Here is a 57,671-nt window from a genome sequence, read left to right as displayed (position 1 = left end):
CGGCACCACCATCCTCAATCCCGAGGTCTACGAGCGCGTCGAGATGGCCGTGGCGGATGTCGTACCGGTCGCCCGGGCTCTCACCACGCTCAGGGGCGCGAGCGTCGGCTGACAGCTTCACACGACGTTTGACGGGATGCATCGACCCTCAATATAGTTAGTTGCTGAACTAATTATATTGAGGGTCGTGGCCGTTCGGACCCCGCTTGCTTCCGGCCCCTTGTCAGCCTCCCAGCCCTCGCACGACGCTCGGAGCACGGCTGAAGCCGCTCCCCCAGACCCCTCGGACCGTCGAGTCCGCATCGACAAGGAAATGCAGACATGACCGAAACAGCGCACAGCGCCCTGCGCCCCGCGAGCGGCTCCCCTCCCCCGCCACGGGAGCGGTCGGCGCTCGCAGCGCTCCTGCTACCGGTCGTCATGGCCGTGGCGATCGGATCGGTCTTCATCGGTGTGTATCTGTCCGCCTTCCACGCCCCCGTACCGCGGGATCTGCCAGTCACCGTGGTCGGCACCGCGGCAACGGCCCAGACCGTGCAGGATCGGCTCGATGCCAGGAGCCCAGGTGGCTTCCACATCGAGCGAACGGCCGACACCCCCGCCGCACGCGCCGCGGTGGAACACGGCGACACCTTCGCCGCCTATCTGCCCCATGCTCCCGACACCGGATCCAGCGGGCCCCAACTGCTCCACGCCGGCGCCCACGGCCCCGCGGTGAGTTCGGTACTGCTCGATGCCTTCGGACAGTTGGCCGAGGACGACGGACGGGAACTCAAGTCGACCGATCTCGTACCGGCGTCCGCCGATGACACCCGCGGGCTCTCCGTCTTCTACACGACCTTCGGCCTGGTGCTCGCCGGCTATCTCTTCGGAATCATGACGTTCCAGTTGGCGCCGGGGATATCACCGGCCCGACGGCTGGCCGGTCTCGCCGCGTTCGGCGGTGTCGGCGGTGTCGCGGTGGCTTCCATCGTCGCCGCCTTCGGAGCTCTGCCGGCTCCCTTCCTCGGAGTGGCGGGCCTCGTCGCCCTGGTCGCACTGGCGGTCGGCGCCTCCACCATGTTGCTGGTCCGGGGCTGGGGGGTGGTGGGGTCGAGCCTGGCCGCCGTCATCTTCATGACCATTGGCAATGCCACCAGCGGCGGCAGTCTGCCGGCCGAGTTCCTCCCGGACTGGCTGCAACCGTTCTCCACCGCCCTTCCTGTGGGAGTGGGCGTACGCGCCGTCAACGGCCTCGCCTACTTCCACGGCGACGGAGTGGTCTCCGGTGTGGTGATCCTGGTGCTGTGGACGATGGCGGGCGTCCTGGGCCTCCTGCTGGTGGAGCGCGCCCGACAGCGACGGCGCACCGACTGAGCCCCCGGGTACGCCACTGCCCGCCGCATGGATGCGGCGGGCAGTGGCGTAGGCGCTGGGCCGTGTCAGCAGTCGTTGGCGTGTTCGTCGAAGCCGATGGTCTCCCAGATCTCGGCCATGGCCGTGAGCTGCTCCGGGGTGAGCTTGTCCAGGAACTCCCGCCGCAGATTGGTCAGATGCACCTTGCGCGCCCTGCGGTACGCCTTCTTGCCCGCTTCCGTCAGCACCGCGTCAAATCCACGGGCGTCGGTGGGGCACTTGTGCCGTTCGACGAAGCCCTGTCGTTCGAGGTCGTCGACGATGCGGGTGAGTCCGCTCCGGCTGATGAGCAGCGAGGCGGCGATGTCCTTCATCCGCAGCCGCCCCTCGGGAGCTTCGGCGAGCGTCAGCAGCACCTCGAAGGACGACATGGGAATGCGCTCGGCGGCGACCAGCTCCGCGTCAAGCGTCCGTAGCAGCTTCAGATGGGTGGACAGGAATCCGAGCCAGACCGCCCGCTCCGTACGGTTCAACGCACGCGAGGGCGAAGCACCGCCCGGCTCGGAGCGGCTGCCGTCCTCACGCACAACGTTCTCGGTGTTCAGGCTCATGGTCCCTCCACGATTTGTTTCACAACGAATTATATCCGGATCGCCACCCCCCTCGACGCGGGCGGGCCCGGCAGAACGATGTCTGCCGGGCCCGCCGTGCACTGACCGCGATTGCTCACTCTCCGGTGGGGATGATGAGCTTTTCGAAGCCGGAGACCATGCCGTATTCGAGGCGGAGGGCTTCGAGGATGGAGTAGGCGTGGTACTTGGTCATGACGTCGGCTCCGGCGAGGCGCTGGGCCCAGGTCTGGCCGTTGTCGGTGACCTTTTCCAGGGTCTTCTTGGTGACGTAGTTGGTCATCTCGTTGAAGTAGTTCTCCCACAGGACCCAGGCGTTGGAGAAGCCGATCTTCTCGATGTATTCGAACTCTTGGCCGTGGTCGAGGGCTTCTTTGGCGAAGGTGACGATGTCGTTGGTGTAGTCGCGGGAGGCGCGGGCGTCTTCGGGGGTGCCGTAGCGGTTGACGTGGCCGGAGACGACGCCCTTGAAGTCGTATCCGAGGATCCAGTCGTGTGCTTCGGCCCAGCCGCGGATGTTCTCGGAGGCGTCGCAGTGTTTGAACGCGGACCATCCGGGGCTGATGATGTCGATCGCGGCGAGCGCCTTCTGCTCGGGTGCGTAGATGAAGATGTTGCCCGGGGTGTGGTTAACGCCGTGGTAGTCGAGGTTGAACCGGACGCCGTTGACGTCGAGGGTGTCGCTCTCGGTGATCGTGTCGGTGGGCAGGGGCAGTCCCCGTTCGCCGCCGAGGTCGGGCCAGCGCTGGATCATCTCGCGGGTGTAGTCATGCGCGATGACCTTGGGCTTGTCCGCGGCGAAGATCCCGGCCGCGCCGATGTGGTCGGAATGCCAGTGGCTGTAGATCAGATGCGTCACCGGCTCATCGGTGACCTCCGCGATGGCCTTCTTCAAATTCGTGCCCAACAGCGGCGGAGCGTCCACCACCACCACACCGTTGCCCGTACGCACGAACATCGTGTCGTACGCACCCGACGTCACGTAGTAGGCACCGTTGTGAATCTCCTCCACGTGATAGCCCTTGGCGATCCGATCCGGGAGGAACAACGCACCGTAACCATCAGCGGGGATGGGGCGATAGTCGGCCAACGTGTTCAACGGCATACCCGCCGCACCCAACCCATGCCGATCAACCGGCGTACCAGGCTTCTGCACATCACTCATGATCCACACCTCTTGACTGAAGAAGACAGAGCACCCACAAACCCAGGCACTCCCGACACCAACACACTCGAACCAAACAAACCCAACAGGCTGAACAAGCCGCACGGGCCCGCTCAGAGGACCCAGACCGCTATGCACCCACGCGAAGAACAGGCTTGATCACAGCCCCCGCCCGCGTATCCGCAACAGCCTCATTGATCTGATCGAACGCGTACGGGGTGACCAGTCGATCGAAGGGGAAGCGGCCCGCCTTGTAGAGGTCGATGAGCTGGGGGACGAACAGTTGGGGAATGGAGTCGCCCTGGGCGACCCCCCGGACCTTGCGACCGCCGAGGAGTGCGTTCATATCCACCTCGGCCCGGGCACCGGCGGGCGCACCACCGATGAGTGCGGCAGTGCCGAGGGGTGCGAGCGCATCCACCGCGAGGGTGAGCATCTCCGGCCGGGCAGTGATCTCCAGAACATAGTCCGCACCGCCGTCGGTGATCTCCGCGATGCGCGCGGCAACATCCTCCTCCTTCACATTCACCGTGTGAGTGGCGCCGAGTTCCGCAGCGAGCTCAAGGCGTTCGGCGACGATGTCGACCGCGATGATCGGGGACGCTCCCGCGACCTTGGCCGCCATCACCGCGGCGAGCCCGACCGTGCCCGTGCCCATCACCACGACCGATGCACCCGCGGGGACCTTCAGCGAGTTGAGGATCGCACCGGCTCCGGTCTGTAGACCGCAGCCGAGCGGGGCCAGCAACTCCAACGGCACATCGGGGTCCACCTTGACGACGTTGCGTTCGGTGGCCAGGGAGTGGGTGGCGAAGGAGGACTGTCCGAAGAAGTGGCCGTGGATCTCCTCGCCGCCGGCGCTCTCGCTCCGGTGCAGTGCATTGGTTCCGTCGAGGCGGGAGCCGCCGAAGTTGGCGGGGAAGGAGACCGCGCAGTACGCGGGGTTGCCACTCAGGCACGGTCGGCAGTGACCACACGATTGGTAGGACATGACCACGTGGTCACCGGGTGCCACCGTGGTCACGGCGTCACCGACCCGTTCGACGATCCCCGCGCCCTCATGGCCGAGGACGGCCGGCAGCGGTACGGGCAGCGCCTGGTCGCGCACATGGACGTCGGTCTGGCAGACCCCGGCCGCCACCACCTTGACCAGCACCTCGTCGGGGCGCAGCCGAGTGTCGAGCTCCAGGTCTTCGAAGACGAACGGCGCGCCCTTCTGCTGCACGACCGCGGCCTTCACCACGAGGGAAGTGCGGTCTGAGCCGTCGGACGCCTGTGGGGAGAGGGATTCCCCTGCTACCGCCATGATCAATTCTCCCAACCGGATGTGCTCCCCGGGGACAGGGCGGGTGCCGCTGGCGGGGACGGTGATCCATCTGCCGCCTCTGCGGCCTGGAACGAAACGCGGACGAACAGCTCCTGCGGTACCCACAAGGGGGTAGCACTCGAAGCTATTTAGTTCGTTGCGCAACGAAGCATAGGCACGCTTTCAGTCAAGGGTCAAGGAGCCCTGGAGGCCACCCGACGACGGGCGGGAATAGCCCTCCACGCCCAGGCGCTATGAGTGCTATATTTCGTTGAAAGACAAACTATATTGAGGTGGTACCCCACTCTGAACAGGGGAGTCGCCTTCCGAGGCAGTGCTGAGATCGTTGCGTAGCCCGCAACAGCTCCTCTCCCCGGGATTCGACCCCAGCCACCAGATCAGCGTCTCTCCGAACCTCCGGGCACGCATCCCGGGCGGATCGCCGAGGGCCCGCTTGCCGCGGGGACATTCGCCCGGCCGAGCCCGGTCGAAGCGGAGATCGTCCACCCCGCACCACGCCTGAGCTGACCGGAGCCACCACCCGCCCGCACCGCCGACGACAGCTCCAGGAGGACACCATGGCCACCACCCAGATCGCTCCCGACGCCCAACAGACCATGCGGGCCTTCCTGACGGCCGCGCGCCTACTGTCGGAGCAGTTGGGGCAGGGGCTGCGGCGGGAGAGCGGAATGTCGCAGATCCACTACGAGATCCTGGCCTGGCTCTCCGATTCGCCCGACCAACGGCTGCGGATGACCGAGTTGGCCCGGCGCACCGGGGTGTCGACGAGCAGGCTCTCCCACCTGGCCGACCGGCTCGAACAGCGGGGTTGGATCGAGCGGCTCAGCAGTGCGGCAGATGGTCGGGTCCATCTGGCCCGGCTCACGGAGGCGGGGCACGATGCCATGGAGGAGGCCGCTCCTTGGCATGCCGAGTGTGCGCAGTCGCGCTTGCTGGACCACCTCACCGAAGAACAGTTGCAGCAGTTGCGGCTCATCAGTGAGGTGCTCAGGGAACAGCTGACCGGGCGTGGTGTGCAGTTGCCCGCACAGGGTCCGCGCCAACCGGCCGCCGGTCCCGAGCACTCCTCCGGCCAGGCCACCCGCTTCGTCGAGCACATCGCCCCTCATCTCCGTACCCCGAAGCCGGAAGGACGCCCGTGAGCACCTCCCCCGCCGATGTCCGCCCGGTCGACCGGAAACTGCCCGCTCTACCGATGGGCACCTGGCACATCGACCCCTTGCACTCCACCGTCGGCTTCGTCGCCCGGCACCTCGGATTCGTCCGGGTACGCGGTCGGTTCACGGACGTGGAAGGAGTGCTGCGGATCACGGATCCCGTCGAGGAGTCGACGGCGGAGGTGTGCATGGCGACCTCGACCGTCGACACCGGTGTTCCGGCCCGTGACCGTCATCTGCGTTCCGCCGAGTTCTTCGACTCCCGGCGGCATCCGCGCATGGAGTTCCACGGTCGTGGAGTACGGCCGAACGGCGACGGCTGGGTGATGGACGGTGAGCTGACCATCGCGGGAACGACCCGGCCGGTGACACTGACCGGCGAGTTCCTCGGTGAGGACGTATACCCCTTCACCGGAGGCCGTCGCATCGCATTCAGCGGCCACACCCGGATAGACCGGCGCGACTTCGGAGTGTCGGCCCTACCACCGCTCCCCGGTGCCGCCATCTTCGTGGGTAACGAGGTGGACGTCCATCTGGAGATCAGTGCGGTCGACAACGAGACCCGCCCCTTCAGCGAACAGATCCTCGGACGCCCGCTCGCCCTCTGATGGCGCCCCCGACCCTCGGCGGGTGCCACCGCATCCGTCCGGACACCCCGCAACAGGAACAAGGAACTGATATGACCAAGATCGCTATCGTCGTCGGCAGCACCCGCCCGGGGCGCGTGGGCGACTCCGTCGCCCAATGGGTCCACGGCATCGCCAGCCAGCGGGATGACGCCCAGTTCGACATCGTCGATCTCCGTGACATCCAACTGCCCCTGCTGGACGAGGTCGCCCCGCCGTCGTTCGGGCAGTACGCCAACGACCACACCCGCCAGTGGTCAGCGCTGGTGAACTCGTACGACGGATTCGTCTTCGTCACCCCCGAGTACAACCACTCCACCTCGGGTGCGCTCAAGAACGCCATCGACTTCCTGTACGGCGAGTGGAACAACAAGGCCGCCGGGTTCGTCGGCTACGGCAGCGCGGGCGGTGCACGGGCCATCGAGCACCTTCGCGGCATCATGGCCGAGGTGCAGGTGGCGACCGTACGCAACCAGGTGATGCTGTCGCTCTTCACCGACTTCGAGAACTTCACCACCTTCACACCGCAGGCGGTGCAGGCCGACGCGGTGGGTCCGATGCTGGACCAGGTGATCGCCTGGAGCACGGCGCTCAAGCCGCTGCGCACCGCCGCTCAGGAGACGTCTGCCGTCGCCTGATGCCTCACGATGACAACCGGTCCCCCGCTTCTCGGGTGGACCGGTTGTCGTCTGTCACGAAGAGGACCTTCGAGCATCGCCCCGAAGGGCCGGTCAGCAGCCCGTTCTGGGCGTGGTGGGAGCGCCTCGCGGTTTGCAGGGAGGACGTGCCAGGGGCGGTCGGCGTGACCCTGGCGCTGTACGGGCGCAGTGCAAGAAGAACGAGCTGAACGCGAAGGACTCGACGGATGCCGAGGAAGAACGGGGACTTGGAGCGACGGCGCTCGGTGGTCAGCGGACGCCGGTGTCGTTCAACGCGGCGCCCGCGCCACCCGGCTATGACGGCGAACGACGGTCATGCCATCGCGGCCATCAGGACCGCGTACACCGCCAGGGCGACGATGCCCAGCACGATCCCCGCCTTCGCGATGCCCACACTGGAACGCGGCGCCTCGCGCAGTGCCAGGTATCCGGCCAGTATGGCAAGGGGGCCAAGGATCAGACTGAAGAGGAAGAGGGCGAGGACTCCGCACACCAGGCTGACGATCGCCAGCCCTTGTGCGTAGGAACGGCTGCGAGGAGCGGAGGTACCGCTGAAGCTATGCATGGCTTCTCCCGTGGGACATGGGGTCGGGGTTCGTACCTTTCTGTGCACGCGTGTTCCCGCACTGACCCTCCTCAGTCATCGAAGGCCCGAATTCCCCCGGGCCTTGCCTTGCCCCGGCTTGTCTTGGGGGTCAGCCGCTTCCATCCACTCGACCCACCGTCAATGCCCAACGCCTTAGGCGCAGTTGGGGATCTCGCGGAAATAGCGGTGCACTAGCGTGGCGTTGTGCAGGAGGAAGCGCGACTGAAGCGCACCGACGAAGGAGGCAGTCATGGCCGGCGACCGAGCGATCATCCATCTGGCCGATGGTGAACGGGCCGTGCGCATCGGGACCGAGGAGTCCGGGACCCATGTCGTGGCCGCCTCCTCCGTCGAAGCGGCAGTGGCACACGCGGTCGACCTGGTCGATCGAGGGGTCGACAGCATCGATCTGTGCGGCGCGACCGGCTACATCTGGACTGCCGCAGTCGAGGCTGCGGTCCAGGGCAGGGCCTGCGTGAACACGGTGCTCTTCGGCTTCGAATCGCTGACCAGTGTGGCCCACTACAAGGAAAAGGCGAGTGCCGGTGCCGCGCTGACGGCGCTGTTCATCTTCGTACAGGAGGGGGCCGGACAGGAGAGAGAGCACTTCGTCCACCACGAGGGCGACTCACGCTCGGTCTTCGTCGCAGTCCCGCATCCGGATCGGGGGGCGGCAGTGGCGGCCGATTTCGCCGACGGCGTCCAGTTGATCGAGTTGTACGGAGGATTCGGGGCATCCGATGTGGCGGCAGTGATCACCGCAGTGGACGGGCGAATTCCGGTGGGAGTCGCCGCCCGCTCCTAGAACCGCTCCAGGACTGAAGCCACACGATCAGCGGTGCCGCCGGGCGGTGCGATCGGCCAGCGCCGCGGCCGTCCGATCACACCGGAAGCGATGGGTTTCGATGGGGGCCGATGGGGCGCTCGCCATCGCAAATCGAACAGGCGTACCATTTCGGCCATGGCCCTCTCCCCGTCCCCAGGCGACCTCCACGATGTCCAGCTGCGACTTCACCAGGCTGCGGCCGTCACCCGATCCACGCCCGCTGGTCCCGCGAACACCGGGGCCAGCCGTACCTTCCTCGCCGCCGTCTGACCCGCTTCACCATGAACGATTCCGAACGGGCACGGCTGCGCGGTGAACTGGAGATGCTGCGGTTCCTGCGGCGGGTCCAGATCCAACAGCTGGAGCAGACCGAGCGCTGGATCGGGCGGGCCGAACACCGCCTTGCACGGAGCCGTCCGGACGGTCCCCTCCCGCCCCGGCCCCGGCGTCCGACCTCATCGAATCCCCCGGCACGATGGATCCTGGAGCAGAGCATCGCCGGGCCGGTCACCGTCCACACCGGCGATTGCTGGATACCCGTCGAAAACAGCCAACCGCTCACGCGTGCCCAGGCTCGCAGCGCATTGGCCGACGGCGCCATGGCCTGCCCGGGATGCCGGGCGGACAGGACACTCGAACAGCTCGGATGATCACTCGGGCACTCCCCCGAGGCACGAACCACAGACAACTGGCACCACGGGGATCACAGGGGACAACGGCTCATACCTCAATGCCCAACCCCTCGCACCAGCGGTTTTCAACATGGCTGGTTGCGATCCTGCGACCCGCCGTGGAGTCCTAGGGTGCGTGGGCGTGACGCACTTCTCGGATCGTTCCCCGCTCTGGCGCAACCCACAGTTCGCCCTGCTCGCCTCGGCACGTGGCATCTCGGTCCTGGGGAACGGCTTCGCCCGGGTGGCGCTCGCCTTCGCCGTGCTCGCCCTGCCCGGCGCCACACCGGGCGAACTCTCCTTGGTCCTGGCCTGTCAGGCACTGCCCCAGTTGGTGTTCATCCTGGTCGGCGGGGTCATCGCCGATCGCATGTCCCGGTCGCGCGTGATGGTCCTCGCCGACCTCCTGGGCCTGATGTCCTACGGAGTGCTGGCTCTCCTGGTCCTGACCGACCACGCACCGTTGCTCGCCCTGTGCCTCCTGGCCGTGGCGGCGGGGACCGCGACAGCATTGTTCTCCCCGGCGATGGACGGGGTAGTACCGCTCGTGGTGCCGAACGAACGGCTCCAGCAGGCCAACGGGCTGCTGCGGATGAGTACGAACGTCTCCCTCCTGTTGGGACTGGCCCTCTCCGGTGTGACGGTCGCCGTGGTCGGGGCCGGCTGGGCGTTGGCGTTGAACGCACTCTCCTTCGGGGTCAGCGCGGTCCTCACCGCCCGGCTGCGCATCGCAGGTCGGCCGCCCAAGGTCTCCTCCGGTTGGGCGGACCTCAAGGAAGGTTGGCGCGAGTTCTCCTCCCGGACATGGCTATGGGTGGTGGTCGCCCAGTACTCACTGGTGGTGGCCGCACTCAACGCGTTCCTCGGAGTCCTCGGGCCGCTGGCCGCGGAGTCGGACCTCGGTGGCGCCCGAGCCTGGTCGCTGATCGTGGCGGCACAGGCGCTCGGGACCATCGCGGGTGCCGGACTGGCCAGTCGGGTTCGGGTCGCCCGACCGGTGTTGGTGGCGGTGTTGGCCACCTTCCCGGCAGCGGCCCCGATCGCACTGCTCGCCTGGCAGGCGCCCCTGTGGGTGATCGCTCTGGCCATGTTCGCAGCCGGTGTGGCCTCGGATGTGTTCGCCGTGCTGTGGGTGACCACCATCCAGCGTGAGATTCCCGAGGAAGCCCTCTCCCGGGTCAGTTCGTACGAGTGGTTCGGATCGTTGGCCTTCGCTCCGCTCGGACTCCTGGTCGCCGGGCCCGTCGCAGAGGCCGTGGGGAGCAGCGAAGCCCTGGCCGGGTGTGCGCTGTTGGTGGTCGTGTCGACCTGCGCCGCGCTCCTCTCGCGCCAGGTGCGCACCCTGACGTCCAAGACGCCCGCACCGGCGAGCGAAGAAGGGACCCGGGAAACCCCGGAGGACCGTCCGTCGAGCCAGGAGGCAGCGGGCTGAGGCCGGGCCCTGGTTCCTGATTCCCGGCTCCTGGCTCCTGGCTCCTGGCTCCTGGTAGAGGAACGGTCCTCTCGCGTCGCATCCGCGGTAGCCCGTGGAGGAGGCGGCCCGGTGTGACGGCGCGCCGGCAGCGGCGCTGACGTCGGGGCGACGAAACAACGCCCGCCGGCCCCCGTCGGCCATCTGCGGGACGGGAGATCGGCGGACGGGAGTGGCGGGAAGGTTGGGAAGGTCAGGAAGGACCGCCGGACAGGAGGAAACCCCGGTACCCGTCCTGGGCTACCGCCGTGCATTCCTTGCGGTAGCGGTCCAGCCCTCCGACGTAGGCCAGGAACACCCTCGGCTTGCCGGGCACGTTGGCCCCCATGTACCAGGAGGCGGCAGCCGGGTAGAGCGTCTGGCCTGCGAGTTCGGCGACGTGGGCGCCCCAGCTCTGCTCGGCTTCGGGGGTCGCATCGATCTCGGCGATGTCGTGGTGCCGTAGATGGGTGATGCAGTCGGTGATCCACTCCACGTGTTGCTCGATCGACACCATCATGTTGGTGAGAACCGACGGGCTCAGCGGCCCGGTAATGGTGAACAGATTGGGAAAGCCTGCCGAGACCAGACCCAGATAGCTCTGCGGGCCATCCGCCCACTTCTGCTTGAGGGGCAGGCCCGTCCTTGCCGACGATGTCGATGGCGGTCAGCGAACCGGTGAGGGCGTCGAACCCGGTGGCGAAGACGATCACATCGACGATGTGTTCCTGGTCGGTGGTCCGCACTCCCTTCGGGGTGATCTCCACCATCGGAGTCCTACAGAGGTCGACCAGGGCCACATGGGGCTTGTTGTACGTGGCGTAGTAGTCGGTGTCGAGGCAGGGGCGCTTGGTGCCGAAGGGGAAGGTGCGCGGGGAGAGGGCCTCGGCGGTCTCCGGGTCGACGACGGTCGACCGGATCTTGGCCCGTACGAACTCGGCCACGGTCTCATTGGCGGCTTCGTTGACCAGGATGTCCGTGTAGGAACGCATCATTCCGCTGAGTAGCCCGGTGTTCCAGGCCGCCTCGTAGGTGACCGTGCGTTCCTCCTCGCTCACGCCCAGGGCGGACTGCGTCGGCATGTCACAGACGGAGCCGCCCTTGGAGAGGCGCTGGGCTGCCCGGAACTGCGGATAGCCCGCCTTGTGCTCGGCCAGTTCGTCGAGCGGCAGTGGACGGTTGAGGGCCGGCAGCGCATAGGCCGGGGTGCGCTGGAAGACGGTGAGCTCGGCGGCTCGCTCGGCGATGACGGGGATGATCTGGACGCCGGATGATCCGGTGCCGATCACGGCGACCCGCTTGCCCGTGAAGTCGACCTCTTCCTGCGGCCAGCGGGCCGTGTGGTGGATCTCCCCCGCGAAGCTGTCCACGCCGGCAATGTCGACCTTCTTGGCCACCGAGGAACAACCCGATGCCATCACCACGAACTGTGCGGTGATCCGCTCGCCCGTATCGGTGGAAATAAGCCAACTACAGCTGTTCTCATCATATTCGGCGCCGGATACCCGGGTCCGCACGGTGATGTCCTTGCGCAGGTCGAATCTGTCGGCCACATGGTGGATATAGCGAAGGATCTCGGGTTGGGTCGCGTACTTCTCGCTCCACACCCACTCCTGATCGAGCTCGGGAGAGAAGGAAAACGAGTAGGAGAGGCTTTCGATGTCGCAACGGGCACCTGGGTAGCGATTCCAGTACCACGTACCGCCGATGTCCTCGCCGGCTTCGAGTACACGGACCCGCAGACCTTTTTCCCGTAGCCGATGGAGCTGATAGAGGCCGGAGAGGCCGGCCCCGACCACGACGACATCGACCGCTGGAGAAGGGGACGGAACACTGTTCATGAAATTCTCCTGTGAGGGGTCCTCGCCCAGGCCGTACGGGCCGGCGCGCCGATCTGGTGCGGGCCGCCGGTCTCACCGCCGCATGAGCGTCGCGGTGTTGGCGACAGTGGATCAGCCGCCCGCCTTCCCCTTGTTCGCCCCTTTCGCACAAATATCAAAAGGAAGCGTCATTCCTCCCTCGAAGCCTTGGCGATTTCCGGGGACGATCCACTCGGCGATGATGGTGCGCCCCTTCGCGCTTCGCCGCCACCGATTGCGGTCAGGTGGGCGCAGAATCACAGGGAGTTGGCGTGATCGACATGAGTCCGCTCATGGGTCGGCCATCATCGAATCCATGCTCCCGAGGGGATTTCTGCCAGCGCCTTGCCTATGCGCCCGGAAGTGGCAGTGATTTCCCACCCGGAACACCCTCAGGCCGATGTACGTGCTCAGCAATCAACGGCCTCGCCGGGGAGTGCTATCAGCCGTCGCCCACGGCCGCCCCTATCGGCTGAATGCGGCGAGTCGCTCACCATGGACGGTCAATGGGCGGTCGAACCCACACATCGCCCCCGCTCCTACGACCACTTGACCCGACGGGTCCGAGCGTCGGTCCCCGACCTCATGCCCAGGCATGCGTCGTCCCCCGAAGCCTCAGGCTCCGGGGGACGACAAAAGGGAGTGGCACCACCTATCGGATGGCCCCTTCTCAACCCGAAGGGTGATGCCACCTGCCCGGTGCCTCCGTTCCATCCCTTGGCGGGGGCGCCGGGCGCGCGAGGAGCGTCAGCCCTGGTTGCCGCTCGCGGACGAGTGGCTGGCCATGACAGCTCCGTAGAAGGGCATGGCCAGGCTGCTGAAGATGTCGGCAGTGCCGGGGCCACCGGGGTTCTTCCAGTCGCGCAGCAGTTCGGAGATGACGCCCACGGTGCTGTTGAGCGTGGCACCGGCGTTCTGGAGACGCAGCAGGGAAGTCTCACGAGCGAGCTTGTTGGTGGTGCCCGATGCATCCGTGACGGAGTGGACTTCATAGCCACGGCCGAGCGCGGAGAGGGAGGCGAACATCAAGCAAACGTCGGTGATGACACCCGCGATGACGAGGTTGGGGCGGTTCATGGCGCGGACGGCGTCATCGAAGTTCGGGTCGTCGAAGGCATCGACCTCGCCCGAGCGGTGGATGATCGGTGCCCCTTCGGGCAGTTCGGCGACCAACTCGGGCAGGAGCGGCCCATTGGGCCCCTGCGGCGCCGACGTGGTGGCCACGATCGGAAGACCGAAGACCTTGGCGGTACGGGCCAGGGCCTGGGCGTTGCGCCGGACTTCGTTCTGGTCGTGGTCCTGCACGCCGAGGATCAGACCGGCCTGGTGGTCGACCAGCAGGATGCCCGTGTTCTCGGGGGTCAACCGGTTGGTCAGGTAGCTGTTGCTGCTCATGTCGCTGATTCCTTGGGGTGAAGCGGCCCGGGAGCCGCGATTCAGGTGCCAACCACAAGCTTTTTGTTGCTTGCGCATTCATCTTAACCGGCAGCCTTCCGTAGGTATTTCCGGGAGCATCCACCTCTTGGTGGTGATCTGGGTCACACGACGGTGTCGCACTCCCGAACGCCGTCCACCGTCTGGAGCGCATCGAGGGTGCCTCGAAGGGACGCGAGCTGGTCCGAGGAGAGCCGACTGGCGAAGGACCGCTCGACCACCTCGGCGTTGGTCAGTACGGCCGCCCGCAACAGCGCCCGCCCCTCTTCGGTGAGCTCGATCAGTGCGCCACGACCGTCCTCCTCGATCGGCGTACGGGTCACCAGCCCCCGCTGTGCCAGCCGATCGCAGAGCCGGCTCACGGCGCTCTGCGTCAGCACGATCCGCTCCTTGAGGTCCTTGAGTCGTGCACCGTCCAGCGGGATGTTGACCAGGGCGTCGAACTCGCTCACCGAGAGTCGGTGCCGATCCGCCAGCTCGCGTTCGATCTCGCGGAGCACCGCGTGGTGGATCTCCATAAAGGACCGCCACACTCCGACCCTGAAGGACCGGGACGCCGTGGCAGGGTTTGACTGGGACATGGGCCGCCTCCTCGTTGCATGCGTACACAACATTTTCGCAGATCGTGTACGCAAACCACGCAGCCCGTACCCAATCACTCCGGCGCACCCCTGGCGCTGCTCCGTTCAGGGACCTTGAGCCGTCCGGATACGGAGGCGTGCAGCCCGCCACGCACCGTTACGAGAAGGCGCGGAAGAGCCACCTGAACACGCCCAGCACGGTGGCGGTCCACACCACTCCGAAAGCGCCTATCACTGCCGGTTGGGAGCTCATCACCCCCGCGACCAGCAAGATCATCGACAGCACCGCCATCAGTGGCAGCAGCGCTCTTCGCCAGCGGGGGCGGGCAGGACTGGCGGCGACCCGGCGTTCAAACCGCCGGTCGCGCCGCAAGGCGCTCTCCAGCTCTGCCCAGGCTTGCTCTTCGCGGTCCGTCAACGGTCTGGCCGACATGGTGACCTCCCAGAAGCGTGAGGGAAACCTCCCACTTCATGGCGTCCCTTGGCACAGGGTTGCGACACCCTCGGGTCCATGGGCGTCCATCAGCGGACACCCCCTCCAATGTCGCTCAGCTCCCGTGGGCGCGCCAGTGCCGGGGGACGAGCCCAGCCGCTCTCGGGCTGTTCGGCAGACCCGCACCGACACGCGAGGTGTGGCGGAGGCGGGCTCTCGGCTCTCCTCGCGGGCCTGGTTCACCATGCGCGAGGCGGTGGTGCCCGACGCCAGGTCGAGCACCACCGCCGCCAGATATTGAGGGTTTCTCGCTACCGCGCCGACCGTCCCGCGGGGGCAGCTGCGGCAGCCTCGATCGGGCGCTCAGTCCCGAGCACGGACCCCGCGGACGGCTCCACATCGGACCGGGCGTCCGGTGCCGGCTGCCGCAGCCAGAACGTGAGGCCGAGGCCGAGCAGATAGACACAGGCGATCACCCAGACCGTGGCTTCGATGCCGAGCGGCCCGACCAGTCCGGCCATGGCGGAACCGGCGAACTGGCTCAGCCCCGCGCCCAGGTTGAGGATGGCGACCGCACTGGCGATGTGCCGGGGGGCGAGGAGCGGCATGATCGCGGACAGCGGCACGAACGCCCCGAGTGCCAACCCGTAGAAGATGGCCACGGTCAGCGTCAGACCGAAGTTGGGGCCCACCGCCTGGGGGACGTAGAAGAGTGCGAGCACCGTCACGAAACAGCCGAGTCCACCGATCCAAGCAACCGTGTTGACACCGCCGATCCAGTCGGCGACATAGCCGGAGAGCAGATTGGCCACGACGTTGGCCAGGAGCATGGTGCCCCAGATGGTCTGCCACTGCGCCGTGGAGAAGCCGACCTCATTGACCATGTGGGTCGTCAGGAACACCACGAACGCGTAGAAGGAAAGGGTGTTGATCAGACGGACCACACCACCGACACCCACCCGGGGATGCGTCTTGACGATGGTGAGGGCGTTGAACATCTTGGCGACGGATTCCTTCGTCGTCTCCGGGGGCTTGGTGACGACACGGGCCCGGACCAGGAAGATGATCAGACAGCCGCCGGCCCCGACGAAGGCGAGCGAGAGCCAGAGGGTCGCCATCTCCCCGATGACGGGGATGACCGCACCGGCGAAGTAGGAACTGATGACGCCGAGGCCCATCGTGGAGGCGAACCAGTACCAACTCACGGCACGGCTGAGCTTGTCGCCCGGGGTCTCCATGGCGATCCACACCAGGAAGCCGTAGGCGAAGAAGGGGTAGCCCAAGCCACGGATGCCGAAGGTGAGGAGCATGACCGGGTAGTTCCCGGCAGCCACGCCCACGGTCAGGAAGAGAACCTCGAAGACGGCCCAGATCCCGAGGCCCAGCAGCATGACGCGACGCGGGCCCCAGGCTTCGGCCAGGGCCCCGGAGAGCCAGGCCGCGACGGCGACGACGAATCCGTACACCGTCCAGAGCAGGGTGACCTCGCTTCCGGAGAGCCCCCGGGACTCAAGGTACGGGGACAGGAAGCCGACTTCGATGCCGTCGCCGACCATGAAGAGCATGACGGCAAGGAAGCCGAACGCCAGCGGACGGACGATCCCCTGGCGTTCGAGGAATCCCTGACGGGGAGCGGCGGCTTCGGCCGCGGGATGGGACGAGGTGGTCATGGGCCCTCCGGCATGCACCACAGATGCGTGAACATCTGATCAATATTCGAACCAAAGTGCATGTAATATGAGTGGCACCCCAGCGGGTGTCAAGCCTTCCCCGGCCCCTTCACGACCAGCCGGAAGGCACTCCTCCGGTGGGATTGCGGACGGGATCGCGGACCCTTGACCGGCAACTGCGCGGCGGGGCAAGATCCGAACGGAGGATCAATGGACAGAACAAATGGTCAGAAGCAGCCGCCCTTGGGCAAGATCGCGCGCCTGTACTACGAGCACGGTCTGACCCATCAGGAGATTGCCGACCTCTGCGGGCTCTCCCGGATCAAGGTGACTCGGCTGCTGGCCGAAGCCCGTCGGGTGGGCATCGTGGAGATCACCGTGCACAGCGACGACCATCTGTTCGTGGGGTTGGAATCCGCCCTCGGGCAGGCGTACCCCCTGCGTCAGGCGTGGGTGGGGCCGACGTTCGCGGACGAGGCCCGAGCCCTCCACTCGCTGGGAGCGGTGGCCGCCGAATGCATCGGCACGTTCCTGGAAGAGGGCACGACCGTCGCCGTGGGGTTGTCGGGGTCAGTCGCTGCGATCCCCGGGCACCTTCGGCCGGCAGCCGCGCTGAACCTGGGCATCGTGCCCCTGACCGGCAGCAGGGGCGGCATTTCGCGTGCAGCGAGCTCCCATGAACTCGCCCTGGCCTTCGCCGCCGCCGTCGGCGGGCACGCCTACCATCTGCCCGCACCCCTGCTCGCACGCAATGTGGAGGCGGCTCAGGTGTGGCGGGAGGACCCCGCGGTCCAGGAGACGCTGGAGCGCGCCGCATCGGCGGACGTGTTGATCGCCGGGATCGGCGGTACGGACACGGACGGCGGCGTCCTCGTCCAGGGCCTGAGCCCGACGGAACTGGCGGGCATCCGGGAGCGGGGCGCGGTGGGCGACATCGCGGGGCGCTTCTTCGACGCGAACGGCGCCGCGGTCGCGGGCGAGGTGGACGAACGGCTGATCGGGCTGGATCTGGACCAGTTGCGGTCGGTACCCGTCCGGATCGGGGTGGCCCGCGGCGCCGACAAGCGCCCTGCGTTGGACGTCGCGGTGCGCCAGGGCCTGATCAATGTGCTGGTGACCGATGTCAGCACCGCCGAGGGGCTGTTGGCGAGCGCCGACGCTCCGACGGACCGGCCGGTATGAACGGCCGGCGATCCAACGAGAGGACATGAAGTGAAGCCGGTACACACCCTTGAGGGCCTGTGCGAACAGTTGGCGGAGGTCGGACGGCTGGCCGTGGAGCGCGGGTTGGTCCTCGCCAGCGGTGGCAACCTGTCCGCGCGGCTCCCGGGCGGCGATGAGTTCGTCATCACCGGCGCGGGGACCTGGCTGGATCGCCTGGAGACGGCGGACTTCACCGTGATGACCGTGGCGGGCGAGCGGACCGGGGGCGCGGCCAAGCCGTCGAGCGAATGGAAGCTGCACCAACGGAGCTATCAGGTCCGCCCGGACGTGAACTGCGTCGTCCACCTCCACCCCCAGCATGCGGTCCTCCTGGATGCGGTGGGTGAGGAGATCCGTCTGATCACCCTCGACCACGCCTACTACGTCCGTTCCGTGGGCACGGTTGCGTACCACCCCAACGGGTCGGACGAGCTCGCCGACGCCTCGGCCGAGCAGGCGCGCAAGCACGACTGCATGGTGCTCTCGCACCACGGTTGCTCATCGCTGGGCGCGGACATAGGGATGGCGTTCCGCCGTGCCATGAACCTGGAGGAGGCTGCTGTGGCGACCTATCGGGCGCTGACCCTGGGCAACACCACCGCCGCCTTCCCTGCATCGGAGTTGGCTGCCCTCCAGCATGCGTAGAACCTGACGCCCGAGGAGCACTTCCAGTCAGAGATCGCTGCTTGAGCTGGTCGGTTCCGTTGTGTCCGCCCTCAGCTGAGGATGCCGCGTTGGTACCCGGCCGCCACCGCCGCAGCCAGGTCCCAACGCCCCATCCGCGTCAGGAGATCCAGGAAGCAGTGCCTAGCGGTCGGCCCTGGCATCGAGACCGCCCAAGAGGAAGCCGGTCAACGCGCTGACCGCTTCACCATCGGTCACCCGCTCCCGGTTCAGCTCGGCGGCGATCGCCTCGGCCGCACCCAGCACGCCGACGCACCACAGCCGGAGGGCCCCGGGCGCGAGCCCGGAGTATGGCAGCAGCGCGGTGGCCATCAGGTCCGCGTAGCTGTCGGTCAGCTCGTGCTGGATCGCCTCCATTTCCGGGTTTCCTTTCAGCGCGGCGGAAACAGCGCTGAGCTCCGGCATGTCGGTGGCGCAGGCGAAGTAGGCGGCGCTGATGACGCGGGCGACCTCGCCGGCGCTGGGTGCGGCCTCCCCCAACGCCCGTGTGATAGCGGCCCTGTGGCGTTCGTCGAGTCGTCGGTAGAGCGCGAGCAGGAGGCCGGGGCGAGTGGCGAAGTGGTCGTATGCGATCGGTCTGCTCACGCCGGCTTCCTCCGCGAGGGTAACCAGCGTGAGGCCATCGGCGCCCTGAGTGCGCACGATCGCCACGGCGGTGTCGAGCAGCTGCTCCCGCCTGGCCTGCCTGGACAGACGGGTCGGTGTGGTGGCCATGGTCCTCCCTTGCGTTCCCATGCCAATCTAAGCTACAAAACGTAGGTTACAAAATGTAGCTTCATGGATGTGAGGAGAACCCACCGTGGGACAGCCAGAATCGGTACTGATCTTGGGTGGTACGGGCCAGGCGGGCACGGGGGCCGCCGCCCTCCTGCGCCAATGGCACCCGACACTGCCGCTGACCATCGCGGGTCGTGACATCGAGCGCGCACAGCGGGTGGCCGACGAACTCGGTGCCGCAACGGCCACGACCGTCGATCTGCGGCGCAGCGATCTCGGCCTCCCGGCCGACCGCTGCCACTCGGCGGTGGTCGCCGCGCTCTGGGACGACCAGCTGCACGGGCTGCACTATGCGCAGCATCGCGGGCTGCCGTACCTCAGCATCTCCAGCGGCCTGGTGGACATCGCGCCGGAGGTCGTCGCGGGCGCCCAGCGGGCGAACGCCGCGCCGATCCTGGTGGCCAGCCACTTCTGCGCCGGTACCGTCGTCCTCGCGGCACTGCACTTGGCCCGGGAGTTCGACCGGATCGACACCATCCGGGTCAGTGCCGTACTGGATGAACTGGACACCGGCGGGCCCGCGGGAATAGCGGATCTACAGCGGTGGTCCACGGCCACCACGGCGGGACTTGTACGCCGGGACGGCGTCTTCACCTGGGTCACCGGCCCCGACGCACAGGCGGATGTGCGCAGTGCCGACGGCACCGAACTGCCCGGCCAGAGCATCGCGATCCTCGACGTACCAAGCCTCGCCCTCGCGACGGACGCGCCCAACGTCCGCTTCGACTTCGCCGTCGGTGAATCCGCGGGCCGGCGCCGCGGCGAACCCGCGTCCTTCGAGGTCCGGATCGACCTCGAAGGAGCAGACCGAGGCAGTGCACCGAGCAGTACGAGCCGCTACCTGGTCCACCCGGCAGGGCAGCGCCCCTTGACCGCAACCGGCATCGCCCTCGGCGTCGAGCGATTGCTCGGGCTGCGCGGCGAAGCCGTCACACCGGGCATCCACACCCCCGAGGCACTGCTCGACCCGGCCTATGCGGTCGAACGGATGGCAGAGACCGGCGCCGCCTTCATCACCGCGCCCGGCGACAACTGAGCCCCACTTCACAGGAACCGCACCCGTCCTCGTTCGGTGGTGCGGTACGAGCCTCTCAGGAGCCTGCATGCGCAATCACTGCGTCTCCTGCCGGAGCCGGTATTGGAGGGCTGCGAGCACAGTCGCGTCACCGGAACTCACGAGGGACCGCGAGTCTGCTGGCAGCCGCCCCCACAGATGGAACAGGAGATCTCCGGGCTCGCCTTCGATCCGCGCGTCCGGCACCGCCCCTTCTGCGGCACGCTCCCCCTGAGTCTCCCGCAGCGTCACCGACCATTGCCGTCCGCCGCAGCACAACGCCACCGTGAGGTAACCACGGGGGTTCATGACCGCATGGCGCCGCAAGCCTCTGACAGCGCCGGGCCCCGTCTGCTCCTATGCGTGCCGCGATTCGGTCAGGAGATCGGCGGCGTTGGCCACCGCTGCGGGCTGCCCGCCCTCGGCCCAGGCCCGCAGGGCCCGTTCCGCGATCCGGGAGTGTTCGGTGATGACAGCGTCCGACGCACCGCCGATGTGGGGCGTGACGGTCACGTTGTCGAGCCGGAACCACTCCGCATCGGCCGCCGGGGGCTCACTCCAGAACACGTCGAGACCGGCTCCTGCGATCCGCTTCTCCCGCAGGGCCGACAGCAGCGCTTCTTCCTCCACCACGGCCGCGCGGCCGGCGTTGATCAGATACGCATCGGGGCGCATCAGCGCGATCTCCTCGGCGCCGATCAACCCCACCGTCGATTCATGGAGGGGAACGTGCACGGTGACGATGTCGGAGCGGCTCATCAGCACGTCCAGGCCCACCACATCGGCTTGTTGCCCGAACTCATCGGCCGCGAGGAAGGGGTCGTACACGAGGACGTCCATCCCGAACGCCAGGGCCCGGCGCATCACTCGGCGGCCGATGGCACCGCCGCCCAGGATGCCCAGGGTCCGCCCGCCCAAACCGATTCCCCGGAATCGCGCATAGGGCTCGAAGATGTCTTCGGCGGTCCAGTGGCCTGCCCGCATCCACCTCTCGGCAGCGCTGGTGTGCCGGACGGTGGAGAGGATCAGTGAGAAGGCGAGATCAGCGGTGATCTCTGCGTTGCGCGCCGGTGTGGTCGCCACCGGTATGCCGCGTCGCGTGCACGCGGGCAGATCCACATTGACGGGGCTGGCCCGGCAGGAGACCACGAACTTCAGTGCCGGGGCCGCGTCCAGCGCCTTCTCGTCGACCCGGTCCACCTCGCAGACCACGGCGTCGGCCACCGCGAGCCGGTCGGCGAGCTCGGGCCTGGCGAGTGAAGCACCCTCGAGGGACGGCTCGGCCACGTCGACGTCGAACAGGTCGGCGAGCCGCTCGATCGCCGCGGGGTCGAAGGGCGCGGTGATGAGCAGTCGTGGACGCAGGGTTTTGGCACTGGTCACAGGGACTCCGTTCCATCGGCGTCGGGCGCCGACTCCGGGGAAGAGGACGGGGATGAGACGGCCTCGGTCGAGGCCCTCAGTTCACGCAAGGACGGCCATACGGAACGCAGCGCGTCCCTGGCGGCAGCGAAGGTCAGCGCCTGTCGGCCCGCGAGGGCGCGCGCGGTGGGGTCGGGCAGGAACACATCAACGGGACGGGACAGTCCCAGGAGTGCCGCGTCGAGATCGGCGACCGTACCGCCGCTGACCATGGCCAGTGCGGCGGCGCCCCGGGCTCCCAACTCGGGTGCGGTGGAGCGCTCGACCGGTCGGCCCACCACATCGGCGAGGATCTGGCACAACAGATCGGACGAGGCCGATCCACCGGCGATCCGCAGCACCCTCTCGCCAACCGAATCCGCCTCCCCCAAGCACTCGCGCACCGTGAACGCGATCCCCTCGTAGACGGCACGCACCAACTGTCCGGCCGTCGTACGGATGCTCATGCCGACCCAGGCTGCGGACGCCGTCCGGTCGACGAAGGGGGCACGCTCGCCGTGGGGCGAGCCGTAGGGGAGATAGACGACACCACCGGCGCCCGGACCCGCTGCCCGGGCCAGTTGCTCGACCTCGGCCCAACTGCTGCCGTCCAATCCGGTCACCCGGGTGACCCAGTCAAGGTTGGGCGCGCCCGCCATCGGAGCCAGGCATTCGAGGACGTGCGGGCCGAGGCCCGTGGCCAAGGTGATGGCTGCTTCTGGCCGGGAGCGGCCCTTGCCTTCACGGACGGTCGCGGTGAAAGCGGTCGTCCCCACGATGAGGTAGGCGTCGCCCGGTCGCAGCGACCCCAGACCGAGGCCGCCCGCTGCGGCGTCCACCAGACCGGTCGCCACCGGCACCCCCGGTGCCAGACCGGTGGCCGCGGCTGCTTCGACACCGACCGTGCCGGCAGTTGACCAGGGTGGGCGCACCGGCGCGAGGAGGTGCCGGAAGCGCTGGTGCCCCAGCCCGTCGATCAATGCGTCAGAGTACGCTCCCGTGGCCACGTCGACATAGGTCCGGGAGGCTTCGGAGGCGTCGGTGGCGATCTCTCCGGTCAGCCGGAAGCGGATCCAGTCCTTGCAGTTGAGGTGGTGGGCGGCCCGCTCCAGCCGGGCCGGGTGGTCCTGTTCCAGCTGCTCCAGCAGGACCGGCAGCGCACCGGGGAACAGGGAGGAGCCCGTGATGTCCCGCACCAGTGCCCCGCGGCCGTCCCGTTCCCATTGGTCGACCCGGGCCGCGGCCGTGCCGTCCATCCAGATGGCGGCGGGGCCACAGGGCAGCCCGCCGGCGTCGACCAGCCAGGCACCGTCCCCCTGACCCGTCACACCGACGGCCGTGACATCGATGTCGCCACCGGCCTGCCGAAGGGCCGCACGGACGGTGTCACAGACCGCTGACCACACGCCTTCCATGTCCTGCTCCACCCGGTCGCCCTGATGGACGGCCGTCAAAGGCGCCCGCGACCAGCCGAGTTGCTCCCCGTCCGGCGCGAGGACCACCGCTTTGACCGCGGTCGTGCCGGCGTCGATGCCGACCACTGCCTGCCGAGCCACTGATGAACCTCCCATCACCACACCATGAACATTGGTTCATCGAGCGATCCAAAGTGCAGCAAACTTAGGCGGGTGGGCCGTCGCCGTCAACCGTCCCCGGCCGTTCGCCCCGCACGGGGACCTCGTGCCGGCCAGGCACCAACGGTTCGCCGCACGGCCGTCCACCGGCCGCCGAAACGACGGCGGAGACCGCTCACCAGGCGAACCCACCGGGCAGCACGACACGCGAGGGGACCTCGTGCGATCCCGGCGCCCGCGGGCGCCGGCACGAGCCGAGAGCAGGGCACACACCGAGAAGCCTCCTATCAAGTGACTAGTAGCACTATGTAACTCACATTGATTAAAAAGCTTCAGCCGCATTCCCTAACTGTCGGGAACCCTGTTCAATAAATATTGGATAAGGGCGGTAACGTAGAGGGCCATTCTGCCGAAAGCCTTTCAGGATTCGAATTTCGTTTCCCATACGACGGCGCTCTTGGCTTTCCGGCACCTCACGAGCACGCAAAAGAATCTTCGTCACACACCATCGCCCACCGGTCGCATTTCGCCGGGATTCGCCCCCGGGCGATTCACCTTCGCTTCATCCCCGCTCCGTGCTCCACACAATTCGCTGTGCCGTGTCCCTCCCAGAGGAGCCATGGATGGAAGAGTTCAGCAAAGCACCCGACGGTGAGATAGCCCCCGCGCAGGCGGCCACCCGCTCCATGGGCTCCGTGCTGCAACGCATGGCCTATCCCGCACTCCTGGCCACCACCGTGGCGACCGGAGTGGTGGCACTGGCCAGAGGATGGGACCCCACCCGCATCAGCCCCCTCTTCCTCATGGGTGTCCTGCTCTACCTGACGGCCCTGGAAAGACTGATTCCGTACAACCGCGCGTGGCATCCGAGCCGCAGCGAATGGCGCTGGTACGGCATCTACTTCCTGTTCACGATGGTGGGAAGTGCCGTGGCCCAGGCGCTGGTGAGCACCGCAGTCGCGGCCCTGTCGCCCGCGGTTCCTGCCCTCCCCCTGTGGGTCGAGATCCCCAGCGCCCTGTTACTGGGCTCGCTGGCCAGTTACCTCGTACACCGACTGGGTCACACCCAACCCCTGTTGTGGCGGCTGCACGGTGTGCACCACGTCCCGCAGAAGGTGAATGTCGCCAACAACGGCGTCAACCACGTACTCGATATCGTCCTGGCCCAGGGTTTCGTACAGCTCGCCCTGGCCCTGGCCGGGTTCTCCCGGGAATCGGTGTTCGTCGTGGGGCTCTTCGTGACCGCCCAGGGGTATTTCGTCCACGCAAATATCGATGTGCACATCGGTCGTCTCAACCATTTCCTTGCCAGCCCCGAACAACACCGCCTGCACCACAGCACCGCCCTTTCCGAGGCAGGTCACTACGGATCCGACCTATCCGTCTGGGACCACCTCTTCGGCAGTTACACCTGGCGACCCGGTCGCACACCCGTCGCGGTCGGCCTCAGCGATCCGGCGTCCTTCCCCGACACCGGCCAGATCGTCGCCAGCCTGCTCCATCCCACCCGTCGCCCACCACGGGACGGCGGTGACACCCCTGGGAACTGACGGCCGGGGCGCGTGCCCACCGCGCCCTGCGGGGACCCCACCGAGCGATACCGCCGCCGACCGCCCCCGCCCTTGTGACCCGCAGTCCCCACCGTGTCCCTCCGTGCCACAGCGCCACGACATTGAGGAGTTCGACCATGGCTGACGCGACCCGCAATCCCCTGCGCGGCCGAGTGGCGATCATCGGCATGGGTTGCCGACTACCCGGTGGCGCGTCAGACCACCGGGAGTTCTGGCGGAATCTGATAGACGGCAAAGACTGCATCACGCCGACGCCGGCCGATCGATACGACGTCTCCACGCTGGCCAGCCGCTACCAGGACAAGCCTGGGCGACTGGTCGGCGGTCGGGGCGGCTACATCGACGGCTTCGACGAGTTCGACCCCGCGTTCTTCGGGATCAGTCCGCGCGAGGCGGACCACATGGATCCGCAACAGCGCAAACTGCTGGAAGTGGCCTGGGAGGCGTTGGAGGACGGTGGTCAGCGGCCATCGGACCTCGCGGGAAGCGACGTCGCCGTCTACATGGGCGCCTTCACCCTGGACTACAAGATCCTCCAGTTCTCCGACCTCGGCTTCGGGTCGCTGGCCGCTCACACCGCCACCGGCACGATGATGACGATGGTGTCGAACCGGATCTCGTACTGCTTCGACTTCCGCGGGCCGAGCCTGTCCATCGACACCGCGTGCAGTTCCTCCCTGGTCGCCGTCCACCTGGCCTGCGAGAGCCTGCTCCGCGGGGAGACGACGCTCGCCCTCGCCGGGGGCGTGCTCCTGCACATGGCGCCGCAGTACACGATCGCCGAGACCAAGGGCGGATTCCTCTCCCCCGACGGCCGCTCCCGCACATTCGACGCGGCGGCCAACGGCTACGTACGGGCCGAGGGCGTGGGCGTCGTCGCATTGAAGCGACTGGAGGACGCCCTGCGCGACGGCGACCCCATCCACGCGGTGGTCGTCGGCAGCGGGGTCAACCAGGACGGCCGTACCAACGGCATCACCGTCCCCAACCCTGATGCGCAGGTCTCCCTCATCGAACGCGTCTGCGCCGAAGCAGGCATCACCCCGGGCGACTTGCAGTACATGGAGGCCCACGGCACCTCCACCCCCCTCGGCGACCCGATCGAGGCCAATGCGTTGGGTCGGGCACTGTCCATCGGACGTGCACCGGACGCAAAGTGCTACGTCGGATCGGTCAAGACCAACATCGGCCACACCGAGTCGGCCGCCGGTATCGCCGGACTGATCAAGACCGCGCTGTGCCTGCGCCACCGGCGCATCCCCCCGCACATCAATCTGGAACACCTCAACCCGGCGATCGACCTGGACTCCCTGCCCTATGAGATCCCCACGTCAGCCGTCGAATGGCCCGAACACCGCGGCCCCGCACGCGCAGGCGTGAACTCCTTCGGCTTCGGCGGCACCAACGCCCATGTCGTACTGGAGGAACCACCGCCGCGACAGGGGGACGAGACCTCGATCGCGCCGTCGCAGCGCACCTGGAACATCCTCCCGTTGACCGCTCGCAGCGCCGATGCACTCCCCCAGGTCGCCGCGGGCCTCCAGCGCGAACTCGCCGGATTTCACGGCCCCGCCGCATCGCTGACCGACATCGGTCACACACTGGCCCACCGCCGCCAGCACCTGGAGTCACGCCTCTCGCTCGTCCACACCTCCCGGGCATCGCTGGACGAGGCCCTCGCGGCCTACCTACGAGGCGAACCCCACCCTGGCGTGGTGCAGGGCCGACTGCTCGACGAGGCGGATCGACGCCTGGTGTGGGTCTTCACGGGGATGGGACCCCAGTGGTGGGGCATGGGCCGCGAACTCCTCACGACCGAGCCGGTCTTCCGCCAGGCGCTCCTGCGCTGCGACCGCGAGATCCGCGCACTCACCGACTGGTCGCTGATCGAGGAGATGACCGCGGACGAGGCCGAGTCCCGTATGGGTGAGACCTGGCTCGCCCAACCCGCCAACTTCGCACTCCAGATCGGGCTCGCGGCGCTCTGGCGTGCGCACGGGGTGCAGCCGGATGCCATCGTGGGTCACAGCACCGGCGAGATCGCCGCCTTCTACGAGGCCGGGGTGTACAGCCTGCGGGACGCGGTGCGCATCGCCGTGCACCGAAGCCGCCTCCAGCAGAAGCTGTCGGGCTCCGGCACCATGCTCGCCGTCAGCCTCTCCGAGGAGGAGGCCGACCGTCGTGTCCTGCCCTACGGGGACCGGGTGTCGATCGCGGCGGTCAACAGCCCCACGGCCGTCACCCTCGCGGGCGAGGAGGACGCACTCGCCGAACTCGCGGACACACTCCACAACGAGCAGGTCTTCACCAAGTTCCTCGCCGTGCGCGTGCCCTACCACAGCGCCGGCATGGAGTTGATCAAGGACGAGCTGCTGACCTCGCTGGCCGGGCTGGAACCCCGATCCGCCCGGGTGCCGCTCTACACCACGGCCTACGAAGGCGTCGCCGAAGGGCCGGAGTTGGATGCGCGGTACTGGTGGCGCAATGTACGAGAACGGGTCCGCTTCCGTGCCGCCGTCGACCGACTCGCGGCCGACGGACACCGACTGTTCCTGGAGATCGGCCCCCATCCGGTGCTGGGCCACTCCATCCGCGAGTCCCTCGAACAGCGGGAGCTGACCGGTCACGTCGTCCCCTCGATCCGCCGCCAGGAGCAGGAAGTCGACCGCTTCGCCGCGTCCCTGGCAACGCTCCACAACGCCGGCGTCCCCGTCGCCTGGGACGTCCTCCACCCCACGGGCTCACCCGTGACCCTGCCGCGCTACCCGTGGAAGCGCGACCGGCACTGGACGGAACCGGCACCGGTGGCACAGGTGCGACTCGGGCAGAACGACCATCCGCTCCTCGGTCGCCGCGCCGACCACCCCGATCCGACCTGGCAGGCCGAGATCGACAGCGAGGTGCTCCCCTATCTCGCCGACCACCGGATGCAGGACGCCGTCGTCTTCCCCGCGGCGGGCTATCTGGCGATGGCCGCGGAGGCCGTTCGTACGCTCACGGACGGCCAGCACGTGGTCCTCGCGGACATCGAGTTGCGCAGAGCGCTGTTCCTGCCCGAAGGGGAACGGAGAGCCGTGACGCTCTGCCTCTCCGCCGAGAGCGCAGCCTTCACCGTCGCCTCGACACCCGGTGGTGGAGGGCGCATGAGCGACGAACTGACCGTTCACACCACCGGTGTGGTCCGTACGGGACAGCGCCGGTCCTTCGGTGCCGCTCTTGAGCAGGACACCGTCCGCGCCCGGACTCTGCGCAGGCTCGACGGCGACGAGTGCTACCGCGCCCTCGCAGCACTGGGCTACCACTACGGTCCGGCCTTCCAGGCCATCGAGGAAGTGTGGATCGGCCCCGGTGAGGCCCTGGCACGCCTGCGCGCACCCGCACAGATCGACGGAGACACCGCCCGCCACCACATTCATCCCGTCCTGCTGGACGCCTGCTTTCAAACGCTCCTCACCCCACAACTGCTGCCCTCGGCGGCCCCGGCTTCAGGCAGTGGAATCCGACTGCCGCTCTCCATCGGCGAGGTGGGCATCGCTCCCATCGGGGACCAGCCCCTGTGGGTGCACGCCACCGTGACCCGCACGGACGGGACCGAACTCGTGGGCGACCTCGCCCTCCATGCGGAGGACGGTACGGCGCTCGGCCTGATCACGAGGTTCCGGGTGGCCGATGTGGAGAAGGCGTCCACCACGGTGGGTCTGGGGACGATCGACTCCTGGCTCACCGAGACGGTGTGGATCGACAGCCCCCTCACCCCGGCCACGGAAGTGGGGAACGCGGGCGCACAGGCTTTCGGCGTCGAGGCACTCACTCCCGGCGCGGCTGCCGACCGGGGCGACTGGCTCGTGTTCGCCGACTCCGGGGGCGTCGGTGCGGCACTGGCCGCGCTGGCCGCCGAACGGGGGGTGCGCTGCCATCTCGTACGCCCGGGAGACTCCTACCGGGCCGATGTCGAGCCCATGGGGCGACCCCGTGCCGCAGGTGGCGATTTCACGGTCGTTCCCGGGTCGACCGAGCAGTTGGAACGACTGTTCTGCGAGCTCCGGATGGGCGGCGAGAGCGTCTTCGGCGCAGTGGTCCACCTGTGGAATCTGGATCTTCCGGCACTCGGCACGGCCACGGACCTGGCGATGCACGGCAACACCGGCAGCTACTCGCTCGTCGCACTGGCCCGTGCCCTGTTGTCCTCCGGCGTCGGCGGTCGACTGCACATCGTCACCCAGGGTGCGCAGTCGGTGCTGCCCGGAGACCCGGTCGAGCCGTTGGGCGCTCCCGCGTGGGGGGTCGGGCGGGTGTTGTGGCAGCAGGAACTGACCGGGCACCGCGGCAAGCTGATCGACCTCGACCCTGCCGATCTCCACGACGTCCACGGTGGGGAGGGTGACCACCGGCGGGAGGAGATCGCCGACCGCCGGGCACGCGCCCTGCTAAATGAGATCACCACTCCGGACGAACAGGAGATCGCGCTCCGCGGCGCGCGCCGCCTCACCAGCAGGATTCGACAGGCGACCGATCTCACCCAGCCGCTCCCGCTGCGGTTGCGGCAGGACGGCAGCTATCTGGTGACCGGGGCGTTCGGAGCGTTGGGGCGGCTGTTGTGCCGCACCCTCGTCAAACGCGGTGCCCGTCGGCTGATCCTGTTGGGACGCACCCGGTTGCCCGACCGCGACCGGTGGGGTCTGATCGATCCGGCCACTCCCGAGGGTCGGGCGATCGCCTTCCTGAAGGAGTTGGAGGCGCTGGGGGCGCACCCGATCATCGCCAGGGTCGACATCACCGACGAACAAGCCCTCACCGCGTGGCTCGACGAGCACCGGCGCGGCGATCCACCTCCGATCCGGGGGGTGTTCCATCTGGCCGCCCAGGTGCGGGACGCTCTCGTACCGGAGATGGACCGGGAGACCTTCGATGCGGTGCACGGCCCCAAGGCCATCGGGGCGCACCTCCTCCATCGCCATCTGCGGGACGAGCCGCTGGAGCACTTCGTGCTCTTCTCCTCGATCGCCTCCCTGTTGACGACGGCGGGGCAGACCAACTACGCATCGGCCAACGCCTTCCTGGACGCGCTCGCACAGCACCGCAGGGCGCAGGGTCTGCCTGCCCTCAGCATCAACTGGGGCCCGTGGGCCACCGGGATGATCGAGGAACTGGGCCTGGTCGACCACTACCTCAACAACCGGGGAATGAGCTCCCTGGCACCGGACGTGGGCATGGCCGTGCTGGAACGCATCATCGGTCAGGACCGGGCGCAACTGCTCGTGGCGACCGTGGTCGACTGGCCGGTGTTCGTCTCCTGGTACGGCACGGCGCCCGACCTGGTGGCCGAGTTGGCTGCCTCGGCACCTTCGAGCCGACTGAGCGCCGGACACGACCTGATCGACTCGTTCCGGGCCGCTGATACGGAGGAGGAGCGCCGTTCGCTGGTGTCCGAACGCTTCACGGCTCTGGCAGCGTCCGTGCTGCGCACCGCGCCCGAGCAGATCGAGGCGGCGGCAGGGCTCGGGGTGCTCGGTCTGGACTCCCTGTTGGCGATGGAGTTGCGGGGACGTATCCAGGCCGACTTCGGGATCGCGCTGCCGGTGGTCGCGCTGCTGAGCGGCACACCGGTGGCGGACCTCACCGCCCAGGTGCACGAAGCACTGGAGGCTCTTGTGACGAGCGAGAGCGAGTCGAAGGCCCCGGTGGCGTGGGAGGTCTTCGAGAGCGAGCACGAGTACCCCCTGACACAGAACCAGCAGGCGTTGTGGTTCCTCAAGCAGCTCAATCCCGACGGCTACGCCTACAACATCGGCGGGGCCGTGGAGATCGGGGTGGAGCTTGATCCGGATCTGATGTTCGAAGCGGTGCGGCGTACGGTCGCCAGGCACCCGGCGCTGCGGACCAACTTCCTCCTCATCGACGGGCAGGCTGTCCAGCGGGTCCATGAGGACGCAACCGCGGACGTGCAGTTGTTCGACGTACAGGGCCAGGCGTGGGAGGACGTCCACCGCACGATCGTCAGCGAGTACCGCAAGCCGTACGACCTCGCTCATGACCCGCTGTTTCGTTTCCGACTGTTCAAACGGGCTCCGGACCGCTGGGTGATGATGAAGGCGGTCCACCACATCGTCTCGGACGCCATCTCGACCTTCACCTTCATCGAGGAACTGCTCGCCGTCTACGAGGGCCTGCGGCGCGACACCGAACCGCAGCTACCGGCGGTGTCCGCCCGCTACCTCGACTTCCTCAACGACCAGAACCGCTTCCTGGCCGGCCCGGAGGCCGGTCGGATGCTCGACTACTGGCGCTCGCACCTGCCGGAGCGGGTGCCGCTCCTCGACCTTCCCGTCGACAAGCCCCGACCCGCCGTGCAGACCCACAACGGTGCATCGGAGTTCTTCGTCCTGGACACCGAGCTCAGTGCACGCGTCCATGAGTTGGCGCGTGCCCACCAGGTGACGCCCTTCGTGGTGCTGCTGAGCGCCTACTACGTCCTGTTGCACCGGTACTCGGGACAGGACCACCTCATCGTCGGCAGTCCGGTGACCGGCCGCACTCGGCAGGAGTTCTCCTCCGTGTACGGCTACTTCGTCAATCCGCTCCCCCTCCATGCGGATCTGTCGGGGGAACCATCGGTGGCAGCCCTCCTGGAACAGGTCCGGCGCACCGTGCTGGGCGGGCTGGACAACCAGGAGTACCCGTTCGTCCTGCTGGTCGACAAGCTCGGCCTCCAGCACGACCCCAGCCGGTCCGCGGTCTTCCAGGCCATGTTCATCCTGCTCACCCACAAGGTGGCGACGGAGAAGTACGGATACCGGCTGAAGTACATCGAACTCCCCGAGGAGGAGGGCCAGTTCGATCTGACGCTCTCCGTCTACGAGGACGAGGCGGAACACCGATTCCACTGTGTGTTCAAGTACAACACCGATCTCTTCCTGCCGGAGACGATGGAGCGGCTGGCGTCGCACTATGTCCATCTCCTCGACCAGTTGACCCGGGCTGCCACCGATGTGCCCGTCACCGAGTTGGAGATGCTGGGGAGCGCGGAACACCATCGGCTGGCACATGAGTGGAGTGGTGCACAACGCCTTGCCCTCACGACGGACCGTGCCACGGAATCCGAGCCCTTGGTGGCCGTGCACGAGCGCATCCGGGAACGGGCGGCGGAGCGCCCCGACACGATCGCCGTACGCGTACCCCCAGCGCCCGGAAGCGACGGCAGGCATCTGACGTACGCCGAACTGGACCATCGGTCCGACCTGCTGGCCGTGCGGCTGACCGCCCTGGGGGTCGCCCCGGGCAAGGTGGTCGCCCTCTGCCTCGACAAGTCACCGGAGCTGATCGTCGCCCTGGTGGGGGTGTTGAAGGCGGGTGGAGCCTATCTGCCGATCCAGCCGGACCATCCGGTGGAGCGGATCACCCAGATGGTGCACACATCGAACGCCGTATTGCTGGTCGTGGGCGACATCACGGGCCGGGCGGGGCTGCCGGGCCTGCCCGTCGAGACGCTCACACTGGCCGAGTTGGGGTTGCCCGCACCCGGTCAGTCCGATCCGCTCGTGCCGTCGCCGGACACGCCCGTCTCCACCCCACTGGTCCCCGTACACAGCCCCGAGGACCTCCCGGGTCCGATCGTAGCCGTGGGCCCGGACTCGCCCGCGTACCTCATTCACACCTCGGGGTCCACCGGCCGTCCCAAGGCCGTGCAGGTCAGCCACCGCAATCTCGCCTCGGCGTACGGCGCGTGGCGCGACGAGTACGGGTTGGCCGATCTCGGTGTCCACCTCCAGATGGCGGCTCCCTCCTTCGACGTGTTCACGGGTGATGTGGTGCGGGCGCTGTGTTCCGGCGGCCGTCTGGTGCTGGTCGACCGTGACCTCCTCTTCGACACCGCGCGGCTGTACCGCACGATGCGGGAGGAGGGCGTCGACTGCGCCGAGTTCGTCCCGGCGGTGGTGCGCGGTCTGATGGACCACTGTGAGGCCGATTCGGTGGGGCTGGACTTCATGCGGCTGCTGATCGTGGGTTCCGACGCCTGGAAGGTGGAGGAGTACCAGCGGTTGCGGGCCCTGGCCGGTCCGCTCACCCGAGTGGTCAACTCTTACGGCGTCACCGAGGCCACCATCGACAGCGCCTACTTCGAGGGTCCGGTCGATGATCTGGAGCCCGGCCGGATGGTACCGGTCGGCGAGCCGCTCGCCAACAGCACCCTCCACATCCTCGACCGGCACGGCGAACCGGTGCCGCCCGGCGTGCCCGGTGAGCTGTGGATCGGCGGCGCGGGAGTGGCGACCGGGTACGTCGGCGACCCGGACCAGACGGCGGAGCGGTTCGTCACCCGGAGGCTGAGCCGCCGGCCCGACGCCGAACCCGTCCGGCTGTACCGAAGCGGCGACCTCGCCCGCTGGGACGCGCGGGGGCGCATCCATCTGCTGGGCAGGGCCGACACCCAGATCAAACTGCACGGGCATCGGATGGAGATCGAGGAGATCGAATCCCGGCTGGCCCAGTGGCCTGGGCTGGCACGCACGGTGGTCGTGGTGCGCCCGGATGCCCGGGGCGAGGCAGCGCTCTGCGCGTACTGCGTCCCCGAGGTGGGGGCCACCGTGGACCGGCGCGCACTGCGGCGCCATCTCGCCGGCTTCCTCCCCACCTACATGATCCCCTCCTACTTCATCGAACTACCCGCACTGCCGCTGACCGCGCACGGCAAGGTGGACACCACCGCACTGCCCGCGCCGCCGAACGCGCACGGAGTCAACACCGACGCGGAGCCGGAGTACGAGGCGCCTACCACCCCGTACGAGGAGAGGGTCGCGCACCACTGGAGGGCCCTGCTGGGTCGGGAGTCGATCGGTCTGGAGCACGACTTCTTCGAATGCGGCGGCAGTTCGATCAAGCTGATCGAACTGATCCACCACCTCCAGGGCGAGTTCGGCATCACCATCCCCGTCAGCAGGTTGTACCGAGTCACCACCCTGCACGGAATGGCCGCGGCGGTGGAGGAGCTCGTCGAACGGGGACCCGCAGACCACACGCCCTACATCGGTTTCAACACCGGCCCGGGTGAGCGCGTCTTCTGCTTCCCGCCGGCAGGCGGCCACGGTCTCGTCTACCGGGGGTTCGCCGGGCATCTGCCGCAGTACCGGTTCGTCGCGTTCAACTACCTACCGGGCGGCGACAAGGTCACCCGGTACGCCGATCTGGTCGAGAACGTCCAGCCCCGGGGCCGCTGCCTCCTGCTCGGCTACTCCCTCGGCGGCAACCTCGCCTTCGAGACGGCCAAGGAGTTGGAGCGCAGGGGGCGCGAGGTAGCCCATGTGATCATCCTTGACTCCCATCGCATCCAGGAGCCGTACATCGCAGGTCAAGAGCACATCGACGCCTTCGAAGGCGAGCTCCGAGAACACCTGCGCAAGCACACGGGATCGGACATCGTCGCCCGGGAGACGCTGGAGCACGCTGCGGAGTACCTCGCCTTCTGCGGTCGCACCCCCAACGTCGGAGAGGTCGCGGCCACGGTCAGCGTCATCACGGACGAGGAGAAGACGGAGCTCTACGCAGCCGGTGCGTACGGCACCTGGGAGGGCAGTTCCACCACCGCACACACCGTGCTCCGCGGCTCGGGCATCCATGCGGACATGCTTGATCCGGGGCATCTCGCCCGCAACACCGAACTCGTGCACCGAGTGTTGTCGACGCAAGGAACCGCCCATGCCCGATGAAGGCACGTCCGACTGGACCAGCCGCCCGCCCACGACACCCGAGCGGAAGCGCACGCCTCCCACCAAACCCCGGGTGATCGTCATCGGTGCCGGTGTGGCGGGGATGTCGACCGGCTGCTACGCACAGATGAGCGGCATGCAGACCATGATCCTGGAGAAGCACGTGCTTCCCGGGGGCTGCTGCACGGCCTGGGCCCGTGACGGATACGTCTTCGACTACTGCATCGAGTGGCTGATCGGCACGGCGCCTGGGAACGAGGCGCACCAGGTGTGGCGTGAACTCGGGGCACTCGACGGGAAGTCCATCACCCACTTCGACATGTTCAACCGGGTCGTCGACGAGGACGGCCGCTCGGTCACGTTCTACAACGATCCCCAGCGCCTTGAGCAGCACCTGTTGGAGCTGTCACCGGGCGACGCACGACTGATCGAGTCCTTCTGCCGGGACCTGCGCAGATTCTGCTCCATCGAGCTCTACCCCTTCCTGACCGCACCGGCGCTACGGACCGTCCGGGAGCGGGCGGCGATCCTCAGGACCGTGCTCCCCGCGTTCCGGCTGTTCTGGCGGACGGCGGCGACACCGATGCACACCTTCGCTGACCGATTCCAGGACCCGTTGTTGCGCAGGGCCTTCCGCAACATCTTCTTCCAGGACCCCGAGGGCTTCCCCCTGCTGCCGTACCTGTTCAACATGGCGGGCGCCCATCACCGGAACGCCGGTTTTCCGCAGGGCGGATCGCTCGGTCTGGCCCGGTCGATCGAGGAGCGCTACACCTCGCTGGGCGGCTCGATCAGCTATCGGGCCCGCGTCGCCCGGGTCCTGGTGGAGGACGACCGCGCAGTGGGGGTGCAACTGACCAACGGCAAGCGGTACTACGCCGACCATGTCGTCTCCGCCTGCGACGGCCACACCACCATCTATTCGCTGCTCGGCGGGCGGTACACCGGACCGCGGATCGAGAAGCTCTACGACGAGTTGCTGAACGCCCCCGGCGCCCTCTTCCCCGCCGTGGTCTCCGCCTTCGTCGGGGTGGCGGGAGACCTCGGCGACGACCGGACGCACAGCACCACCTACCTCCTCTCCCCCGAGGACGCCGAACGGCTGCCCGGCGCCCTGCAACAGAGCCTCGTGGTGCAATTGCGCTCCCGCTACTCCGATGGGTTCGCACCACCGGGGAAGTCGGTGATCCACTGCACCTACTTCAGCGACTACACCTACTGGAAGAAGCTGCGCTCCAGCGACCGCAAGGAGTACTGGGCGCAAAAGCGCCGTGTGGCGGCGTTCGTCCGTGAGTTCCTTGAGCGGCACCGCCCCGGCATCGCCGAGCGGATCGAACTGGTCGACGTGGCATCACCGGCCACCACCAAGCGGTACACCGGGAACTTCGACGGCAGCATCCTGGCCTGGAAGGCGTTCTCGGAAGCGGACGACGTGGCCGCGAAACTCGTCGGCAAGGACCGTATGCGGTTGCCGGGACTGCGTGACTTCTCCATGGCGGGCCAGTGGGTCGGCCTCGGCGGGCTGATCCGCGCCGCGTCGACCGGCCGGTTCGTCACCCAGTACCTCTGCGAGGAGTGGGGGTTGCCCTTCACCGCGTGGGAGAGCACACCGACCGAGCCTTGGCATCGCGACAAGCTCGGGCACCTGCCGCAGTTGGATCGACGGCCGGGTCGGGACGGCTCCGGTTCCGGTTCATGACGACGAGTCCCCGGGCGTCCGGCGCGGGAGAAGGGGAATCCGTGGCGCAATCGACGCGCGAGCGAAAAACGATGATCGTCATCGGAGCGGGGCTCGGTGGACTGTCCACCGGGTGCTACGCCCAGATGAACGGCTATCGGGCCCACATCATGGAGATGCACGAGATCCCGGGCGGTTGTTGCACCTCCTGGGAGCGCGGCGACTTCACCCTGGACTGCTGCATCAGCTGGCTATTGGGGAGCGGTCCGGGCAATGAGATGCACCAGATCTGGTTGGAGTTGGGTGCCCTCCAGGGCAAGGAGATACGCCACTTCGACGTGTTCAACATCGTCCGCGACCGCGAGGGCCGGTCCGTGCACTTCTATTCGGACCCCGACCGGCTCCAGGCCCACCTCATCGAGATCTCCCCTGCCGACGCCCCCTTGATCCGGAAGTTCTGCAACCAACTGCGGGCGTTTCGCCGGTGCCTCGCGGTCTACCCCTTCCTCAAACCGGTTGGTCTCATGGGCAGGGCCGAACGCTGGCGCATGCTGGCCTCGTTCCTGCCGTACTTCAATGTCATCCGCACCTCCATCACCGTACTGATGACGCAGTACTCCGCACGGTTCAAGGACCCGCTGCTGCGCGAGGCGTTCAACTTCATCCTCTACGAGAAGCACTCCGCGTTCCCGGTGCTGCCGTTCCACTTCCAGTTGGCATCGCACGCCAATCTCTCCGCGGGCGTTCCCGAGGGCGGATCGTTGGGTCTTGCCACCTCCATCGAGCAGCGCTTTCGCCGGCTCGGTGGTGAGGTGACGTACAACGCGAAGGTGGACGAGGTACTCGTCGAGGGCGACCGCGCGGTCGGCGTCCGGCTGACCGACGGTCGGGTGTACCGGGCGGACATCGTGGTCTCCGCCTGCGATGGTCACACCACCATGATGAAGCTGCTCAAGGGCCGCTACCTCAACGACGCCTACCGTCGGCTGTACACGGAGACGATCCTCGAACCGGGCATGGTCTTCCCCGGCTACTTCACTCTGTTCCTCGGTCTCAGACGTCCGTTCCCCGAAGGGGAGCCGTGCACGACGCACCTCCTGGACGACTCCTTGGCGGCGCAGCTCACCGGTATCCGCCATCCGAGCATCAATGTGCAGTTCCGCAGCCTGCACTACCCGGAGCTGTCCCCCCATGACACCACGGTCGTCTACGCCACCTACTTCAGTGACATCGAGCCGTGGCGGGCCCTCGACGAAGGCCCCGAGCAGGCCAGTCGCCGGCGCGGCGGCCAGGAGTTGCACACCCTGCCGGTACGGCACGGACGGGGGTACTACGCGGCCAAACGGCAGGCGCGCAACGCGATCGCGCGGTTCCTGGAGGAGCTCTACCCGGGCATCGAGGACGCGATTGCGGTGCGCGATGTGTCGAGTCCGCTCACCCAGGTCCGCTACACGGGCAACTACGACGGAACGGTACTCGGTTGGCAACCCTTCGTGGAGAGCGGGGAGACCCTGGAGGAGTTGGTCAAGAAGCACGGGCCCGGGGTGCCGGGGTTGGCGAACTTCTACCAGTCCGGGGTGTGGGCCACCACCGGTGGACTCATCCGGGCCGCGGCGGCGGGACGTCACGTCATGCAGTTCGTCTGCCGCGACGATCAGCGTCCTTTCACCGCATCGGTGGATGAGAGCGGCCCCCCTCCGACCCATGTCGTCATCCCCGTGGGAATCCGGGCCACCGCGCAGAACGGCACGTCGGGTCCCAACGACGCGTCGGGGCGGCCGGAGCACACACGGGGGGCAGTGCCGAGGGGTGCGGAATGAGCCGTGCGATCGAGGAGCCGCAATGAAGACCCAGAAATGGGTGGTCCGGGAACACATGGAGGGCGTTCCCGATGTGGAGCGCGTCTACGAAAAGGTGGTCGAGGACCTGGTGGTGGATCTCGCCCCCGACGAGATGCTGCTGCGGACGCTGTACGTCTCGGTCGACCCCTATCTCCAGGGCATCGCCCTGGACACTCCGCTCGGGGACCACATGGGAGCGGACTCCATCATGGAAGTGGTGGAAGCCGGCCCACGTGCCGCGCACGGGGTCGGTGACCTGGTGCAGGGCTTCGGCGGCTGGCGTACACATCTGATCAGCACCGGAGCGGCCTCCCCCTGGCAGACGGGAAGCTTCCCGATGGTGTTTCCCGCCTACCGCAGGCTGGATCCACGGTGGTACGACGATGCCCTGCCGCTGGCCACGGCATTGAGTGCCCTGGGCGGACCGGGCATGACGGCCTGGGGAACACTGACCAAGTTCATGACGGTGCGTCCCGGTGAGACGGTGGTGGTCAGCGGGGCATCGGGACAGGTCGGCTCGCTGGTGGGGCAACTGGCGAAGCGTGCGGGCGCCCGGGTGGTGGGGTCCACCGGATCCGCGTGGAAGGCGGAGCGCCTCCTTGAGTTGGGTTTCGACGAGGTCATCGAGTACCGCAGCGGTGACAGTGTCGACCGGGTGGCCGCGGCGCTGCGCCGCACTGCGCCGGACGGCGTGGACAAGTACTTCGACAATCTGGGCGGTGCTTTCACGGATGCCGTGTTCACCCGGCTCAATGTCGGCAGTCAGGTCGCCGTCTGTTGGCAGTGGGCGACCCAGGTGGGGCGGGAGGACACGGGTCCGCGTCTGCTGCCCTACATCATGTTTCCCCGTGCGACGATCCGCGGGATCTTCTCGCTCGAATGGTTCACCGCCGCGAACTGGCAGGCACTCCACACCGATCTGGGCGGCCGGATCAGACGCGGTGAGGTGAGGTGCGACCACACCTTCCACCATGGTTTCGAGAGCATCCCGGGTGCGTACGCCAGCCTCTACCAGGACCAGCGTAAGTGGATGGGAAAGGTGCTGGTGGAGCTCTGACGGCACCTCCCTGCACCGCTGCGGATCGGGACGGTCGTCCCTTCCGGACCGCACATCCATGGCGCTGTCCCGTCAGCCCGGGGCGGGTCGCCCCTTCGCCTCCATCCGCTCGGGTGGTTCGCCGTCCGAGCTGTGCCGACCGACCGCTGTTGCCATCTCATCGTTGGGGCCAGGAGGAACCATGTCCACCGCTTCGAACGCCGACTCATGTCCCCACCGCTCCGCCAAGCCGCCGATGCACCGCATCGACTTCGGTGAGGTGGGACCGCCCCGGCCCACCCGACTTCCGGACGGCACACCGGCCTGGCTGGCCAGCCGGTATCCGGACGTACGCCAGGTGCTGTCCGACGCCCGGTTCGCCCGTTCTCCCCTGTACGCGGCGGACGCACCGGCCCTGGCCGCCGCACCCGATCTCGTGAGCAACCCCGATCTGATGTTCAATCAGGACGGCGAGGACCATCTGCGACTGCGGTCCATCCTGCGCCGTGCGTTCACCCCGAGGGCGGTCGCCCGCTGGCAGCCCTGGATCGCGGCGATGGTCGAGCAGTGCCTCGATGCGCTGGCCGAGAAGCGACCACCGGTGGATGTGGTGGCCGAGTACGCCCTTCCCCTGCCGGTGATGGTGATCAGTAGGTTGATGGGACTCGACGACTCGGTGCGTCCCCAGTTGCGGCACTGGGCCGAGCACGCCTTTTCGGACGGCTCGCACGACGAGAAGGAGGTGTCGGACGTGTTGGAGGAGTTCTCCGCGTTCGGTGCCGATTTGCTCGACCGTCGGCGTCATGAGCCCGGGGACGATCTGGTGAGCAGTCTGGTCACCGCCGCCGACCAGGAGGGCGGCATCCCGGAGGTGCAACTGGTCCAGTTGGTGTGCGGACTGGTGGTCGGAGGTCACGACAGCACCATGACCATGCTGAGCAACACCCTGCTGTATCTGTTGGGAGAACGCCCGGAGGTCTGGCGGCGACTGGGGTCCGACGAAGGGGCGGCGGAGGTGCTGGCGGATCGGCTCCTGCATCTGGTGCCGCTCGGCGACGACCGGGGCAGTGCCCGTCACGCCATGGAGGACGTCGAGGTCGGAGGTGTTCTGATTCCCGCGGGATCCGTGGTGCTGGCCGACTGCTCCATGGCCAATCGCGACCCGGACGTCTATCCGCCCCGTCCCTTCGACGATCTCTTCGCACCACTGGAGCGGCCCACGCTCGCCTTCGGTGCCGGTCCGCACTACTGCCTGGGGGCGTGGCTCGCACGGCTGGAACTCCGGCTGGGTCTGCATCGCATCGCCGCCCGGTTCCCGACCCTACGGCTCGACGAGCCGGCCGATGCAGTGCAGTGGCGGCTGGGCTCCACCTCGCGCGGCCCCCGCAGTCTTCAGGTGAGCTGGTAGCACATCGATCGGCGTCCCTCACCGGGACCGATGGACGCCGATGCCCCAACTCGGCTCAGCACAGCTCCAAGCGACACCGCTCGATTCAGCGCACCTCACAACGATCGCACCAGCCTGCGCAACGTGGGCAGGGTCATGGCCGCAACCAGGGTGCTCACCACTCCGACCGCCGCATAGAGCACGAAGGTGTCACGGGGCGAAGCGACGGTGGAGATGCCACCGGCGACCGCGGCACCGAGCGCGATCCCGGTGGTCACCTGTGCGGTCCACAGACCGGCGACCCGGCCGCGGAACTGGTCCGGTGTGTTCTCCTGCACGATCGTGAACCGCAGGACGTCACCGGCGAGCCGGCCGATACCGAACACGGCGAGCCCGACCAGGGCCCAGATCAGCCCTCCCCCGAGCCCCGTGGTGGCGAGTCCCACGGCCGACACCAGCACCGCACCGATCGCCAGGGCTCCGGTTCGCCGTACCGTACCGGTCCAACCGCTGGTCAGGGAGCCGATCAAGGCACCGATAGCGGGGGCCGCATAGAGCAGTCCCAGTCCTTCGGGACCGACCTTGAGGACCTGCTCCCCGTACTCCGGCAGCAGAACGCTCCAGCCCGACAGCACCATAGCGATCACACCGACGAGCAGTGCGGGCCCCACGATGCGGTCGCGGGAGACGAATCGGATGCCCGCCCCGAGCGACTGGAGCACAGTTTCGCTCCGGGCGGCCTCGGTCGGGGGCATCGACGGCAGTCGGGTGAGACAGGTCACGGTGACCACCCCGGCGCCGGCGCAGACCGCGTAGTTCACCCAGAAGTCCGTGGCGGTGACGAGCAGTCCACCGAGGGCGGGGGCCGTTGCGGAGCCGAGGTCGGCCATGAGTGCGAGCAGGGCACCGGCTGCGGGAAGCTTGTCCTGGGCCACCAGACCGGGCGTCGCGGCCATCAAAGCCGTGCCCGACACACCGTCGGCGATGCCCTCGACCATCCCGCAGAGATAGATCACCCACAGATGCTGCTCGGGGAGGGCAGCGTTCACCGCGAGTACGGCGAAGGCAAGGCCGGCCGCGGAACGTGCGATGAGGATGACCCGCCGACGGTCCGCCCGGTCGGCCAACACCCCACCGAGCAGGGTGCCCACGAAGGCCGCGATGCCCACCGCCACGCTGACCGACGCCACACCGACCGTGGAACCGGTGAGGGAATAGACCTGGAGCGGTACGGCGACCATGGCGAAACCCAGGCCGAACACGGCGACGGTCCGGGCGATGAACACGTACCGGAACGCGCGGCCCCGAAGCGGTGTCACATCCAGAACGAGACGTCCCACGTCAACGCACCGTCCGTCGCGGGCACACGAGCGTCAGGGGACCGGCCCCTGTCGCACCGCCCGGCGTGTGTGCGTCCGTGCGGGTGCCGTGTTCGGCCGCGGGCACGGCGGTCCCGGCATCGAACGGCGTTCTCTGCATGCCACCCCTCCTCGTGAAGTCAGAAGCACCCTACTTAATTGCGAATCCGATTCGCAATTGTTGAGCGAGGTCAGAGCCCTAGCGAGAACCAGCCAGGCAGCGCGGAGCACTACGCTGTCCCCGTGGTTCCCAAGACAAATCCCGCGTCCCGCCGACGCCCCGGACCGAAGCCCCGACTGAGCCGCGAAAGGATCGTCGATGCCGCTCTGGGGCTGGGCATCGAGCAGGTCTCGATCAACGCCGTCGCCAGCGCCCTGGGGGCGGCCCCGGCCAGCCTGTACCGCTATATCGACAGCCTCGACGACCTCCTGCTCTCAGCGTTGGAGAAAGCCTTCGCCAACGCTCCTCTCCCCGGCGGTGAGCAAGGGTGGCGGAACTATCTGGAGACCGAGGCCAGGACCCGTTTCGAGCTGCTCACCCGCTATGCCGGATTGCTGACGGACGGGGTGACGGGGCTGGAAAAGGCCGCTGTCAGACGGTTCGAGCAGTTGGTCCAGGGGCTGGTTCCGTTGGGGTTCGGCGTCGATGACGCGGTGCTGGCCGTCGATGCCGTCCTCGATCTGATCCATGACGGGGCGGCGCAGATCGCGCATCTGCGCACCCGTGGACATCAGGAACCGGACGCCCAGCCCTTCGAAGCCCCTGAGGTCCGCGCGGCATTCCGACGTGTCCAGGACGCGCCGCACGAGCACCTCTGGCGCAAGTTGACGATCGTCCTCGACGGACTGGCGGTCCGGCAGGCGGGCGGGAGCCTCTCGGCGCTCGCGTCACCCTGAGTCCACAGCACGGCTCCGATCCGCCCCGGGGCGTGTTGTCAATGTCCCGCCTATCCGTCCCGCACGGGAGGATCGCCGCCCCTCCAGGGGCGGCTGCTGGATCACCACTCAACGGTGTGCGCGTGGAACATGTTGAATCCCAGGGTCGCCTTGCCGATGTATTCGAGACACTCGTTCGGCTTCGCCGGCATCACCGCACAGAAGGCGGATTCACGCATCAGTCGGCCCAGCGGCGCGCCCTGGCGCATGCCCGCGGATCCACAGATGCGCGCGGCACTCACCGCGAGCCGGGGGGCCACCTCTCCGAGCAGATACTTGGCGGCGTGCACGGCGGTGTTGGCAGCCAGGCTGCCGCGCTGCTCGTCGACGAGCCCGGCGGCCGTGTAGGTCAGAGAACGCACGGCTGCCAGTTGGACCACCAGCTCGGCGAGCTCGGCGCGGACGACCGCGGAGTCGCGCCGTCCGGGCGCAGCGGCGACGAATTCGGTGGTGTAGCGGACGATGGCGCCGGCGATTCCGAGATAGGCACCGAGATATCCGGCCACCATCCAGTGCGGCTCGCGCACGAGTTTGAACAGGGACACACCGTCGACTCCGAGGAAGAGCCGTTCCTCCCCGAGGGCCACCTTGTTGAGGGTCATCGAGGCCGTCTCGGTACCGCGTAGGGCTATCCCGTCCCAGACGTCCCCGAAGGTGACGCCCGGGTCGTCCTTGGCCACCACGAAGTGGGACACCTCATCGTGTCCGTCGGCGCCCTCCGGCACCGCGGCGACCACGTAGTAGTCGGCCACCCCCGCGAGGGAGACGAAGGACTTCCGTCCGTGGAGGACATAGCCGTCACCGACCCGCTCGTACGTTGTGCTCAGTCCGCGCAGTTTGGCGCCCGAACCCGGCTCCGAGGTGGCCGATGCGAACATCCTGCCGTTGCGGGCGACCTCCTCGAAGGTCCAGTCGCGAAAGCGCCGTGCCGGTTTCGGCAGATCCGCATCGGCCGCCTCGCACAGCGAGCCGATGGCCACGTTGTGCATGTTGAACCCGAGCGCTGCCGCGCCGTCGCCGAGAGCCAACTCCTCCAGCACCTTGGTGTACTGGGTGAAGGACAGTGCGTTGCCGCCCGCCGATCGGGGCAGCAGCACGCTCAGCAGCCCGGAATCCTTGATGATCTGGTAGCTGGGGCGGGGGTCCGCGCCCGTGTCCACCGCGGCGGCGTGTTCTGCCAGCTGTTCGGCCGTGCGCCGGGCGAGGTCCAGGACCGAGGGCTCGGACGTCGTGCTGGTGTTCATGGCTCTCCCTGCTCGAAGGGGACGGTCAGTTCAGGACGGGCAGACCCAGGTCCCGAGCGACACCGATGCGCAGCAGGTCGTTGGGGCCGGCGTAGGTGGCGCTCGCCATCGGACCGAAGAGATCGGCGGTCAGACCGGTTTCCTCGACGAAGGACCGGACACCGCCCAACGCGGTGGCGTGCCGGGTGAATTCGGCGTAGTCCTGGGAGATGGAGATCTTGGTGAGTGCGGCATCGGTGGCCAGCCGTCGGGGCCTTTCGCCGGCGTCGAGCCGTCGAGCCATGCCGTAGAGGAGTTGACGGGACCGGAACAGGGCCAGGGCCATGTCCGAGATCCGTGCGGCGACCAGATGGCTGGCGCCCATCGGCCGGCCGAAGTGCACCCGTCCACGGGCCCAGTCGATCGTGCGGTCGAGGACGCGCTGCATGGGACCGAGCGCGTACGCGAGGAGAAGGGCCCGCTCCCATGCCGTGGTGGTGGCGAGCAGCGCAAGGCCTGAGCCCTCTTCGCCGACCCGCTGGTCACCGGGTACCAGGACGTCGTCGAAGTCGATCGCGCCCATGGGCACGTCGGGAAGGGGCAGCTTGGCGAACGGGGCGCTGCGTGTGACTCCCTCGGCGTGGAGGTCCACCAGGAAGGGGGTGAGCGCGAAGGGGTGTCGGCCCTCGTCGGTGCGCGCGAAGATCAGGGCCCGATCGGCGACGGGTGCGGCGGTGATGAACGCCTTGCGGCCGGTGATGCGGTAGTCGCCGCCGGCTTCGCGCACGGCGCGTGTGGTCATCGACAGCGGGTCGCTGCCGCCGCCGTCCTCGGTCAGCGCATGGCACAGCACCACATCGCCGGTGAGTGCGCCGCCGAGCCGCTTCCAGGCCGCTTCGTCGAGTACGGCGCGCAGGGGGAGTTGGATGCCGAAGATCTGTGAGGTGACCGCGTAGCAGATGCCCGGGGCGACCCCTGCCCGGCCGAGCCCTTCGATGTCGGCCACGGTGGCGGCCATGGGGTCGCTGGCGGCCGTGTCCATGGGGGTGGCGAGGAGCCCGAGGTCGGCCAGGGTCTTCCACTGGGTGCGGAAGTCGGCGCCCTGGAGGGCGTCCGTGACCCCTTCGACCCGTCGTTGTGTCGCCTGCACCCGCTCGGCCCAGTCTCCGTCGAGTCCCAGGGCGCTCATCCGCGTACTCCGATGGAACCGTCCTGGGTGTGCGCTTCGGCCTGGATCGCTCGCCACAGTGTCTGGGGGGTGCGGAAGTTGGCCGCGACGATCGCCCGTTCAGCGAGGGCTATGCCGTAGGCGCTCTCGACCACGGTGACGATCTTCATGATGGTGAGTGAGTCGAGCAGGCCGGACAGGAGGAGTTCCGTTTCGGGGGTGGTGTCGGGCGGTGCTTCGCCGGTCGCCTCCCGCAGGACGTGGTCGACCAGGGCGCATACGCCTTCGACGCTGTCGGCGTACGCCTCTTCGGCAGTGGCGTCGTTCATGGGTTTCTCCTCGCTCGTTCGTTCAGGGCCGGGCGGCGAGTGCCGTCCGGTCCACTTTTCCGCGGTTGTTGAGCGGTAGTTCGGCGACGACGCGCACCTCGTGCGGCATCATGCGGCGCGGCAGTGCCAACGTCAGCGCGGCCCTGAGGCGTTGGTCGTCGAGGTCGTCGGTGACGGCGTACAGCAGAAGACGCGCTCCGTCCACGTCCTCGGGGCCGAGGACGGCGGCGCAGGCCCGTACGGCGGGTACGGCCGCCGCCGCGCTCTCCACGTCGCCCAGGTCGATGCGATTGCCCCGCACCTTGACCTGGTGGTCGCGTCGGCCGTGCAGCCAGAGCCGGCCCTGTTCGTCGCGGTGGGCGAGGTCGCCCGTGCGGTAGGCGCGTCGGGTCACGCCGTCGGCGAAGGCGAACGGCTCGGTGGGATCGTGCAGTTCGCCGTCGATGAGGTATCCGCGGAACACGGTGGGGCCGGCCACCACGATCTCGCCCTCCTCGCCGGGCGTACCGGCGTCGGTGGCGAGGTCCACGTGGACGTCGTCGATGGCCCGGCCGATGGAGGTGCCGTCGGCCACGCTCCAGTCCACCTCGATGGAGGTGTAGGTGCAGACGTTGGTCTCGGTGGGCCCGTAGAGGTTCCACCATGTGGAGTGCGCGAACTCGGTGGTGTATTCGCTCAGTGTCTTGGGCGGGAAGGGTTCGCCGGCGAAGGCGAGCACCCGGAGCCCGGGGACGGCGGCAGCGCTGATGCCGCCCCGCTCCCACAGGGCGCGGTAGAGCGTGGGGACGGCGTAGAGCACCGTGATGCGCTCGTCGACCAACCAGCGCATCACGTCCCGGGGGAACGCCTTGTGCTCTTCGGGGAGGATTACCGCGCACGCTCCGACCAGTGCGGCTCCGAAGAGGTCGAAGGTGGAGAGGTCGAAGGTGAGCGATGCCTGTGAGCCGATGCGGTCCCGCGGTTCGATCTGAAGGGTGCGGGTGGCCCAGCGGACGAAGTGCAGCACGTTGTCGTGGGTCAGCAGGACGCCTTTGGGCCAACCGGTGCTGCCGGAGGTGAACAGGATGTAGGCGTCGTCGGTCGCTTCGCGGTCCTGTGGGGCGAGGGGGTGGAGGGTGAGCCCTCCGGGCAGTTCGAGGTGGAGGGTTCCGGGTCTGCCGATGAGGTGTTCGGCGGCCCGTGCGCCCGGTCCTGGCACGGTGATCAGGAAGTCGAGCCCGGCGTTGTGGGCCGCTCGGGTGATGCGTTCCGCAGGGTCGGAGCAGTCCAGCGGTGCGGCCACCGCCTGGGCGCGCAGCACTGCGTAGAGGGCGGTGACGGCGCTGTTCGATTTGGGTACGAGGACGCCCACTCGGTGTCCCGGGCGTACCCCCAGCTCGTGTAATCGGGCGGCCAGGGCGTTGACCTCGGCGTTGAGCTCTGCGTAGCTCGCGGTTGTGTCGATGTCGCCGATGGCCTGTGCGTCGGGGGTGCGGCGGGCGCTCTCGGCGAGCAGTCCGTCGATGCGGGTCAGCGCGGTAGACACAGACGGCGCAATCGGCTCAGCGTGCGCAGTGGATCGTTCCTGGGCGTCGTCGTGCGGTTGGTTGCGGTTCACCGGGTTCCCACCCGTCCTCCTTCGGTGGCTTCCGGGGCCGGTGTCTTCTGGTGTTCTGCGAGGAACCGCAGGATGCTCGCGTTGACCGCGTCGGGGCGCTCCAGATATCCGAAGTGCCCGCAGTCGGCGATCTCGGCGTACTGCGCACCGGGTACGGCGTCGGCGACTTCCCGGCTCAGCCAGGGGGAAATCATCAGGTCGTCCGCGAATCCGATCACCAGAGTGGGTACGGTGATCCGTTCGTAGGCGGCGCGCCGGTCCTGGGAGTCGGCGAGTTGGACGGCGTACTGGGCTCGCACGCCGTCGGTGATCGGGGAGCCTGACGCTTCGAACACATCGAGCCAGTCCCGTACGGCGACGGCGTCGCGCAGTGTCTTGGGCGACAGGTTCTGGAGTGCGGTGATCGCCGCGTGGAAGGCGGGTGGCAGTACCGTCTTCTGGTCGTGGAGGGCGCACTGGCCCGCCGTCAGTAGGTCCTGGACGGGCTCGGGCCTGGCGTAGGCACCCATGGCGACGAGCTGCGTGACCAGATCAGGTCGGGCGAGGGCGACTTCCTGGGCGATCCGGGCTCCCAGGGAGGTGCCGATCACCACGGCGGGGCCGTCGTGGACGTGGGCGATGAGCCCGGCGACGTCCTGGACCATGTCGGTGAGGGTGAAGCGGTGCGATGCGGCGGTGGGTGGCGGTCCATCGTCGGGGTCGATCCCGCGGTTGTCGAAGGTGATCACTCGGTAGCCGGCCGCGACGAGTGCCGGGACCTGGTGCAGTTGCCAGACCCGTCCGGGGCTCCCGGTGCCCATGACCAGCACGGCGGGGCGGCCCGAGCCGTGTTCGGTGTACGTCAGTCGCCGCCCGTTGATGATTGCAGTGGTCACGCGAGCCGTCCTTCGCCGCCGTCACCCGTGGCGCCTTCAGGCTGGGCTGTATCGGTCCCGGGCGGTGGGGGGAAGAAGCCGGCCGCCATGAAGTGCCGCACATAGCGCGTGAGCACCTCGGGGGTCACGGGCGGGCAGCTGAATCCCGAGGGTGCGAGGTGGGCCAGGGCCCGGTCCTGACCGACGCGTGATTCGGTGTGGTCGCCGTCGTACTTGGCGTGGTGTTCGGCCAGCAGCACGGCCTGGGCGAGCGAGTCATCTCCCCGCTCGGCCCCTTCGATGGCCTCGCGGTCGAGCCTGTCCCGCCATTGGGGGAAGGGTACGACGGGCAGTTCGTACCCCTCCGTGCGCAGGGCGTCGAGGATGTCGACTATGGCGATCGACTGGTCGTTGACCAGGTGGTAGGTGCTGCCGGGTGCGTCCTCGACGGTGGCCAGTCGGACGATCGCGCCGGCCACGTAGTCCACGGGCGCCATGGTGATGCGGTCGCGTTCCAACTGGGGCGCCTGGCGGAGCAGCACCATGGCGCGGATGAAGTACCAGAAACCGTTGCCGGTGCTGCACATTCCGGTGGCGCTGTGACCGCTGATCCGTCCCGGGCGGTGGATGGTCGTCGGGATGGATCGCTCCGCTGCGGCCCGCATGAACTCCTCGGCCACCCACTTGCTGCTCACATAGCCGTTGGTCAGCACCTCGTCGGCGCGCAGCCTGGTGTCTTCGGCGATGACGGGCGGATTGGCGCCGGCACGGACCGCGACGGAGACGGTGGAGACGAAGTGGACGTGTTTGACCGTGCCGGTTGTGGCGATCCGGAGTATCTCCCGGGCGCCGTGCACATTGGTCTGCTTGACCATGTCGTACGGTTCGACGTCGTTGACCGCCGCGCCGTTGTGCAGGATCGTCCGGGTCTCGGCGCAGATGCGTTCGTACCACTGGGGGGTGACGCCCAGTCGGGGCTTGGCTATGTCGCCGGGTATCGCAACGATCCGTTCGGCGAAGTGATCCTCCCAGATGTGGTAGCTCTCCATCGCGCTGCGGATGCGTCGGGCTGCTGCCGCCTCGTTCTCGGCCCGCACCAGGCACAGGACCCGGGCCGAGGTCTCCTTCAGGAGTTCGGCGATGAGGAAGGAGCCGAGGAATCCGGATGCGCCGGTCAGCAGTACGGTGCCCCAGCCCTTGGCCGCGGCGGGGAGGCCGACCCCGGTGATCGATTCGTCCAGCACGGCATCGGCGACCAGCACGGAGGCCGTGTGCTCGACCCGGGGTGCTCGATCGTCGGTGGCCTCGGTGTCTTCGCCGCCGATGAGTGCCGCGAGGAGCGCGGGAGTCGGCCCGTCGTAGACCTGGCGCACCGACATCGGCGTGCCCAGGGCCTCGCGCAGCCGGCCCACCAGGCGGACCACCAGGAGGGAGTGTCCGCCGAGTGCGAAGAAGTCATCGTCGCGGCCGACGGTGCCGATGGCCAGCAGGTCGGCGAAGACCTCGGCCACGGCCGTTTCGGTGGGCGTCCTCGGGAGGTTGCGTTCGACGGGGGCGGCGGCGGCCGGTTCGGGCAGCGCGGCCACATCCAGCTTGCCGTTGGTCGTCAGTGGCAGCCGCTCCACCGGTGTGAGGGTCGCGGGCACCATGTACGGGGGCAGTAGGTCCGCGAGGTGCTCCCGCAGTTCGGCGACGTCGATCACCTCCGGCGCCCCGGTGACCGTCGGGACGACGTATCCGGCGAGCCGTTCCGTCGTTCGGCCGTCGGGCCCCCGGGTCGGGACGACGGCGGCCTGGGCGACGGTGGGATGGGCGACCAGGGCGTTCTCGATCTCCGAGAGTTCCACCCGGTAGCCGCGGATCTTCAACTGGTTGTCCGAACGGCCGAGGAAGTCGATGCCTCCGTCGGGTCGCCAGCGCGCCAGGTCCCCGGTGCGGTACATCCGTTCTCCGGGGCCGCCGAAGGGGTCGGCAACGAACCGTTCGGCGGTGAGCGCGGTCCGGCCCACATAGCCGCGGGCCAGGCCCACTCCGGCGAGGTAGAGCTCGCCGACCACCCCGACGGGAGCGGGCAGCAGGCCGTCGCCCAGGATGTACGCCCGAGTGTTGGAGATGGGACGTCCGACGCTCGGGGTGGTGCTGTCGGTGACGTCCGCGCCGAGGGCGTTGATGGTGTACTCGGTGGGTCCGTACAGGTTGTAGCCACCGACCCCGGGGGCTTCCCGCAGGCTGGTCCACAGCGCGTCGCCGACCGCTTCCCCGCCGAGCGAGACGAACACCACCCCGGCGCCGTCGCCCTGTCCGCGCGGCCGTGGGCGTTCCAGCAGACCGTGGTCCACGAGGTACTGACCGTAGGTGGGGGTGACGTCGAACGCATCGATGAGATGGCGGTCGAAGTAGTCGATGAGGCCGTCGGGATCGCGCCGGAGATCGTCGTCGAGCACGTGCACCTCATGGCCGGCCAGCAGCCACAGGAGCTGTTCCCACGAGGCGTCGAAGGAGAAGGACGTCGTGTGGGCGATGCGCAGTCGGCGTCCGCCCTGCGTCTCAAGGACCGGGCGGAAGATCTTGTCCTGATGGTTGTGGAACATGTTGGTCAGACCCCGGTAGGGCACCGCGACACCCTTGGGCGCACCGGTCGAGCCCGAGGTGAAGATGATGTACGCGAGGTGGTCGAGGCCGTAGGGCCTGGCGGGCAGGGGTGGGGTCGCCGGGTGTGCGGCCAGTTCGGCGCGGACGTCGGGGTCGTCGACGGCGATGACCTGGAAGTCGACCGCGCACTCCTTGGGCAGCGACTCGGCCAGGGCGCGGGTGGTGAGGACGGCTGAGGGCCGGGCCTGTTCCAACATGGAGCGCATCCGCCCGGTCGGGGTCTCCCCGTCGATCGGAACATAGGCGGCATGGGCCGCGAAGACGCCGAAGAGGGCTTCGACCATCGATTCGGCGCGCGGCAGCAGCAGGGCCACCTGGTGTTCGGGGCCGACCCCGCGGGAGAGGAGGAGATGACCGATGCGGTGTGCCGCCGCGGCGAGTTCCGCGAAGGACAGGGTGGTCTCGCCCGCGACGAGGGCACGGGCCTGCGGTGTGCGTTCGGCCTGTCGGGTCAGCAGATCGCTCACCGAGAGGTCGGAGATGTCGGCCCGGGTGGCGTTGTTGGCTTCGAGCAACTGCTGGCGATCGGCGTGCGAGAGCAGATCGAGCCGGTGGAGCGGCAGGTCCGGTGCCGTGGTGAGCAGTTCCAGACAACGGACGTACCGGTCGAAGAGCGTGCTGGCGGCGGTGTCGTCGTACGCATCGGTCCGGTACATCAGCCGCAGGGCGATCGAGTCGGACTCGGGTGTGACGGCCATGCTCAGCGGGTAGTGCGTGGCGTCCCGTACCGAGGCGCCGGTGCGCCGCAGGTCGCCGTCCGGGCCGAAGCGCTCGCCGGGTGACTGCCTCGGCAGGTTCTGCACCACGAAGAGGGTGTCGAACAGTGGGTTGTGCCCTGCGAGTTGTTGCAGTCGCGACAGGCTGGTGTGCGAGTGGCGCAGTTGGAGGGACTTTTGGCGGTGGAGCCCGGCCAGTGCGTCGCGCACGGATGTGCCGGGCCTGGCGGCGACCCGGGTCGGTACGGTGTTGAACAGGAGGCCGACCATGGTTTCGATGCCGTCGAGCTCGGGCGGGCGGCCCGAGACGACACTGCCGAACACCACGTCGGACGAGCCACTCATCCGCATCAGCAAGCCGCCCCAGGCCAGCTCCAGGACCGTGCTGACGGTGGTTCCGGTGGCCCGGGCGAGTGCGGCGACCTGTTCGATGAGGTGTGCGGGGAGCTGGCGGCTCTGCTCGCCCGTGTGGTCGGCGGTGGCGTCGACTCCTGGTGCGTCCCTGGCCAACAAGGTCGGCTGGGCGTGTTCCAGCAGTTCGCGCCAGGCGTTCTCGGCGGCATCGGAATCCTGCTCGCCGAGCCAGGCGAGGAAGTCGCGGAACGGCCGCGGGCGGGCGACGTCGGCGGGGTTGGTGTAGAGCCTGAGCACCAGATTGAGCAGCAGACGGATGGACCAGCCGTCGACGAGGACGTGGTGTGCGGTGAACAGCAGTCGGTGTTGATCGGGTGTGAACGACAGCAGGGCGAACCGGGCCATGGGTGGGCGGGCCGGGTCGAAGTCTGCGTGGTACTCCTCGTCGGCGAAGCGCTGTGCCGCCTCTTCGGTGGTGGAGCGGGCCGCGTGGGAGAGGTCGAGGTGGCGCCAGGGGATGTCGATCCGTTCCGGGATGACTTGGACCAGCCGCCCGCCTAGGTCGGCATAGCCCGCGCCGATGGTGGGGCAGAGTTCGAGGGCCGCGGCGACGGCCTGGTGCAGCCGTTCGACGTCGAGCGGACCGGTGAGCTCCAGGGACGTCTGGGAGGTGTAGACGTCATCGGCCTTGTCCTGTGCGCTCAGCAGGTGGAAGAGCAGACCCTCCTGGAGCGGGGACAGGGGGAGAACGTCGCGGAGCGGGCCGAACGTGCCCTCCAGGGTGTGGCGTTCGGCCGTCGTGAGGGGCACCAGCCGGGAGAGTTGGTCGGGCGTGGACGGGGTGGGGGTGGCGAGGACGCAGGCGTGCAGTGCGCCGGCCCAGCGGTCGAGGAACTCGGTGCCGGACTCTTCGCTCTCGGCAGCGACGGTGAGCACCGCGCGGCGCACTCCCCCGCCGAACTCCCATCGGACCGCCAGATCGGGTCCGTCGGATGGGAGCGCGACGGGCGTGGGAGTGCCTGCCTCGTCGCCCGGATCGGTGACGGTGATGGTGAGGCGCAGCTCTGGTTCCGGTGCTTCGTCCAGTGCGCCTGCGGTGTGCGGGCTCACCTCGCGGATCAACTGGTAGCTGGTGGCGTGGACGGGGTCGATGGGCGTGAGTGCCGCGAGGAGTCGTTCTCCGTCCGGTGTCGCTTCGCCCTCGTCGTACTCCGGCAGGAGTACGGGGAAGGCCCGTCGGCACCGTCCGGCGCCGACGGCGGGGTGACCGTCCCGGTCCGGCTCGTCGACCTCGACGAGGACGGTGGCTTCCGGGCGCAGGGCGGGTCGGAGGGCGGCGAGGGCTGCGTCGCGGAGCGCACCGGCACCCAGCTGGCCGGCCGAGGGCGGTAGTTCCAGGGTGCGCGCCATGGGTGTTCGCCCGGGCGGAGCGGGTGGCCGGGGGTTGGCGGCGGCTTCTTCGAGCAGGTCGAGCCAGGCTTCGGCCCGGTCGGCGAGTTCGATGTCCTCGGCGAGTGCTGCGGTGCGCTCCAGGTAGTCGAGATAGCTGGCCGCGGGTTGCTCGACGTTCCACCGGCTGGCCGGTGCGGAATCGGTGCCAGAGTCGGAGCCGGTCTCGTTGTCTTCCGCGCCTGGGGCGGCCAGTGGTCCACGGATCGCGTCGAAGGCCGCCAGGAGCGCTCGCCACGACTCCTCGTCCATCCAGGTGGTGGGTGCGGTGAGGGTGAGAGTGGGGGCGGGGCCCCCCGCTCCCTGGAGTTGGGCGCTGAACCGCTGGTCGTCGGGGGTTTCGGTGAGGACGCGGCGCTCCAGGGCTTCTGCCGCATCACGGATGCGCCACTGCCCGGCCTCGCCGGTGAGCCGTAGGGCGTCATGTCCGGCCAGCAGGGCGTATACGGCTGCGGCCACCGGTTCGGCCGGTGTGCCGGGCAGGAGCCGTACGGTGCGTGATGTGGTGGCCGTGGACGAACGGGTCGGTCCGTCGACGGACTGGGACACCAGCGCGGCGATCTCGGACCCGCGGGGGGTGAGCTCGCAGGGGGTGAAGTGCGCCAGTTGGGAGAGGCGGAGCCTGGGGTGGAAGGCGACCTGCCCCAGTACGCCGATGACCGCTTCCAACAGTCCGCGTGCCGTGTCGCTCTCGAAGAGATCGAGGGAGTACAGGACGGAAACACCCAGCGGGCCGCCCTCGGGGCGCTCGTGGATGGCGAAGGTCAGATCGAGCTTGGCCTGGGTGTGCGTGGGTTCGACCACGTCGACGCCGACATCGCCCAGTTGGAGGCGGGGCCAGGGGCGCGTTGCGGCGATCATCACCTGGAACAGCGGGTTGCGCGCGGGCGAACGCGGCGGGTTGAGCCGCTCGACCACCCGCTCGAAGGGGATGTCGCGGTGTTCCAGTGCGCCGACCATGGTGCGTTGGGAGCGCTGGAGGAGTTCATTGAAGTCGGGGTCATCGCCGAGGTCGGTCCGCAGGACGACGGTGTTGCTGAAGAATCCGACGACGTCGGAGAGTGCGGAGTCCGCCCGTAGGTCCACCGGTGTGCCCAGAGGGACGTCGGAACCGCAGCCGCTCTGGCTGAGGGCCACCGAGACTGCGGCTTGGAGCAGGATCAGGGGGCTGATCTGATGGCGGCGGGCCAACCCCACCAGGGCATCGGAGAGTTCAGGGGCCAGCCACCTTCGGTGTTGTGATCCCGCGAAGGTGGCCTTCCTGCCCCGCGGACGGTCCAGCGGAAGGGGCAGTTCGGCTTCGAGTCCGGATAATTCCCGTTCCCAGTAGTTGAGTTGTGCGCTGTACAGGCTCCCGGGGTCGTCCGGCTCGCCCAGGTGTCCGGTCTGCCACCGCACATAGTCGATGTACCGGATGGCCGGTGCCGTTCCGGGCGGTGCGGTGTCGCCCCGGAAGCTGTGTTCGATTTCGGTGAGGACGGTGGGCAGGGAGCCGCCGTCGCCCGCGATGTGCGGCAGGGTCAGGACCACGGCCACCAGTTCCCCGGCCTGCTGCACCAGGAGCACCCGCAAGGGGCTGTCGACCGCCAGGTCGAAGGGCTGGGCCTGGACCCGGCGGGCCAGTACGTCGATCTCGGCCGCGCGGTCCTCCACCGAAGCGTCGAGTTCGGTCGAGATGATCTGCGCGGGGTGCTCGTCGTGGATCACCTGGTAGGGCTCGCCGTCTGCACCCATGTGGTACGTGGTGCGGAGGATCGCGTGCCGGTCCACCGCATGGGCGAGCGCCTTGGTGAGCTCTCCCACCGAGAGGGTCCCCTCGGGGTGGAGTTTCAGACAGATGTTGTACGCCGTGCTGTTCTCGTCGAGTTGCTGGTGGTACCACATGCGCGCTTGCGAGGGCGACAGGGGAGCTGGGCCGTTGTCCGTGCCCGCCCGGACCCGCCCGAGGGCGAGTGATTCGGGCGAGTCGAGCAAGCCGGCCTGGGAAAGCATCTGCTGCAAACGTCGCTGCTGTTCACGAGCGGTCACGAAATCTCCTGCTCCTGCGCCATCGGGGTGATCTCCTCGTCCCGGTGATACGGGGCGAAGGGCTTCGCCCCTGCGTTCGGGGACTCTCCTGCGTCGGCGGAGCGCCGTTGCCCCTGGGTGAGTGGCCGGGCGTTGCGCGGCAGCGGCGCACACACGGGTCGGTGCGTCGCCGTGGGGTGGGCCGCCGTGGGGTGGGCCGCGCCCGACGGCCCGGGCCGGGCGACGACCTCGGGGGGAGCGCCACGAGGTTGCTCCCGGGCCGGCTTCCACGGACCGTGGACAGCTCCAGTTCGCATGTTCGTCTTCCTCCTGTTCGCGAGCGGTGTGCCGTGGCCCGGGGCTAGCTCCGGGTGCCGCTCGCGCGGCGCAGTGCGCTGTCGAGGTCGTCCAAGAGCGTGCGTACCGTCTCCCGGTCGAACATGTCCGTGCTGTAGGTGAACTGGACGTCGATGCCGGCTTCGCGGACGAAGACCTCAAGACCCAGCGGGACGAGCGGGAACTGTGCGGCACCGTTGTCGGCGCGTTCCCACGTCGTCCTCACGCCGGGCAGGTCCGGGCCCTCGATGTCCTGGGCGACGAAGACGACCAGGGAGTCGAAGAACGGCACCCGGCCGGTGCCGTCGTGCCCGGCGAGTTCGTTCGCGAGGGGCAGGAACGGATAGCCGCGGTGGACGAAGCCCGGCTCGTAGCCGTCCTGGACGCGGCGCACCAGATCCGCGAAGTCCGTCGCCCCGGCGAGGTCGAACCGGAGGACCACCGGGTTGCTGAAGTTCCCGACGAGCCGATCGGTGCCCGGGTGGTCCCGGTCCACCGCGAGGGTGCCCAAGGAGATGTCGGTGGCCTGCGCTCGGTCGCGGAGCACCTCGGCGTAGCAGGCGAGGAAGACGACGAAGGGGGTCGTCGCCCAGGTACGGGCCAGTTCGCGCAACTGGGCGGGGGTGGTCCCGGTGAGTCTGCGGTCCTCGCGGGCGCCCTTGTCGCTCGGGACGGCCGGCGCCCCTTCGCGGTACGGCAGTGCCAGTGGCGCGGCGGGCGGTGTCAGCCGTTGCCGCCAGTAGGCGTGGTCCTCGGCGGTCGACGGTCGCTCGCGCCAGATGCGTTGCTCCCATTCCGCGTAGTCGGCGTACTGGGGGTGCACGACGGCGGTGTCGGGCGTCTTGCCGAGCAGCACGAGTTCGTAGGCGTTCCGCAGGTCCTTGGAGATGGCGGCCAGTGTCATGCCGTCCCACACGATGTGCTGGATGAGCAGCACGATCGTGTGGGAGTCCCGGGAGTGCCGGAGGAATCGCAGCCGCAGCGGGCCTTCCTTGGCCAGGTCGAACGGCTCCGTCACGGCTTCCTCGACGAGGGCGTCGACCTGCTGTTGCCTGGCCGGTGCCGAGAGTGCGCCGAGGTCGACCCGGATGATCGGCGGCGGCATCGTCGGGTGGACGTACTGGTACGGCTCGCCGTCGGGGTCGGCGTGGTAGGTGGTGCGCAACACCTCGTGGCGGTCCACCACGGCCGCGAACGCGGTTCCGAGGGCGTCGAGGTCCAGGGTTCCGGTGGCGGTCAGGACGAGGCAGAGGTTGTTGGCGACGCTGTCGGGGTGGGCCTGCTGGTAGGACCAGGCGTGTTGTTGGGCGAAGGACAGCGGTGCCCTCCGGGGGTCGCTACGGCGTGGAATCGCGGTGTCCGGCTTGGTCCGGGCATCGCTGATCCCGGCCGCTCGCAGTCTGCGGGCGACCAGTTCCTTGCGTCGCTGCGCGCTCGATTCGTGTGGTGCGGGGGAGGTCATCCGTGGTCCCGTCCGGCACTGGTGCCGTCGTCGGCCAGCAGGTCCAGATAGAGCGTGGCCACCTTCTCCAGGCGGCCCGGTGTGCGCTGCCGGTCAGCGAGCCGAACGGCGAGTCCGCGCACATTGCGGCCGGCGTAGAGGTCGGCGACGGACACATCGGAGGTGTCGAGCCACTCCCTGATCCGAGCGACAGCAACCGTGGCGAGGACCGAGTCGCCGCCGAGGGTGAAGAAGTCGGATTCGACACCGATCCGCTCGGTGGACAGGACGTCGGCGATGATGCGTGCGAGTGCGTCTTCGAGGTCGTCCCCCGGTGGGGTGTACTGCCGTTCTTCGCCGCCCGCGGCGAGACGGGCGCGCAGGGCCCGGCGGTCGATCTTCCCGCTGCCGGTCAGCGGCAGCACGTCGAACAACTCGATCCGCTCGGGCACCATGTAGGGCGCGAGCAGGGTGCCGACCTCCGTACGCAGTTGATCGGGGTCGAGGGCGGGATCGCCGACCACGGCCGCGGCCAGTGCCCGGGTGTGGGTACCGACCGCTTCGACCACGGCGCGTTGGACACCGGGCAGGGACCGCAGTGCGGCTTCGACCTCTCCCAGCTCGATCCGATACCCGCGGATCTTCACCTGGAGGTCGCGGCGGCCGAGGAACTCGATGGTGCCGTCGGGCCGGTAGCGGGCCGAGTCGCCCGTGCGGTACCAGCGTTTGCCGGCGTGGTCGACGAACCGTTCGGCCGTGCGGTCCGGGTCGCCGCGATAGCCGCGGGCCAGTCCGCTGCCGCCGATCCAGAGCTCTCCGGCCACCCAGTCCGGACAGTCCAGACCGCGTTCGTTGACCACGCGGCAGCGGACGTTGTCCAGGGGGACCCCGAACGGGACCGCGGTGCAGTCTTCGGGCAGCGGGCCGGTGACC

43 protein-coding genes and 1 pseudogene (2 of these 44 cut by a window edge) are annotated in these 57,671 nt (G+C 68.3%); 20 read left to right on the top strand and 24 right to left on the bottom strand.

From position 1 onward, the window contains the following. Window positions 1-112: the 3' portion of an FMN reductase gene (msuE, locus tag OID54_RS36325; RefSeq protein ID WP_329026755.1), read on the top strand. Its footprint begins 455 nt before the window's first position; only the last 112 of its 567 coding nucleotides appear in the window; the start codon falls outside the window, past its left edge; the stop codon is at window positions 110-112. Window positions 113-321: 209 nt separating this feature from the next. After that, window positions 322-1,356: an ABC transporter permease gene (locus tag OID54_RS36320; RefSeq protein WP_329026753.1), complete on the top strand. Its 1,035-nt coding sequence runs from the start codon at window positions 322-324 to the stop codon at window positions 1,354-1,356. 65 nt (window positions 1,357-1,421) lie between these two features. Here OID54_RS36320 and OID54_RS36315 read toward each other — a convergent pair whose 3' ends face one another. From OID54_RS36315 to OID54_RS36305, 3 genes are all read right to left on the bottom strand, one after another. Next, on the bottom strand, window positions 1,422-1,946 hold the full coding sequence (locus tag OID54_RS36315; RefSeq protein WP_329026751.1) for a MarR family winged helix-turn-helix transcriptional regulator: 525 nt from the start codon (window positions 1,944-1,946) through the stop codon (window positions 1,422-1,424). A 115-nt stretch (window positions 1,947-2,061) separates the two neighbouring features. Beyond that, window positions 2,062-3,129 carry an MBL fold metallo-hydrolase gene (locus OID54_RS36310; protein WP_329014394.1) on the bottom strand — a complete coding sequence of 356 codons (1,068 nt, stop codon included), beginning with the start codon at window positions 3,127-3,129 and terminating at the stop codon, window positions 2,062-2,064. Window positions 3,130-3,259: 130 nt separating this feature from the next. Continuing rightward, on the bottom strand, window positions 3,260-4,435 hold the full coding sequence (locus OID54_RS36305; RefSeq protein WP_329026749.1) for an NAD(P)-dependent alcohol dehydrogenase: 1,176 nt from the start codon (window positions 4,433-4,435) through the stop codon (window positions 3,260-3,262). A gap of 578 nt (window positions 4,436-5,013) precedes the next feature. Here OID54_RS36305 and OID54_RS36300 point away from each other — a divergent pair. From OID54_RS36300 to OID54_RS36290, 3 genes are all read left to right on the top strand, one after another. Continuing rightward, window positions 5,014-5,598 (top strand): MarR family winged helix-turn-helix transcriptional regulator, encoded by a 585-nt coding sequence (locus OID54_RS36300; RefSeq protein WP_329026748.1) that lies wholly within the window; start codon window positions 5,014-5,016, stop codon window positions 5,596-5,598. Then, a complete protein-coding gene (locus OID54_RS36295) occupies window positions 5,595-6,221 on the top strand; it encodes a YceI family protein (RefSeq protein ID WP_329026746.1) in 627 nt (208 codons plus the stop codon). The genes OID54_RS36300 and OID54_RS36295 overlap by 4 nt, the downstream gene beginning before the upstream one ends. Window positions 6,222-6,292: 71 nt before the next feature. Beyond that, entirely contained in the window at window positions 6,293-6,877 is a 585-nt protein-coding gene (locus OID54_RS36290) for an NADPH-dependent FMN reductase (protein WP_329026744.1), read from the top strand. 334 nt (window positions 6,878-7,211) lie between these two features. Here the strand turns inward: OID54_RS36290 and OID54_RS36285 are convergent, their stop codons facing one another. Next, window positions 7,212-7,463: a DUF4190 domain-containing protein gene (locus tag OID54_RS36285; protein ID WP_329026742.1), complete on the bottom strand. Its 252-nt coding sequence runs from the start codon at window positions 7,461-7,463 to the stop codon at window positions 7,212-7,214. A gap of 271 nt (window positions 7,464-7,734) precedes the next feature. Between OID54_RS36285 and OID54_RS36280 the strand changes: the two genes are divergently transcribed. From OID54_RS36280 to OID54_RS36265, 4 genes are all read left to right on the top strand, one after another. Further along, window positions 7,735-8,289 (top strand): DUF6506 family protein, encoded by a 555-nt coding sequence (locus tag OID54_RS36280; protein WP_329026740.1) that lies wholly within the window; start codon window positions 7,735-7,737, stop codon window positions 8,287-8,289. Window positions 8,290-8,445: 156 nt separating this feature from the next. After that, on the top strand, window positions 8,446-8,580 hold the full coding sequence (locus OID54_RS36275) for a hypothetical protein (RefSeq protein ID WP_329026738.1): 135 nt from the start codon (window positions 8,446-8,448) through the stop codon (window positions 8,578-8,580). 11 nt (window positions 8,581-8,591) lie between these two features. Beyond that, window positions 8,592-8,960 (top strand): DUF6233 domain-containing protein, encoded by a 369-nt coding sequence (locus tag OID54_RS36270; RefSeq protein WP_329026737.1) that lies wholly within the window; start codon window positions 8,592-8,594, stop codon window positions 8,958-8,960. 163 nt (window positions 8,961-9,123) lie between these two features. After that, complete coding sequence (locus OID54_RS36265) at window positions 9,124-10,413, top strand: MFS transporter (RefSeq protein WP_329026734.1); 1,290 nt, start codon at window positions 9,124-9,126, stop codon at window positions 10,411-10,413. A 232-nt stretch (window positions 10,414-10,645) separates the two neighbouring features. Here OID54_RS36265 and OID54_RS36260 read toward each other — a convergent pair whose 3' ends face one another. Next, the gene (locus tag OID54_RS36260; RefSeq protein WP_329026733.1) at window positions 10,646-10,951 is read right to left on the bottom strand and encodes a hypothetical protein; all 306 of its coding nucleotides are present in this window, start codon (window positions 10,949-10,951) and stop codon (window positions 10,646-10,648) included. Window positions 10,952-11,576: 625 nt separating this feature from the next. Between OID54_RS36260 and OID54_RS36255 the strand changes: the two genes are divergently transcribed. After that, complete coding sequence (locus OID54_RS36255) at window positions 11,577-11,705, top strand: hypothetical protein (RefSeq protein WP_329026731.1); 129 nt, start codon at window positions 11,577-11,579, stop codon at window positions 11,703-11,705. Here OID54_RS36255 and OID54_RS36250 read toward each other — a convergent pair. The 5 genes and pseudogenes from OID54_RS36250 to OID54_RS36230 all read right to left on the bottom strand — a co-directional run. Further along, window positions 11,673-12,272: pseudogene (locus OID54_RS36250) on the bottom strand (flavin-containing monooxygenase); the annotation flags it as partial. The gene OID54_RS36255 and the pseudogene OID54_RS36250 sit on opposite strands and share 33 nt — an antisense overlap. Window positions 12,273-13,037: 765 nt before the next feature. Then, window positions 13,038-13,685, bottom strand: a complete 648-nt coding sequence (locus tag OID54_RS36245; protein WP_329026730.1) for an isochorismatase family protein — start codon at window positions 13,683-13,685, stop codon at window positions 13,038-13,040. A gap of 143 nt (window positions 13,686-13,828) precedes the next feature. Continuing rightward, complete coding sequence (locus OID54_RS36240; RefSeq protein ID WP_329026728.1) at window positions 13,829-14,305, bottom strand: MarR family winged helix-turn-helix transcriptional regulator; 477 nt, start codon at window positions 14,303-14,305, stop codon at window positions 13,829-13,831. A 157-nt stretch (window positions 14,306-14,462) separates the two neighbouring features. Continuing rightward, the gene (locus OID54_RS36235; protein WP_329026725.1) at window positions 14,463-14,738 is read right to left on the bottom strand and encodes a DUF3040 domain-containing protein; all 276 of its coding nucleotides are present in this window, start codon (window positions 14,736-14,738) and stop codon (window positions 14,463-14,465) included. 311 nt (window positions 14,739-15,049) lie between these two features. Continuing rightward, window positions 15,050-16,408 (bottom strand): MFS transporter, encoded by a 1,359-nt coding sequence (locus tag OID54_RS36230; RefSeq protein WP_329026724.1) that lies wholly within the window; start codon window positions 16,406-16,408, stop codon window positions 15,050-15,052. Window positions 16,409-16,618: 210 nt separating this feature from the next. On the opposite strand from OID54_RS36230, the gene OID54_RS36225 reads away from it, so the two are divergent. Together OID54_RS36225 and OID54_RS36220 are read left to right on the top strand one after the other, a co-directional pair. After that, a complete protein-coding gene (locus OID54_RS36225) occupies window positions 16,619-17,590 on the top strand; it encodes a sugar-binding transcriptional regulator (RefSeq protein ID WP_329026722.1) in 972 nt (323 codons plus the stop codon). A gap of 30 nt (window positions 17,591-17,620) precedes the next feature. Beyond that, window positions 17,621-18,256: a class II aldolase/adducin family protein gene (locus OID54_RS36220; protein ID WP_329026720.1), complete on the top strand. Its 636-nt coding sequence runs from the start codon at window positions 17,621-17,623 to the stop codon at window positions 18,254-18,256. A gap of 162 nt (window positions 18,257-18,418) precedes the next feature. Here OID54_RS36220 and OID54_RS36215 read toward each other — a convergent pair whose 3' ends face one another. After that, window positions 18,419-19,009 (bottom strand): TetR/AcrR family transcriptional regulator, encoded by a 591-nt coding sequence (locus OID54_RS36215; protein WP_329026719.1) that lies wholly within the window; start codon window positions 19,007-19,009, stop codon window positions 18,419-18,421. 85 nt (window positions 19,010-19,094) lie between these two features. On the opposite strand from OID54_RS36215, the gene OID54_RS36210 reads away from it, so the two are divergent. Then, on the top strand, window positions 19,095-20,108 hold the full coding sequence (locus OID54_RS36210) for a saccharopine dehydrogenase (protein ID WP_329026716.1): 1,014 nt from the start codon (window positions 19,095-19,097) through the stop codon (window positions 20,106-20,108). A 75-nt stretch (window positions 20,109-20,183) separates the two neighbouring features. Here OID54_RS36210 and OID54_RS36205 read toward each other — a convergent pair whose 3' ends face one another. Genes OID54_RS36205 through OID54_RS36195 form a run of 3 tightly spaced genes read right to left on the bottom strand, consistent with a single transcriptional unit; the run spans window position 20,184 to window position 23,098 of the window. Further along, window positions 20,184-20,435 (bottom strand): hypothetical protein, encoded by a 252-nt coding sequence (locus OID54_RS36205; RefSeq protein ID WP_329026714.1) that lies wholly within the window; start codon window positions 20,433-20,435, stop codon window positions 20,184-20,186. 48 nt (window positions 20,436-20,483) lie between these two features. Further along, window positions 20,484-21,509: an NAD(P)-dependent oxidoreductase gene (locus tag OID54_RS36200; RefSeq protein ID WP_329026712.1), complete on the bottom strand. Its 1,026-nt coding sequence runs from the start codon at window positions 21,507-21,509 to the stop codon at window positions 20,484-20,486. Then, the gene (locus OID54_RS36195; protein WP_329026710.1) at window positions 21,506-23,098 is read right to left on the bottom strand and encodes an FGGY family carbohydrate kinase; all 1,593 of its coding nucleotides are present in this window, start codon (window positions 23,096-23,098) and stop codon (window positions 21,506-21,508) included. The genes OID54_RS36200 and OID54_RS36195 overlap by 4 nt, the downstream gene beginning before the upstream one ends. A gap of 626 nt (window positions 23,099-23,724) precedes the next feature. Between OID54_RS36195 and OID54_RS36190 the strand changes: the two genes are divergently transcribed. The 6 genes from OID54_RS36190 (at window position 23,725) to OID54_RS36165 (ending at window position 40,339) form a co-directional block, all read left to right on the top strand. Next, on the top strand, window positions 23,725-24,651 hold the full coding sequence (locus OID54_RS36190) for a sterol desaturase family protein (protein ID WP_329026708.1): 927 nt from the start codon (window positions 23,725-23,727) through the stop codon (window positions 24,649-24,651). 137 nt (window positions 24,652-24,788) lie between these two features. Continuing rightward, entirely contained in the window at window positions 24,789-34,376 is a 9,588-nt protein-coding gene (locus OID54_RS36185; protein WP_329026705.1) for a non-ribosomal peptide synthetase/type I polyketide synthase, read from the top strand. After that, window positions 34,366-36,075, top strand: a complete 1,710-nt coding sequence (locus OID54_RS36180) for a phytoene desaturase family protein (RefSeq protein WP_329026703.1) — start codon at window positions 34,366-34,368, stop codon at window positions 36,073-36,075. Before OID54_RS36185 ends, OID54_RS36180 begins: the two co-directional genes overlap by 11 nt. 71 nt (window positions 36,076-36,146) lie before the next feature. Next, window positions 36,147-37,874 carry a phytoene desaturase family protein gene (locus OID54_RS36175; protein WP_329027991.1) on the top strand — a complete coding sequence of 576 codons (1,728 nt, stop codon included), beginning with the start codon at window positions 36,147-36,149 and terminating at the stop codon, window positions 37,872-37,874. Window positions 37,875-37,896: 22 nt separating this feature from the next. Continuing rightward, complete coding sequence (locus OID54_RS36170; protein ID WP_329026701.1) at window positions 37,897-38,952, top strand: MDR family NADP-dependent oxidoreductase; 1,056 nt, start codon at window positions 37,897-37,899, stop codon at window positions 38,950-38,952. Window positions 38,953-39,133: 181 nt separating this feature from the next. Beyond that, window positions 39,134-40,339, top strand: coding sequence for a cytochrome P450 (locus OID54_RS36165; RefSeq protein WP_329026700.1), 1,206 nt, complete (start codon window positions 39,134-39,136; stop codon window positions 40,337-40,339). A 95-nt stretch (window positions 40,340-40,434) separates the two neighbouring features. Here the strand turns inward: OID54_RS36165 and entS are convergent, their stop codons facing one another. Then, complete coding sequence (gene entS / locus OID54_RS36160) at window positions 40,435-41,658, bottom strand: enterobactin transporter EntS (protein ID WP_329026698.1); 1,224 nt, start codon at window positions 41,656-41,658, stop codon at window positions 40,435-40,437. Between the two features lie 261 nt (window positions 41,659-41,919). Between entS and OID54_RS36155 the strand changes: the two genes are divergently transcribed. Then, window positions 41,920-42,573: a hypothetical protein gene (locus OID54_RS36155; RefSeq protein ID WP_329026696.1), complete on the top strand. Its 654-nt coding sequence runs from the start codon at window positions 41,920-41,922 to the stop codon at window positions 42,571-42,573. A 101-nt stretch (window positions 42,574-42,674) separates the two neighbouring features. On the opposite strand, the gene OID54_RS36150 is transcribed toward OID54_RS36155, so the two are convergent. From OID54_RS36150 to OID54_RS36110, 9 genes are all read right to left on the bottom strand, one after another. Continuing rightward, window positions 42,675-43,856, bottom strand: a complete 1,182-nt coding sequence (locus OID54_RS36150) for an acyl-CoA dehydrogenase family protein (RefSeq protein WP_329026695.1) — start codon at window positions 43,854-43,856, stop codon at window positions 42,675-42,677. Window positions 43,857-43,881: 25 nt separating this feature from the next. Continuing rightward, the gene (locus OID54_RS36145) at window positions 43,882-45,024 is read right to left on the bottom strand and encodes an acyl-CoA dehydrogenase family protein (RefSeq protein ID WP_329026694.1); all 1,143 of its coding nucleotides are present in this window, start codon (window positions 45,022-45,024) and stop codon (window positions 43,882-43,884) included. Beyond that, window positions 45,021-45,332, bottom strand: a complete 312-nt coding sequence (locus OID54_RS36140) for a phosphopantetheine-binding protein (RefSeq protein WP_329026692.1) — start codon at window positions 45,330-45,332, stop codon at window positions 45,021-45,023. The genes OID54_RS36145 and OID54_RS36140 overlap by 4 nt, the downstream gene beginning before the upstream one ends. Window positions 45,333-45,354: 22 nt before the next feature. Next, entirely contained in the window at window positions 45,355-46,857 is a 1,503-nt protein-coding gene (locus OID54_RS36135) for an amino acid adenylation domain-containing protein (RefSeq protein ID WP_329026691.1), read from the bottom strand. A 68-nt stretch (window positions 46,858-46,925) separates the two neighbouring features. After that, on the bottom strand, window positions 46,926-47,804 hold the full coding sequence (locus OID54_RS36130) for an alpha/beta fold hydrolase (RefSeq protein ID WP_329026689.1): 879 nt from the start codon (window positions 47,802-47,804) through the stop codon (window positions 46,926-46,928). Beyond that, the gene (locus OID54_RS36125; RefSeq protein WP_329026687.1) at window positions 47,801-54,982 is read right to left on the bottom strand and encodes a non-ribosomal peptide synthetase; all 7,182 of its coding nucleotides are present in this window, start codon (window positions 54,980-54,982) and stop codon (window positions 47,801-47,803) included. Before OID54_RS36125 ends, OID54_RS36130 begins: the two co-directional genes overlap by 4 nt. Then, window positions 54,979-55,278: a hypothetical protein gene (locus tag OID54_RS36120; protein WP_329026685.1), complete on the bottom strand. Its 300-nt coding sequence runs from the start codon at window positions 55,276-55,278 to the stop codon at window positions 54,979-54,981. The genes OID54_RS36125 and OID54_RS36120 overlap by 4 nt, the downstream gene beginning before the upstream one ends. A gap of 44 nt (window positions 55,279-55,322) precedes the next feature. Beyond that, on the bottom strand, window positions 55,323-56,759 hold the full coding sequence (locus OID54_RS36115) for a condensation domain-containing protein (protein WP_329026683.1): 1,437 nt from the start codon (window positions 56,757-56,759) through the stop codon (window positions 55,323-55,325). Further along, window positions 56,756-57,671 carry the 3' portion of a non-ribosomal peptide synthetase gene (locus tag OID54_RS36110; protein ID WP_329026682.1) on the bottom strand. 2,585 nt of this gene lie beyond the right edge of the window, so 916 of the gene's 3,501 nt are visible here — the last part of the coding sequence; its start codon lies beyond the right edge, outside the window; the stop codon is at window positions 56,756-56,758. The genes OID54_RS36115 and OID54_RS36110 overlap by 4 nt, the downstream gene beginning before the upstream one ends.

Origin of the sequence: Streptomyces sp. NBC_00690 (genome assembly GCF_036226685.1) — a bacterium.
Taxonomy (GTDB): domain Bacteria; phylum Actinomycetota; class Actinomycetes; order Streptomycetales; family Streptomycetaceae; genus Streptomyces.
Note: the sequence above shows the minus strand (reverse complement) of the source record. Positions and strands in the feature narration are given on the sequence as shown.

Excerpts from the sequence above, each read along its gene's own strand:
- OID54_RS36320 (WP_329026753.1), top strand. The coding sequence starts at position 322 with ATGACCGAAACAGCGCACAGCGCCCTGCGCCCCGCGAGCGGCTCCCCT.
- OID54_RS36315 (WP_329026751.1), bottom strand. The coding sequence starts at position 1,946 with ATGAGCCTGAACACCGAGAACGTTGTGCGTGAGGACGGCAGCCGCTCC.
- OID54_RS36310 (WP_329014394.1), bottom strand. The coding sequence starts at position 3,129 with ATGAGTGATGTGCAGAAGCCTGGTACGCCGGTTGATCGGCATGGGTTG.
- OID54_RS36305 (WP_329026749.1), bottom strand. The coding sequence starts at position 4,435 with ATGGCGGTAGCAGGGGAATCCCTCTCCCCACAGGCGTCCGACGGCTCA.
- OID54_RS36300 (WP_329026748.1), top strand. The coding sequence starts at position 5,014 with ATGGCCACCACCCAGATCGCTCCCGACGCCCAACAGACCATGCGGGCC.
- OID54_RS36290 (WP_329026744.1), top strand. The coding sequence starts at position 6,293 with ATGACCAAGATCGCTATCGTCGTCGGCAGCACCCGCCCGGGGCGCGTG.
- OID54_RS36285 (WP_329026742.1), bottom strand. The coding sequence starts at position 7,463 with ATGCATAGCTTCAGCGGTACCTCCGCTCCTCGCAGCCGTTCCTACGCA.
- OID54_RS36280 (WP_329026740.1), top strand. The coding sequence starts at position 7,735 with ATGGCCGGCGACCGAGCGATCATCCATCTGGCCGATGGTGAACGGGCC.
- OID54_RS36275 (WP_329026738.1), top strand. The coding sequence starts at position 8,446 with ATGGCCCTCTCCCCGTCCCCAGGCGACCTCCACGATGTCCAGCTGCGA.
- OID54_RS36270 (WP_329026737.1), top strand. The coding sequence starts at position 8,592 with ATGAACGATTCCGAACGGGCACGGCTGCGCGGTGAACTGGAGATGCTG.
- OID54_RS36260 (WP_329026733.1), bottom strand. The coding sequence starts at position 10,951 with ATGATGGTGTCGATCGAGCAACACGTGGAGTGGATCACCGACTGCATC.
- OID54_RS36245 (WP_329026730.1), bottom strand. The coding sequence starts at position 13,685 with ATGAGCAGCAACAGCTACCTGACCAACCGGTTGACCCCCGAGAACACG.
- OID54_RS36240 (WP_329026728.1), bottom strand. The coding sequence starts at position 14,305 with ATGTCCCAGTCAAACCCTGCCACGGCGTCCCGGTCCTTCAGGGTCGGA.
- OID54_RS36235 (WP_329026725.1), bottom strand. The coding sequence starts at position 14,738 with ATGTCGGCCAGACCGTTGACGGACCGCGAAGAGCAAGCCTGGGCAGAG.
- OID54_RS36230 (WP_329026724.1), bottom strand. The coding sequence starts at position 16,408 with ATGACCACCTCGTCCCATCCCGCGGCCGAAGCCGCCGCTCCCCGTCAG.
- OID54_RS36225 (WP_329026722.1), top strand. The coding sequence starts at position 16,619 with ATGGACAGAACAAATGGTCAGAAGCAGCCGCCCTTGGGCAAGATCGCG.
- OID54_RS36215 (WP_329026719.1), bottom strand. The coding sequence starts at position 19,009 with ATGGCCACCACACCGACCCGTCTGTCCAGGCAGGCCAGGCGGGAGCAG.
- OID54_RS36205 (WP_329026714.1), bottom strand. The coding sequence starts at position 20,435 with ATGAACCCCCGTGGTTACCTCACGGTGGCGTTGTGCTGCGGCGGACGG.
- OID54_RS36195 (WP_329026710.1), bottom strand. The coding sequence starts at position 23,098 with ATGGGAGGTTCATCAGTGGCTCGGCAGGCAGTGGTCGGCATCGACGCC.
- OID54_RS36190 (WP_329026708.1), top strand. The coding sequence starts at position 23,725 with ATGGAAGAGTTCAGCAAAGCACCCGACGGTGAGATAGCCCCCGCGCAG.
- OID54_RS36185 (WP_329026705.1), top strand. The coding sequence starts at position 24,789 with ATGGCTGACGCGACCCGCAATCCCCTGCGCGGCCGAGTGGCGATCATC.
- OID54_RS36180 (WP_329026703.1), top strand. The coding sequence starts at position 34,366 with ATGCCCGATGAAGGCACGTCCGACTGGACCAGCCGCCCGCCCACGACA.
- OID54_RS36175 (WP_329027991.1), top strand. The coding sequence starts at position 36,147 with ATGATCGTCATCGGAGCGGGGCTCGGTGGACTGTCCACCGGGTGCTAC.
- OID54_RS36170 (WP_329026701.1), top strand. The coding sequence starts at position 37,897 with ATGAAGACCCAGAAATGGGTGGTCCGGGAACACATGGAGGGCGTTCCC.
- OID54_RS36165 (WP_329026700.1), top strand. The coding sequence starts at position 39,134 with ATGTCCACCGCTTCGAACGCCGACTCATGTCCCCACCGCTCCGCCAAG.
- OID54_RS36150 (WP_329026695.1), bottom strand. The coding sequence starts at position 43,856 with ATGAACACCAGCACGACGTCCGAGCCCTCGGTCCTGGACCTCGCCCGG.
- OID54_RS36145 (WP_329026694.1), bottom strand. The coding sequence starts at position 45,024 with ATGAGCGCCCTGGGACTCGACGGAGACTGGGCCGAGCGGGTGCAGGCG.
- OID54_RS36140 (WP_329026692.1), bottom strand. The coding sequence starts at position 45,332 with ATGAACGACGCCACTGCCGAAGAGGCGTACGCCGACAGCGTCGAAGGC.
- OID54_RS36120 (WP_329026685.1), bottom strand. The coding sequence starts at position 55,278 with ATGCGAACTGGAGCTGTCCACGGTCCGTGGAAGCCGGCCCGGGAGCAA.
- OID54_RS36115 (WP_329026683.1), bottom strand. The coding sequence starts at position 56,759 with ATGACCTCCCCCGCACCACACGAATCGAGCGCGCAGCGACGCAAGGAA.